This window comes from Povalibacter sp. (genome assembly GCF_036735925.1).
In the GTDB taxonomy this organism is placed as follows: Bacteria; Pseudomonadota; Gammaproteobacteria; order Steroidobacterales; family Steroidobacteraceae; genus Steroidobacter.
Genome location: NZ_DAINNK010000004.1, coordinates 1 through 56,588, shown reverse-complemented (window position 1 = coordinate 56,588; position 56,588 = coordinate 1). Strand labels below are relative to the sequence as shown.

The window sequence follows — 56,588 nt, the reverse complement described above, 5'->3', positions numbered from 1 at the left end:
GGGCGTGCATGTTTCGGAGATCAACAAGCTCCTGAAAAATTACCTTCAGATGCAGAAGGTTATGAAGAGCATGAGCAAGGGCGGTGGGCTGGCGAAGATGATGCGGGCGTTTGGGGGGCGGATGCCGGGGATGTGAGCGGCCTAACCCTTTCACTTCCCCCAGCTTTTCAGTACCATTCGCGCCCTTTTCCGGGGCTCACGCCCTCATCCGTGGATTTCCGAGGCTTTATCAATGGTTACGATCCGGCTTACGCGCCGTGGCGCGAAGAAGCAGCCCTTCTATCACATCGTCGTTACGGACAGCCGTAAGCGTCAGGGTGGCATGGCGCTCGAACAGGTCGGTTATTTCAACCCGATCGCCGCCGGCAAGCAGACGCGCCTGCAGCTCGATCTGGCGCGTGTCGACTACTGGCTCGACAAGGGCGCCAAGCCCTCCGATCGCGTCGCTGAACTGGTTTCCAAGCAGCGCAAGCAGGCTGTCGCAGCCTGAACCCTGATTTGCCCGCGCATCCATAGGTCGTGACGACGCCGGCGCCAGCCTCCGACCGGATCGTCATTCTCGGAAAGATCGCGGGGACCTTCGGGGTCAAGGGTTGGATCAAGGTCAGGTCGTACACCGAGCCGGTCGAAAACATCCTCGGGTACGAAATCTGGCAGGTCGGCAGGGAAGGTCAGTGGCAGCCGGCCACCGTTGAAGAAGCGCGAGTCACCGACAAAGGGGTGCTCGCCAAGCTGGAAGGAATGGAATCGCCCGAAGAGGCCCGATTGAAAGTTGGCCTCGAGATCGGTGTGTGGCGCAGCGAAATGCCGCCGCCCGAGCCGGGTGAGTACTACCTGAGCGACCTGGAAGGCATCGATGCGGTGTCTGCGTCGGGCGAACCGCTCGGCAAAGTCGATCACTTCCGGACGACGCCTGGCGGCACGGTGGTGATCGTGCGGGGCGAACAGGAACACTGGATTCCGTTCGTGAAGGACAGGATCGTGAAGGTCGAGCTGGATGCCAACCGCATCGTGCTCGACTGGTCGGCCGACTGGTGATGGCCTGTTGATGAATGGGGAGTGGGAATGCGCATCGAAGTGGTGACGCTGTTCCCGGAGTTCATCACCGAAGCCGTCCGGGTCGGCGTGCTGGGCCGGGCGATCGAGCGTGGACAGGTGAGCGTCGCGGCGAGCAACCCGCGCGAGTTCGCCGAGGACGCGCACAAGACGGTCGACGATCGGCCGTACGGCGGCGGACCGGGCATGGTCCTGAAGGTCGAGCCGACGCGTACAGCCCTCCGGGCGGCGCGGGCCAGGCTCCCGGAAGGCAGTCGCCGGATCTACCTGGCGGCGGACGGCGAAACGCTGACGCAGGCCAGAGCCCGCGAGCTGTCGCAGCTGCCGGGGCTGCTGTTGCTGGCAGGTCGTTACGAAGGCGTGGACGAGCGCCTGCTGGCGACCGAGATCGACGAGTGCATCTCGATCGGCGACTACGTGGTGTCGGGCGGTGAGCTGCCCGCGCTGGTGCTGATCGACGCCATCGTGCGATTGCTGCCGGGCGTGCTGGGCGACGATGAGTCCGCACAACAGGATTCGTACGTCGCCGGACTGCTCGACTGGCCGCACTACACGCGGCCGGAAGTGTTCGAGGATCGCGCGGTGCCGCAGGTGTTGCTGAGCGGCAATCACGCCGCGATCCAGCGCTGGCGGACCAAGCAGGCGCTGGGACGCACGTGGCAGCGACGGCCGGATCTGCTGGCGAAGCTGCAGATGACGAAGGAGCAGCGCCGGCTGCTGGACGAATTCGTTGCGGAATACGAGGCGGAACGCGCCGTGCGCGGGCCGCAGGATCGAGAGTAGACAGGTTTTCAATTTCGGAATCGGTGCAACCATGGCCAACATCATCGAAACGCTCGAGCGCGAAGCATCTGACAAGAAGATCCCGGACTTTTCCCCGGGCGACACCGTCGTGGTGGAAGTGAAGGTGAAGGAAGGCGACCGCGAGCGCGTGCAGGCCTACGAAGGCGTCGTGATCGCCCGTCGCAACCGCGGTCTGAACTCCTCGTTCACCGTGCGCAAGATTTCCCACGGCGAAGGCGTGGAACGCGTGTTCCAGGCCTACAGCCCGTCCATCGGTTCGATCAGCGTGAAGCGCCGCGGCAACGTCCGCCGCGCCAAGCTGTACTACCTGCGCGACCTGACCGGCAAGGCAGCGCGCATCGAAGAAAAGGTCTAAGACCGCTTCTTACTGCACCGGAAGGGCGCGACGGCGAATGGCCGTCGCGCCCTTTTTTCTTCCTGTAGGTCAGGCTTCAGCCTGACAGCTTCTCAGGCCGGCTGAAGCCGGCCCCACAGGAAGAAATAAAGCCGGTGGGTGCCGATGGCAACGGTCCGCGGCCGACGCGTACACTCCAGCCGAACCCGATTCCGGAGTCCTCATGCCCGGCCCCTCGCGCCCGATCCAGGCGTTGCTGCGAGCTTTCCTGCTGACGGTCCTTGCCGGCACGGCAACGGCCAGCCCGGCCACCGACAAGGTCATTGCCAACGTCCGCCTGCCGCCGGGCTTCAAGCTCGAGGTCTACGCGGACGACGTGCCGTTCGCGCGCTCGATGGCGCTCGGCGCCAAGGGCACGTTGTTCGTCGGCACCCGCAAAGGTGTCGTCTACGCGCTCACCGGTACGCCCGGCAGCGGCGTCAAACCGACGACGCGCACCCTCGCCGGGAAACTGAACCAGCCCAACGGCGTCGCCTTTCGCGATGGTGCGCTCTACGTCGCCGAAGTCAGTCGCATCACTCGTTACGATGGCATCGAGTCGTCGCTCGACCAGGTTCCCGAGCCCAAGGTGGTGCGCGATGACTTTCCGAAGGACGGCCATCACGGCTGGAAGTACATCGCCTTCAGTCCCGACGGCAAGCTGTACGTGCCCATCGGCGCGCCGTGCAACGTCTGCAATCAGCCCGGCTACGCCGTCATCACGCGCATGAATCCCGACGGCTCGGATCGCGAAGTGTTCGCCCGCGGCATCCGCAACACCGTCGGCTTCACCTGGCATCCGACGACGCGCGAACTCTGGTTCACCGACAACGGCCGCGACTATCTCGGCGACGACGCACCGCCTTGCGAACTGAACGTCGCGCCGCGCCCGGGTCTCGACTTCGGTTTTCCTTACTGCCACGGCAAGGACATCAAGGATCCCGAGTTCGGCAAGCTGGGCGACTGCGGCCGGATCGCGCCGCCGGTGCAGTTGCTCGACGCGCACGTCGCGCCGCTGGCAGTGAAGTTCTATACCGGCAGCGCATTCCCCGAGCGCTATCGCAACCTCGTCTTCATCGCCGAACACGGTTCCTGGAACCGCTCCGAGAAGAGCGGCTATCGCATCACCACCGTGAAGCTCGATGGCAACCAGGCCGTGAGCTACGAGCCGTTCGCGACCGGCTTCAATCGCGGTAACGAGGTCTACGGTCGTCCCGTGGATCTGCTGCTGCTCGACGACGGTTCATTTCTGGTTTCCGACGATCAGGCCGGCGCGATCTACCGCCTGAGCTATGCCGTGAAGGATTGACGTACCGATCATGAAGACTCTCGCTGCGATTTTCGGTTTTCTCTGGCGCGTGCTCGACGGCATGCGCAAGGTGATGCACTTCATCGTCCTGCTGGTCATTTTCCTGGTGTTGCTGGCGGTGCTGTCGCCGCGCATTCCGATCGTGCCGCAATCGGCCGCGCTCGTGATCGCGCCGCAGGGTGCACTGGTGGAGCAGTTGTCGGGCGATCCGTTCGAACGCGCGCTCGCCGAGGCCTACGGCACCGGCCGGGCGGAGACGCTGGTGCGCGATGTCGTCGACGCCATCGAAGCGGCCAAGAAGGATCATCGCATCAAGGCGCTGGTGCTCGATCTCGGCTCCATGCAGGGCGGCGGTATCGCCAAGCTGGAGGAGGTGGCCGCGGCCGTGCGCGATTTCCGCGCCACCGGCAAGCGCGTCATCGCGATCGGCGAAGGCTACGACCAGGCGCAGTACTACGTGGCATCCAACGCCGATGACATCTTTCTCGATCCGCAGGGGCTCGTGCTCATCGAGGGCTTCGGCTATTTCCGCACGTTCCTTAAAGGCGCCATCGACAAGCTTGCGGTCGACGTGAACATCTTCCGCGCCGGCAAGTTCAAGTCGTACACCGATCAGTTCAGTCGCAGCGACATGGCCGAGAGCGAGCGCGAGGAAAGCCTGGCCTGGCTCAATTCGCTGTGGACGCAATATCAGGCGTCGGTCACGCAGTCGCGCGGACTCGAAGCGAATGCCATCGACGCCTACGTCCGGGAGATGGCGTCGGCAGCGCGCGCTGCCAATGGCGATCTGGCCGCGGTCGCGATGGAGCGTCGCCTCGTCACCGAACTCAAGTCGCGCCACGAAGCCGAGGAATATCTCAAGACGCTGGTCGGCGAGGACAAGGACGATCACGGCTACCAGGGCATCGCACACTGGGACTACCTCAGCGCCGTGCGCGCAGCGCATGCGTTGCGGATCGAAGGCGATCGCATCGGCGTCGTGGTCGCTTCGGGCGAAATCCTCGACGGCGAACAGCCGCCGGGCACGATCGGATCGGACTCCGCCGTGCGGTTGCTGCGCCAGGCCCGCTACGACGATTCGATCAAGGCGGTCGTGCTGCGCATCGACAGTCCCGGCGGCAGCATGCTCGCCTCCGAAGTCATCCGTCGCGAAATCGACGCGCTGCGCGATGCGGGCAAGCCGGTGATCGCATCGATGAGCAGCATGGCCGCGTCCGGCGGTTACTACATCGCGATGGATGCCGACGAGATCTGGGCGCACCCGGCGACGCTCACCGGCTCCATCGGCGTGTTTGCCGTGATTCCCACCTTCCAGCGCACGCTGGAAAAGATCGGCGTGTCGACCGACGGTGTCGGCACGACACCGCTCGCCGGCGCGCTGAGCGTCGAACGCACGCTCAAGGACGAAGCAAAGGAAATCCTGCAGTTGTCCGTCGAACATGCCTATGGCACGTTCATCGGCCACGTCGCCGCCGCCCGCGAAAAGCCCATCGAGGAAATCGACGGCATCGCCCAGGGCCGCGTCTGGGCCGGCAACGACGCCGAACGCATCGGCCTCGTCGACAAGCTCGGTTCCTATCGCGATGCGCTCAATGCGGCCGCCGAACGCGCCGGTCTCGACAAGGACAGCTACAAGGTGGAGTACATCGAACCGCCGCTCGGCTGGCGTCAGGCGCTGGCGATGCAGACGCAGGCGCTCGCTGCGCGCATCACCTCGTCACTCGTGCCGAAGAACGAACTGCTGCTGTCGGCGCGCAAGATGCTGTCGCCGATCGAAATGGAACTGGCGCGGCTGGCGCGGTTCAGCGATCCGACGCAGGTGTACTACTACTGTCCGTGTTCGGTGAACTGAGAGAGGAGATTGGCCGCAAAAAAGCGCAAAGCACGCAAGTCAAAGAAAGCCGGAGGCCATCCGCTCCGTATTCCGTCCCTTGCGTTCTTTTTGCGCCTTTTTGCGGCTATTTTCTCCCGCTCTCTTCCCAATCCATCACCACCTTCCCCGACTGTCCCTTGCCCATGATCTCGAAGGCGCGCTGATACTCGGTGTACGGCACGCGGTGAGTGATGATCGGGCGGATGTTCAGGCCCGATTGCAGGATGGCGGCCATCTTGTACCAGGTCTCGAACATCTGGCGGCCGTAGATGCCTTTGAGAGTGAGGCCTTTCAGGATCACTTCGTTCCAGTCGATGGCGACGTCGGCCGGCGGCAGGCCGAGGAGAGCGACGCTGCCGCCGTGATGCATCGTGCGCAGCAGGTCACGGAAGGCGGTGGCATTGCCTGACATCTCCAGGCCGACGTCGAAGCCTTCCTGCATGCCGAGCTGTTTCATCGCATCGTCGAGCGAATCGCGCGTCACGTTCAGCGCGAGCGTCGCACCCATCCTGCGCGCCAGATCGAGGCGATAGTCGTTCACGTCGGTGATGACGACGTGGCGTGCGCCGACGAAGCGCACGATGGCGGCGGCCATGATGCCGATCGGGCCGGCGCCGGTGATCAGCACGTCCTCGCCGACCACGTCGAAGGCGAGGGCGGTGTGCACGGCATTGCCGAGCGGGTCGAGGATGGCTGCGATCTCATCGTCGATCGCGTCCGGCAGCTTGAACGCGTTGAACGCGGGAATGACGACGTACTCGGCGAAGCAGCCGGGACGATTCACGCCGACGCCGACGGTGTTGCGGCACAGGTGCCGGCGTCCGGCGCGGCAGTTGCGGCAGTGACCGCAGGTGATGTGACCTTCGCCCGAGACGCGATCGCCTTTGCTGAAGCCGGCAACCTCGCTGCCGATCTCGACGATCTCGCCGCAGTACTCATGCCCCACGGCCATCGGCACCGGAATGGTCCGCTGGGCCCAGCCGTCCCAGTGGTAGATATGCATGTCGGTGCCGCAGATGGCGGTGCGCTTGACGCGGATCATCACGTCGTTCGGACCGACCGTGGGCTGCGGAATGTCCTGCAGTTCGATGCCGGGCGCAGCGTGGGCTTTGACGAGGGCGTGCATGGAGATGAGTCGGGGAAGGGTGGGAGATGGGTCGCCAGCCTACTGCGGCGATGCTGTATTCAATAGAGGTAGCCTCCGCTGTGGGGCCGGCCATAGCCCAATGACTCAAGGACTTGCTCTGCCTGTGGGACCGGCTTTAGCCGGCCTGAAAACAGTCAGGCTGAAGCCTGACCTACAGAAGAGGAGAGGCGGCTTCAGCGCACCACGCCGAGCTCGCGGCCGACCGCCGTGAACGCCGCAACGGCCATGTCCAGATGCGCCTTCGTGTGGACGGCGGACATCTGTGTGCGGATGCGTGCCTTGCCGTGGGCAACCACGGGGAAGGAGAAGCCGATGACGTATACACCGTGCGCCAGCAGGCGCTGCGCGAAGTCGGAAGCCAGCCTGGCATCGCCCAGCATGACCGGAATGATGGGATGTTCGCCGGCGACGAGCGTGAATCCCGCGGCCGTCATGCCCTGGCGGAAATGGGCGCTGTTCTCCCGCAGTTGCGTTTTCAACTGCGTGTCGGCTTCCAGCAGGTCGAGGACGCGGAGACTGGCCGCGGCGATGAAGGGCGGGATGCTGTTCGAGAACAGGTAGGGTCGTGAGCGCTGGCGCAGCCAGTCGATGATTTCCTTGCGCCCCGACGTATAGCCGCCGCTCGCGCCGCCGAGCGCCTTGCCGAGCGTGCCGGTCAGGATGTCGATGCGATCCATGACCTCGCGTAATTCGTGCGTGCCGCGGCCGCGCGCGCCGATGAAGCCGGTCGCGTGCGAGTCGTCCACCATCACGAGTGCGCCGTAACGGTCGGCCAGGTCGCAGATTTCCTTCAGTCGCGCGATCACGCCGTCCATGGAAAACACGCCGTCGGTGGCGATCAGTTTGACGCGGCAGCCGTCCGCCTCCTGCAGGCGCGTCTCCAGTTCGTCGAGATCGTTGTTCGCATAACGCAGGCGTTTCGCTTTGCACAGGCGGATGCCGTCGATGATGCTGGCGTGATTCAGCGCATCGCTGATGACGGCGTCCTGTTCGTCGAGCAGCGTTTCGAACAGCCCGCCGTTCGCGTCGAAGCATGAGGAATACAGGATCGTGTCCTGCGTGCCGAGAAAGACGCTGAGGCGCGCTTCGAGGTCCTTGTGGATGGCGTGGGTGCCGCAGATGAAGCGCACCGAAGCCATGCCGTAGCCGTAGCGGTCCAGGGCCAGGCGGGTCGCTTCGCGGACCGCGGCGTGATTGGCCAGGCCCAGGTAGTTGTTGGCGCACAGGTTGATGACTTCCGATCCGTCGCTGACCCGGATCACCGCCTGTTGTGGCGAACTCAGAACCCGTTCGGGCTTGAACAGTCCCTCGGTGCGCAACTGCTCGGTATCGCGCGCCAGTCGATCAAGGAAGTCGCGTTTCATGCGGTCGCCCTTCGAAAAGAGGGCATCGATTCTGCCATCGATAGGCCTGCTGTTCGGAACAGTGCGGCTCCCGGTCGACGATGACGCTACTGCATCGCATACCGAGAGTTCGGAATGAATGAGGCTGGTTGCTTTGTCAAAAAGTGTAAGCCCGGCGGCATCGTTTGTGCCGCAAACGCGGCAAATACGCATGATGATTCGGGAAAATCAGCCAGATTCGCGATCGTAGGCGATTTCATCGGCCCGTTGCCATTGCGCATCCGTCTTCATACTATCCGTTCGTTACTGAGCGTACTGCGATTACCAAATTCAAATAGAACGGGTCCGCGCTCGGCCCGAACGGGGGTTCAAAGTGAAGACGAAGCTCGACTGCGTTCGTGTTCTTGCCTGCGTGGGTGTTTCGATTGCCGCTGTCGATGGCGCCCTGGCGCAGGACCAGCAGCCATCGCGCACGCTGCTGGAAGAAGTCATCGTGACGGCAGAGCGCCGCTCGGAGAGCGTGCTGGAAGTGCCGCTGTCCATTACTGCCTATGGCGACAAGCAGCGCGAACAGATGGGCATCATGAGTATTCAGGACATGGTGAACTTCGCGCCCGGCGTGTCGTTCAACATGGCTACCGACCGGCCCTCGATCCGCGGCATCGCGCGCCAGTCGAACTTCTTCTCTCTCGACAGCCCCGTCGCCAACTACTTCGACGGCATCTACACCAGCAGCGTGCAGGACGCGCAGCGCCGGCCGATCTTCATCGAACGCACGGAAATCCTGCGCGGTCCGCAGGGCGCGCTGTCCGGTCGCGGCTCGATCGCCGGCGCCTTCAACACGATTTCCAAGCGTCCGACGGACCACTTCGAAACCGAGATCGGCGCCTTTGCCGGCAACTATCGTCGCTACGGCGGCGAGATGACCGTGTCCGGTCCCCTGATCGGCGAGGCACTGCGTGTGCGCGTAAACGGCGGCGTTTATAGCCAGGATGAAGGCTATTTCGAAAACGTATCCCGCGGTGATACGGAAGGCGATCAGCCCAACAACCGCCAGATCTTCGACCTGCTGCTGGACGGCAAGCTGGGCGACAACGTCGAGTACTTCCTGAAGGCCGCGTATGCGGATTACGACGAGTCACGCCGCACGGGCATTTCGACGGCGCCGTTCTATGCGGGCAACCTCAGCGCGCCGTCTGCGTACGGCATCGACGGTGCACTGATGCCGCTGACATCGTGGGGTCTGTTCGCAGGTTCGAACGGTGTACGTCTGGGAGACGTGCCGAACAATCCGGCTTTTCTCTCGGATGACAACTACCACAAGTTCACGAACGACTTTCACAGCCGGCAGAAGCTCGACAACCATCACAGCTATACCGCGCATCTGACGTGGCACACCGGCCCGGTCGACATCAAGTGGATCGGAGGTCACCAAGCCTATCGCTATACGCAGTTGACGGATGTCGACGGCACGGACGTCCTGCAGATGACGCTGCCGGCGCCCGCGACGCGACCGACGTTCCGGCGGACGGTGAGCCCTGGCGGCACCAACCTCTACATGGAGCAGCGCGAGTGGTACAGCAACGAGCTGACCTTCACTTCCACGACTGATTCGAAGTTAAGCTGGATCTTCGGTCTCTATCAGTCGAACGAGGATTACAACCAGGAGCCGGCGACGACGACCTATCCGGGATATCCCGAGCTGAACAATCCCGTCCGGTTCGTTGGCAGCACGCCGGTGCCGGTGCAGCCGAGCGATTCGCCATTCGCCTCCGTGCGCGGTCTGTTCGATGGCGAAACCATCAGTCGCGCGGCGTTCGGGCAGATCGACTACGAGTTCACCGATCAGTGGAAGGCGACGCTCGGCCTGCGCTACAACGAAGACGAGAAGGACGTTTCCGAGGCGTTCCGTTACATCGGCAACAGCGTCAGCGCGGGGTTGGCGCCGATTCTGGCCGGCGGTGGACTGGGCGTGCCGATGGCTCTCGATGTCACGCCCGACTACGATGGCAGTCCGCTGCAGCCTGGCGTCGTGGCGGATCACGGCATCGATCCTGCCGACGGTTATCGCAAGCGCGATTTCCATGGTGAATGGAACGAGCTGACCGGTTCGGTCGGTATCGACTTCAAACCGAACCCGGACAACCTGATCTATGCGCGCGCGGCTCGCGGCTATCGCCCTGGCGGCTTCAATGCGGGCTTCAACTACAACCCGCCGATGGTCGACAACGAAACGGTCAACTCCTACGAGATCGGCTGGAAGACGACGCTCTTCAACCGTCTGCAGATCACCTCATCGGCATTCCTGTACGACTACCGCGACATCCAGTTGCCGCTGCCGGTGCTCGGCCGCTGCTCGAATCCTGACGATCTCAACACCTGCACGATCCTCAGCAGCTTCATCAATCTCCCGAAGGGTGAGAGCCGCGGCATCGAACTCGAAGCCAACTATGCGGCGACCGATCATCTCAGTCTCTACCTGAGCTACGGCTGGCTCGATACCGAGATCAAGGAAGGTCTGACCCAGGAAGGTCGCGGTTTCCAGAATCCGGATGACCCGGCCGCGTTGCTGCCGAATGCGAACCGCCACGAGCAGATCCCCGGTCAGGTCGACAGCTTCACCGGTCTGCCGCGCTGGACGCAGGATCTGTCGGGTAATTCGCTGGCGAACTCGCCGGCGCATAAAGTGGCGGCCAATGCGAACTACACCTTCGAGTTCAAGCCCGGCAACCTCATTGCCTCCGTGAGCTATGTGTGGCGCGACGAGCAGTATTCCGACGTGTTCGAAACCGAACCAGCCATCGTGCCGAGCTTCGACACGATCGGCGCGCGCCTGCTGTGGACCGATGCCCAGGATCGCTACACGGTGATCCTGTACGGCAGCAACCTGACCAACGAGGATGCTGCGGACAGCGCCGGCCTGAGCCGTCTGCGGACGGGGCTCACGGGTGCAGCCGGTCAGGCGTACTTCAAGACCTACAACTTCCTGCCGCCGCGCGAGTACGGCCTCGAATTGCAGTACCGCTTCGGCAATTGACGTTCCCTTCCGCCCTCCCTCCTCCGCGCAGCGGGGGAGGGTCGGGGCGGGGTGTCGCTCCTACGCGCCCGCCTGCATGAGGCGGGCGAATTCCGATCGTTCCTCCGCCGTCATGTGCAGGCCGAGCTTCGACCGGCGCCACAGCACGTCCTCGCCGCTGCGCGCCCATTCGTGCGCGCGCAGGTAGTCGACTTCGGCGCGCGTCAGTCCCGCACCGAAATGCGTCCCCAGATCTTCCAGCGTCTTCGCGCCGCCGATGATCTGGCTGATGCGTGTTCCATAGGATCGCGCCAGCCGCAATGCCACCGCTGCGGGCAGGAACGGCCAGCGACGTTGCACGCCTTCGAGGAAAGCCGAGAAATCGCCGCGCGGCAGATCGCCGCCGGGTAGTTGCGCCTGGTCGGTCCAGCCCTGTTTCGAGCCGCCCAGAAACGGATGCAGTTTCTGCAGGGCCGCTTCGGCGAGGCGTCGATAGGTCGTGATCTTGCCGCCGAACACGGACAGCAGCGCCGGCTGGCCGGGTCCCGCGGTGAGTTCCAGCTTGTAGTCGCGGGTGACCTTCGAAACATTCGTCGACTCGTCGTCGCTCAGCGGGCGCACGCCCGCATAGGTCCATCTCACGTCCGACGGCGAGATGCTGCGCACGAAGTATTCGTTCACCGTCTCGCACAGATAACGGACTTCGTCGTCGGAAATGGTCGCGTCCGCGGGATTGCCTTCGTAAGGTACGTCGGTGGTGCCGACCAGCGTGAACTCCTGCTGATAGGGAATCGTGAACACGACGCGACCGTCGGGATGCTGCAGCAGAAACGCGTGCTCGCCCTCGTACATGCGCGGCACGACGATATGACTGCCCTTGACCAGCCGGATCTGCGTTTCGTTCGCACTGCGCGGTACGTGGCGCAGAACGTCTTCGACCCACGGACCGGCCGCGTTCACGATCGTGCGAGCCAGCAGCGTCGATTGTTCGCCGCTCGCGGTGTCTTCGACTCGCGCCCGCCAGCGTCCGTCCTGCACGGACGCGCCGACGAAACGGGTATGCGTACGGATGACCGTGCCGCGCTGTGCCGCGTCCATCGCGTTCAGGATCACCAGGCGGCTGTCGTCGACCCAGCAATCCGAATACGTGAAGCCGTGCGTGAGCTGCGGCTGCAGCGTGCCGGCCCACGGGCCGTGCGCAAGACTCACGCCGTGCGATGCCGGCAGGCGGTGCCGGCCGCCGATGTGATCGTAGAGAAACAGGCCGCAGCGGATCTGCCAGCGCGGCCGCAGTCCCGTCACGTGCGGCAGCACGAACTGCATCGGCTGGATGATGTGCGGCGCGATGGCCAGCAGCCGCTCGCGCTCGATCAGCGCTTCGCGCACCAGGCGGAACTCGAACAGTTCGAGATAACGCAGTCCGCCGTGAATCAGCTTGGTGCTGGCGGAAGAAGTCGCCGAGGCGAGATCGCCCTGTTCGACGAGCGCGACCTTGTGCCCGCGTCCTGCCGCATCGCGGGCGATGCCCGCGCCATTGATGCCGCCGCCGATGATCAGCAGATCGAAAGAGTCGTTCATTGTGGAGGCGAATGCTGCATGGTTTTGCGTCCGCTGGGCAGGGGGGAAATCGTGCCGACTGCTGCGGGCGTGACGCGACTCACGCCCGGAGGTACGCTGCCTGCATGGCAGCAGATGTCACGAGTTCCGGACTGCGCATCGACAAGTGGTTGTGGTGTGCACGTTTCTTCAAGAGCCGCGCGCTGGCCACCGACGCCGTGGCGGGTGGACTCGTGCACGTCAACGGCGAGCGCATCAAGCCTTCACGGCTCGTGCACGTCGGCGATCGCCTGCTCATCACGCGCGATGAACAGCGCTTCGAACTGATCGTGCAGGCCATACCCGTGCGCCGCGGGCCGGCGCCCGAGGCCCGCCTGCACTACATCGAGACCGACGCAAGCATCGCCGCTCGCGAGGCGCGCAAGGCCTTCGCGAAGCTGGCGGCGCCTGCGCCCGCACAGCGGCCCGACAAGCACGGCAGGCGCGCCTTGCGCGACCTGCGCCGCGGCTGAAGGAGATTGCATCGTGGAAATCATCCTGACGGTCAATGGCGAGTCGCGCGTCGTCGACGTCGATGCCGACACGCCGCTCTTGTGGGTGCTGCGCGAATCGCTGCGGCTCACGGGCACCAAGTTCGGCTGCGGTATCGCGGCCTGCGGCGCATGCACCGTGCACATCAACGGCACCGCGGCGCGCTCGTGTTCGATTCCGGCGGCGGCCGTGCAGGGGCAGGCCATCACCACGATCGAAGCGCTCGGCCATTCCGGCCAGCGGCATGCGCTCCAGGAAGCGTGGATCGAACACCAGGTGCCGCAATGCGGCTATTGCCAGTCGGGCATGCTGATGGCGGCAGCCTCGCTGCTCGCGAAGACACCGCGACCGACCGATCAGGACATCGACACGGAGATCACCAATCTCTGTCGCTGCGGCACCTATGAACGCATCCGTCGCGCCATTCATGCCGCAGCGCTGAAGCTGTCCAGCGGCGATGTCGAGGCGAACGACAGCGCACAGCCCGCGCAGGTGCGTCATGGGTAAGTGGACGCGTCGCGCCGTGCTCGCCACCGGCGGCCTCGTCGGCGGCGGGCTGGTGCTGGGATTCAGCGGCATTGCGTTCGCGCCGAATCGCATCGGCATCCGCCCGGAGGACGAGAAGGACGCCGCCCGCCTCACGACGTGGCTCAGGATCGCGCCCGACGACACCATCACCGTGATCGTGCCCCACTGCGAGATGGGGCAGGGCGTGCATACGTCGTTGCCGATGATGCTGGCCGAGGAGCTCGATGCCGACTGGGACAACGTGCGCGTCGAAGAAGCGCCCGCGGAACTGCTCTACGCGAACGGCTATCTGGTGCGCGCGTTCGTGCCCGCGGTGGCCGACGTGCCGAAGTTCATGGAGCGCTTCATCGACTGGGGCACCTACCGGCTGACGCGCATGCTGGATCTGCAGGTGACCGGCGGCAGCAGTTCGGTGCGCGGCACCGGCTTTCTCGGCATGCGCGTCGCCGGCGGTGCAGCGCGCGCGATGCTCATCGAGGCGGCGGCGCAGCGCTGGCAGGTGCCGGCGAGCGAATGCGATGCGAAGCGCTCGCAGGTGGTTCATGCGGGATCGGGTCGCAGCGCGACCTTCGGCGAACTCGCCGCGGAGGCGGCGAAGCTCGAACCGCCGGTGCATCCGCGGCTGAAGTCGTACAAGGAGTATTCCCTCGTCGGCAAGCCGGTTCCGCGGCTCGACATTCCATCGAAAGTGGACGGCAGCGCGCAGTACGCCATCGACGTCGATGTTCCCGGAATGCTGTACGCGACGATTGCCGCGGCGCCGGTGTTCGGTGCGCGGCTCGGCGCGGTGGATGCGGCAGCGGTCAGCGCGCAACCGGGCATTCGCAAGGTCGTGCAGCTGGACGACGCAGTGGCCGTCGTCGCTGACAGCTACTGGCGCGCCCTGAAGGCGGTACGCAGTCTCATTCCCTCATTCACCGCGACCGACAACGATGCGCAGACCAGCGAGACTCTCGCGGCGACGACGGCCAGGGCGCTCGAAGCCGGCGAGGCGGAGAAAGTGTTTTCGAGCGACGATGCCACCGCCGCGCTCGGCGGCGCCGGCAAGGCGATCGAGGCGGAGTACGCCGTGCCGTATCTTGCCCACGCCTCGATGGAGCCGATGAACGCGACCGCGCGCATCGCGGCGGATCGCTGCGAAGTGTGGGTCGGCGTGCAGGATCCGCTGGCGGCGCGCAAGGTCGCAGCCAAGGCCGCCGGCATGAATGCGGACGACGTCGTCATTCACACGCATCCGCTCGGTGGTGGTTTCGGCCGCCGTCTGCCGGGCGCCCATGACTTCATCGATCAGGCGGTGCGCATCGCCAGGGCGATGGCGCCGGCGCCGGTCAAGCTGATCTGGAGTCGCGAAGAAGACATCCAGCACGACTACTACCGGCCCGCAGTCATCGGTCGCTACAAGGGCGCCATCGATTCCAGCGGCAGACCGAGCGTGTGGATCTCGCGCTTCAACGACGTCGCGGGCGCCGCTGCGCACGTGCCCTATGCCGTGCCGAATCAGGACATCCGCTCAGTGAAGGTCGCAAGTCACGTCCGTACGGGATCGTGGCGCTCGGTCGAGTTCTCGCAGCACGGCTTCTTCACCGAATCGTTCATCGATGAACTCGCGCACGCGGCCGGCAAGGATCCGTTCGAGTTCCGTCGCGACCTGCTCGAACATGCGCCGCGGCACCGCGCCGTACTGGAGAAAGCGGCGTGGATCGCCGGCTGGGGCGCAGAACCTGCACCCGGCCGCGCACGCGGCATCGCGCTGGTGGAGAGCTTCGGCACCATCGTTGCCGAAGTCGCGGAGGTCGAACTCGTCGACGATCGCATCAAGGTCCACAACGTCTGGGCTGCGGTCGACTGCGGCTACGTCGTCAATCCGGATACGGCGCTCGCGCAGATCGAAGGCGGCATCGTCTTCGGCCTGTCGGCCGCGCTGTTCAGCGAGATCACGGTGCGCAACGGTCGCGTGACTCAGTCGAACTTCAACGACTATCCGCTGCCGAAGCTCGCCGACGCACCGCGCGTCAAGGTCGAGTTCATTCACTCCGACGCCGCGCTCGGCGGCCTGGGCGAGCCTGGGGTGCCGCCGATCGCGCCCGCCGTTGCCAATGCGGTGTTCGCGTTGACGGGGAAGCGGTTGCGGTCGTTGCCGTTGAGGGTGGGGGATTCGGAGGCCGCAAAGACCGCATAAAAGAATTTCTAAAAAGTTAAGGGTGTGCTGGCGTAATGCGTCCCTTCCTCCGCGCAGCGGGGGAAGGACAGGATGGGGGGCTTGAGAAAGGGAGCGCTGTCGTGCGCCCCCACCCCAACCCTCCCCCGCTACGCGGAGGAGGGGGCAGGACACGCAAACGACCTCTCTACCAGAATCCCTTCGATTTCTTTTATGCGGTCTTTTGCGGCTCTCTCGTAATTCCGCTCCCGGCCGTACTGAACGACCGCCCCGGACGATTCGCCAGCACCGCCTGAATCTCCGCCACGATGGCGAGCGCAATGCTCTCCGGCGTCTTCGCGCCGATGTCGAGTCCGATCGGACCATAGAGGCGATTGCCGAAGCGTGTCGCGCGCTCGCCGATGTCGTTCATCAGTCGCACGCGGCGCGGTGCGGGACCGAGCAGGCCGATGTAGGGAATGGCACTGTCGGCGAGTGCCGCGAGATAGGCCTCGTCCGAGGTGAGGTGATGGCTCATCACCACGGCCGCATCGAAACGCGTACCGTCGAGGAAGCCGGACAATGTCGCAGCCGGTCGCAGTTCGACGCTGCGCGCGCGCGGGAAGCGGTCGACGATGGCGTAGGCAGGGCGATGATCCAGCACGGTGATGTGCCAGCCCATCAGGCCGGCGATCTCCACCAGCGGCATGGCATCGGGGCCGGCGCCGAGGATCAGCAGTTTCGGCGGCAGCTCGACGGGGACGATGAGGAACTCGATGTCGTCCGCGTTCACTGTCGCTGCGCTGCCGGCCGAAGCAATCGCCGTTTGCACGGCAGCCGGCAAGGCGCCGGGTTCGTCGCTGCGAAAGGCAGCGCCCAGGGCGAATCGCGGATTCGTGCTCGCGGTCACGAGCGCAATGCTGCCGGCAATGTGCCGGTTGCGGCAGCGATCGACGAATGCATAGGGCTCGTAGTCATTGGCTGCGTTCAGGCGCGTCAGCAGGATGCGCATCGCACCTTCGCAGCCGAGACCGATGCCCCAGATCAGATCGTCGGAACTGCGCGTGTCGTATTCGGCGATCGAAGCGTTGCCGGTTTCCAGCACCTTGCGCGAGCGTTCGACGAGATCCGCTTCGAGACAGCCGCCGCTCAGCAGTCCCGCGGCGCTGGCGTCCTGCGCAATCAGCATCTGTGCGCCGGCCTTGCGATACGTCGAGCCGATGGTGTGGATGATGGTGGCGAGCACCAGCGGCTCGCCGCGCTCGCGATGCAGGCGAAAGAATTCCCCCAGCGAGACAGGTCGATGGTTCATGCAGACATGCTGGCACGAGGCGCCGGCTGCGCGCCAGATTCAGCGAATCCCGCAAGCGGGGCGGATTCACGGGCCGCATTCAGTGGTTGTTAAACTGCCGCCGTCCAGCATCACGCCGTCCTTTCACCGGAGATTCCGACACATGCGCAGACTGCTTTCCGCAATGGCCTTCGCCGTTCTTCTGAGCGTGCCCGTTGCCTCCTTCGCTGCTGCGAACGTCAGCTGCAGCATGACCTTCAACATGAAGGGCTGGTCGGCGATCTACAAAACCTACAGCGGCACGGGTACGGTGAAATGCTCGAATGGCCAGACCGCCCGCGTGAAACTGTCCGCCAAGGGCGGCGGATTGACGGTCGGCAAATCGGAAATCGAGAACGGCCGGGGCGAATTCTCCGGCGTGAAGGGAATCGAGGAGGTCTTCGGTTCGTATGCCCAGGCCGAAGCGCATGCCGGCGCGGTGAAGTCTTCCAGGGCGAGCGTCATGACCAAGGGCGAGGTGTCGCTGGCATTGAGCGGCACCGGCCGCGGCTGGGACCTGGGCATCGCCTTCGGCAAGCTGACGATTTCGCGCTAGCTTCCTGTGGGGCCGGCTTCAGCCGGCCTTTCCGAGTCAGGCTAAAGCCTGACCTACAGTCGGAGCCGGACACCGCGTCAGTTCTGCGTTGCAGCGCGCGTCGCGCCACGTTTCTTTTCCCCGGCCAATCGCGTCGCGAATACAATGCGGGCTCGCCCGGCGAGATCCCGATGCATGGACAGTCGGGACGAAACAAACTGGAAGAGTTCAGCGCGCGGAGCTGCAGCCTGCGGCTTCGGGGGATTGCGATGGCAGACGCATCACAGAATCTTGCATCGTCCGGCGCGACGACCGGCAGCGGCTCCGACGTCATCGTCATCGACGTACTGCCGCAGCATCGCTTCGACGAAGCTGCCCTGTGGCGTTATCTCGAAACGCATCTCGACGATTTTTCCGGGCCGGCCCGGCTGCGGCAATTCCAGGGCGGGCAGTCGAACCCGACGTTCCTGATCGAAACCGCCTCGCGCAAGTACGTCCTGCGCAAGAAGCCGCCCGGCAAGCTGCTGCCGTCGGCGCACCTGGTCGAACGCGAGTACCGCATCCTCAGGGCGCTGCCGTCCGATCAGGTGCCCGTGCCGCGCGCGCGGGTGCTGTGCGAGGACACGTCCATCATCGGCACGGCGTTCTACGTGATGGATCACATCGAAGGTCGCGTGATCACGGGCGTCACGCTGCCGCAACTGACGCCGCCGGAGCGTCGCGCGGTCTATGCGGACTTCGCGCGCGTTGCCGCAGCGCTGCACGGCGTCGACTACCAGGCCTGCGGCCTCGCGGACTTCGGCAAGCCCGAAGGCTACGTGGCGCGCCAGCTCGATCGCTGGAGCAGGCAGTACGTCGCTTCGAAGACCGACGAAAATCCCGACATGGACAAGCTCATCGCATGGCTGGCCGCGAATCCGCCGTCGCGCGATGAGACCGCCATCGCCCATGGCGACTTCCGCATCGGCAACACCATCATTCATCCGACCGAGCCGCGCATCATCGCCTTGCTCGACTGGGAACTCGCCACGCTCGGTCATCCGCTCGCCGATCTGGCCTATGCCTGCATGTACTACCACATGCCGGCGGGCAGCGACGTCGGCGCTGGCCTCGCGGGGCTCGATCTGCAGGCGCTCGGCATTCCCGGCGAAGAGGAATTCCTCGCGATCTACCAGCGGCATTCCGGCCGCCAGCAGATTCCCGACTGGCGCTTCTTCCTCGCCTTCTCCTATTTCCGGATGGCCGCCATCACGCAGGGCGTGTATGCGCGTGCCCTGCAGGGAAACGCCGCCGATCAGCGTGCGATCGGCTATGGCGAGGCCGCGAAAGTATTCGCGGGCATCGGCCGCTCACTGACTCATTGAAACAACCAGGCTCAGCGCAGGTACCTCATGTCTGCCCAACCCGAAACTCCGCGCGGTTCGCTCGACGACTTCCGTCGCGAGACCCGTCAATGGCTCGAAGCCAACTGTCCGCCCGACATGCGTCTGCCCGTCGTCGATGAAAGCGACGTCTGCTGGGGCGGCCGCCATGTGAAATTCAAGAACGAAGCGCAGCGCGTGTGGCTGCAGCGCATGGCCGAGCGCGGCTGGACCGTGCCGGAATGGCCGAAGGCCTATGGCGGCGGCGGCCTCGGCAAGGAAGAAGCGAAAGTGCTGCGCGAGGAGATGGCGGCGCTCAATTGCCGTGCACCACTGACGTCGTTCGGCATTTCGATGCTCGGCCCCGCGCTGCTGAAATACGGCAACGAAGCCCAGAAGCGCGAACACATTCCGAAGATCGTGCGCGGCGAGATCCGCTGGTGCCAGGGCTATTCCGAGCCGGGCGCCGGTTCGGATCTCGCGTCGCTCAAGACGCGCGCCGACGACCAGGGCGATCACTTCCTCATCAATGGTTCGAAGATCTGGACCAGTTACGGCGACAAGGCCGACTGGATCTTCTGCCTGGTGCGCACCAACTTCGAAGGCAAGAAGCATGATGGCATCAGCTTCCTGCTGTTCGACATGGCGAGCTCCGGGATTTCGACCCGTCCGATCCGTCTCATTTCCGGCTACTCGCCGTTCACCCAGACCTTCTTCGACAACGTGAAGGTGCCGAAGGAAAACCTGCTCGGCGAACTCAACAAGGGCTGGACGATCGCGAAGTACCTGCTTACCCATGAGCGCAACATGATCGGCGGCATGGGGCTGGGACTGCGCATCGGCGGCAAGGGCACGCTGGGTCAGCTGGCGGCGGGCGAACTCGGACTGGCCGGCGGCCGTCTCGCCGATCCGGTGCTGCGCGCCGACATCGCGAAGTTCGAGCTCGATGCCAATGCCTTCGCACTCACCATGGAACGCGTGCAGGCCGAGGCGAAGGCCGGCAACGAAACGGGCGCGATGTCGTCGATGCTCAAGTACTACGGTACGGAGCTCAACAAGCGCCGCGCCGAACTCATGATGTCGATCGCCGGCACCGAAGGTCTGAAGTTCGGCGATGGCGGCGCCGAAGAACTCGCGCCGGTCTGGCTGCGCACCAAGGCCAATTCGATCGAGGGCGGCACGTCCGAGGTCCAGCTCAACATCATTGCGAAGCATGTGTTGAAGCTGCCGGGGGCGTGATGTGGGGCCGGCTTTAGCCGGCCTGAAAACAGTCAGGCTGAAGCCTGACCTACAGGAAGACGGAAGTCTGACCTGCAAATTGCAAGTGAATCGAAAGACTCTGAGGTTTTCGCATGTCTCTCGTACTCAATGAAGACCAGCTCATGTTCCGCGATGCCGCGAAGCGCTTCGCCGCGGAGCGCGCGCCGATTGCCGAACTGCGCCGGCTGCGCGATTCGAATGACGCCACCGGATTCGACCGTGCCGTCTGGAAGGAAATGGCGGAGATGGGCTGGGCCGGCGTGCTGGTGCCGGAAGAACATGGCGGCGTCGGTTTCGGCCACGTCGGTGCGGGACTGATTGCGCAGGAAATCGGGCGCAATCTCAGCGCGACGCCGTTCGTCTCCACGGCCGTGCTCGGCGTGACCGCCTTGCTGAAGGGCGGCAGCGACGCACAGAAGCAGGCGCTGCTGCCGAAGATGGCGGCCGGCGAAGTCGTGCTGGCGCTGGCGAGCGACGAGCGCAGTCGTCACTCGCCGTACAACGTCGCCACGCGTGCGGTCGGCAGCGCGGGCAAGTACAAGCTCAGCGGTGCCAAGGTTCACGTACTCGACGGTCACGTCGCGGACAGGCTGATCGTGTCGGCGCGTACGTCAGGCGATGTCGATGGGCGCGACGGCATGACGTTGTTCCTCGTGGATCCGAAAGCCGCAGGTGTCAGCATCCGACGCGTCAGCATCGTCGACAGCCGCAATGCGGCCACGGTGGAACTGCGCGACGTCGCGGTGACATCGGACGACGTCATCGGCGCCGTCGACAAGGGCGCGGCGATCCTCGACGCCGTTCTCGATGCGGGTCGCGCCGTGCTCGCGGCCGAACTGCTGGGACTGTCGGAAGAGGCGTTCGAACGCACGCTCGGCTATCTGCGCGAGCGCGACCAGTTCGGCGTGAAGATCGGTACCTTCCAGGGCCTGCAGCATCGCGCGGCGCATCTGTTCTGCGAGATCGAACTGGTGCGATCGACCGTGCTGCGCGCCCTGCAGTCGCTGGATGCGCAGGAGAAGCACGCGTCGAGCCTGATCTGTCTGGCGAAGGGCAAGGCCAGCGACGTGGCGCGACTGGCGACCAACGAAGCGGTGCAGATGCACGGCGGCATCGGCATGACGGATGAGTTCGACATCGGCTTCTTCATGAAGCGCGCATGCGCCGCTGGCGAAACTTTCGGCGACGCGTACTTCCACACCGATCGCTTCGCGCAGCTGTCCGGTTACTGACGGGTTACGGACGTCGTCCGCGACGTCCTACATCGCGGCGCGGAACAATCGTTGCGCGCCGCTCATTGTCCTCCTCGATTGCGTGCAATCCGCGCGTGAAAAAACCTGTTCGTCTCCAGCGAGACCGCTGCTGCGTCACCCGTGATGTGATGCGGTTGGCAGCCGGTCGCGGGACGATTCAGTACCGTTGATCGAACAGAGCGAGGCGATCCGATTATGACAATCGAGCGCGAGTCGACCTTCGAGATCGGAATCGAGGGACCGGATTCAGACGCCACCGTGAAGATGCCTCGTCCCGCCGTTCCCGCGGTCAATCCCGAAGACGAGGACGTCGATCCCGAAAGCACGCTGGTGCGTGAGGACTGGGAAAGCACCGTCATCCGTCGCGTCGCGCCGCATGTCGTCGCCGTGCAGAGCCAGGTGGCAGAAGAGTCGGATGGCGAGGCCCGCTTCGGCTGGGAGAGTGAAGGCCTGCGCCGCCTGGCGCATGAAGTGCGCAAGTCGGGGAACTGAAGCTTCTTACTGTGGGGCCGGCTTCAGCCGGCCTTCCAAAGACGTCAGGCTGAAGCCTGACCTACAGAAGAAGTGATTGTCCGACGCGCAGCTCGCGTCCGGCGCCCGCCAGCAGGATGGCGTTCTGTCCGAACAGCACCCCGCGCAGCTCCTTGCTCATGCGATAGGTCCGCAAGGTACGCAGCGGTTCGTCGCCTTCGCGCTCCGCAGTGGCCTGATTGGTCGTCGTGATGATGCAGCGGGTGCAGGGCTTCACCCGACGCAGGGTGATGCCGCCTTCCACTCGCAGTTCATCGGCCCGATCCTCGGCGTACGCGTCGACACCATCGATGACGATGTTCGGGCGGAACCGGTTCATCGGCAGCGGGGCGGTCAGGCGCGCGTTCAGATCGTCCAGCGAGGCCTGCGAGATCACCAGGAAGGGGAAGGCATCCGAGAATTGCGCCAGTGCTTCGACGCCGTTCGTCCACTCCGCGCTGGCCGGACGTTTGTGTGCTGGATCGAAGCGCACCAGTCGATGCGGCGCACCGAGATGCGTCGCGAGCCATTGCGATGCGTCCTCGCCCATGTCGAACGCGGCGCAGCGATCCTGCCAGCAGGTCACGTCGACCGATGCGCCGCTCGCGTCCACGGGGATCCGCAGCGTGCCGGCCTGTGCCGAGGTCAGTGTCAGCGCGCCGTCGGCGAGGGCGGTTTCGATCAGCGCCAGTCGCGGTTCTTCGCGCTGGGTCACGAAGCGCCCGTTCGGCCGCACGATCAGCCACTGCCGATCGTATTCCAGGCCGGTCAGCGCAACGCGGCTGCGCTGCAACGGGATGCCCTTGCAGGACTTGACCGGATAGATGTTGAGCGCGGTGATCGTGGCCATGCGGCGAGTCTAGCGGCTCGACGTGCATGGCGCAGGTTCATGCCGTGCTGCGCGGGAGGACATCGAATGGCGCGTTTGGGCCGGCGTGGACGGCTCATGCATACTGCCGGCCGTTCTGGCGACTCTGTCCGGTCGAATGAATACGAATCCTCTGGGCTCCCGTGCCACTCGTCTGTTCGTCGTGCTGTCCGCCTTCCTGGCGGTGAATGCGCTGTGTGCCGAATTCGTCGGCGTGAAAATCTTCGCGCTGGAGCCGACGCTGGGGCTGGACCCGCTCAACTGGAATCTTTTCGGTCAAAGCGGCTCCCTGTCCTTCACCAGCGGCGTGCTGCTGTGGCCGTTCGTCTTCCTGATGACCGACATCATCAACGAATACTTCGGCCGGCGCGGCGTGCAGTTCATTTCGTGGCTCACGGTCGGGCTGATCGTCTATGGATTCATCGCCGCCTACCTGAGCATCTCGCTCGTGCCCGCGGAGTTCTGGATTCGCGTCAATCAGGAGCGCGGCGTGCCGGACATGCAGGCGGCCTTCAGCAACATCTTCGGCCAGGGCATGTGGACCATCGCCGGATCGGTGACGGCCTTCCTGATCGGCCAGCTGATCGACGTGAGCGTGTTTCATCGCATCCGCATTCTCACGGGCGAACGCTGGATCTGGCTGCGCGCCACCGGTTCGACGCTGGTTTCGCAGCTCATCGACAGTTTCATCGTGCTGTACATCGCTTTCGTGCTCGGGCCGCAGCAGTGGCCGATCCCGCTGTTCATGGCGGTGGCCACGGTGAACTATGCGTACAAGGTCCTGATGGCCTTTGCGCTGATTCCTTTCATCTATCTCACGCGCCGCGCGATTCACGCCTACATGGGCGAGGAGACGGCGCACGAAATGCAGAAGCAGGCCAGTACGGTGTGAGCGACGCGGACGTCATCGTCGTCGGCGCGGGTGCCGCGGGCATTGCAGCGGCGCGGTGGTTGACGGCTGCGCGCCGGTCGGTGCGGGTACTGGAGGCACGCGATCGGGTCGGCGGTCGTGCATGGACGAACGCGAGTGCGCTCGGTGTTCCTGTCGACATGGGCGCCGCCTGGCTGCACTCGGCGGATCGCAATCCCTGGACGGACTACGCGCGCCAGCACGGCTTCGTCATCGACGAACGGCTGCCGCAATGGGGCACGCATCTCGGTGCCGCAAAGCTGTCCGGGGCGCAGCGCATCGAATACGGACAGGCGATCGGCCGCTTCGAAGACATCCTGCGCGAGGCGGCGGCACGCGGCCGGGACGTCGCCATTGCCGATCTGCTGCCGCAGGACCGCTATCGCGGCCGCTTCGACAGCATCGTCACGTTCCTGACCGGCGCGGAAAGCACGCGCATGTCGAATCTGGATTACATGAACTATGCCGACGCGGACACGGGCATCGACTGGTCGGTGAAAGGCGGTCTCGGGAAGCTGATCGCTCACGCCGCCGCCGGGCTGGACGTGCATCTGAATACGCCGGTACGCGGCATCGATGCGAGCGGCGCGCGCATTCGAGTGTCCACCGATGCAGGCATGCTCGACGCCGGCGCGGTCATCGTCACGGTGCCGACCGCCGTGCTTGCGTCCGGAGGCATCCGGTTCACGCCGCGACTGCCGCCGCCCTTCGCGGATGCGCTCGCGGCAATCCCGATGGGCGCGAATGGCAAGGTGTTCTGGCGCATGGCGCCGGGAACGCTGCCTTTCACCGCGCCCACCACCTTCATGTCGCCGCGCGAAGGCTCGGGAGTCGCCAGCTACCAGGCGTGGGCAGGCGGAGAGGAAGTGCTGCAGGCATTCTTCGGCGGCGATCTGGCGCGCGAACTCGAACAGTCGGGCGAAGCCGAACGGTTCGCGCGCGAAGAGCTGGCGCAGATCTTCGGCTCGGCATTTCCTCGCCATGTTCAGGACAGCCTCGTCACCGGCTGGATCGACGATCCGTGGGCGCTGGGATCGTATTCCCATGCACTGCCGGGACAGGCCCATCGACGCCTGCAGCTGAGCGAGCCGCTGCATGGACGGATCTTTCTCGCGGGCGAAGCCTGTTCGGTTGATGCGGCCGGTACGTTGCATGGCGCATTCGACAGCGGCATCCGCGCGGCCGGGCAGGCCCTGGCCGTGCTCGGCACACCGTAGATGGACATCGGCGATCCGCTGTTGATGGCCGTGGCGGCGCTCGCGGCATTGCTGGTGGGACTGTCGAAAGGCGGGCTCAGCATGCTCGGCACGCTCGCCGTGCCGGTTCTCGCACTGATGATTTCACCGGTGACCGCGGCGGCGCTGCTGCTGCCGATCTTCGTCGTCAGCGACCTGTTCGGACTGTGGTCGTATCGCCGCGAGTTCGACGTGCGCAATCTGCGGATCCTCATCGCTTCGGGCATCGTCGGCATCGCCATCGGCTGGGCGACGGCCTCGATCATCAGCGAACGCTGGGTCGGGCTGATCATCGGCTGCATCGGCGTGCTGTTCTGTCTGAATGCCTGGCGGCAACGGAATGCCGTGCCGACGCCGAGACCTGCCGACGTGCCGCGCGGACTGTTCTGGGGCACGCTGACCGGCTTCAGCAGTTTCGTGTCGCACTCCGGCGGACCGACCTACCAGGTGTATGTATTGCCGCAGCAGTTGCCCAAGGCGGTCTACGCGGGCACGACCACGATCGTGTTCGCTGCCATCAATGCCGTGAAGCTGCTGCCGTACTGGGCGCTCGGCCAGTTCACGCCGGCCAATCTGCGCGCCGCCGCGTGGCTGATGCCGGTGGCCGTTGCCGGCACCTTCATCGGCGTGCGGCTCGTGCGCATCCTGCCGCAGAAGACCTACTTCGGTTTCGTACAGATCGTTCTGTTCATCGTGTCGGCGAAGCTCATCTGGGATGTCGTCTGAAGGAAGTCATCGCATGGGTCACCACGTGCATTTCTCGAATCGCGCTTCCTGGCTGCGTGCCGCGGTGCTCGGCGCCAACGACGGCATCCTCTCGACTGCGGGCCTGCTGGTCGGTGTCGCCTCGGCCGAGGCGTCGGCCGAACAGCTGCTGGTGGCGGGCATTGCCGGTCTCGCCGCGGGCGCGCTGTCGATGGGCGCGGGGGAATACGTCTCCGTCAGTTCGCAGGCCGACGTCGAACGCGCGGATCTGGAAATCGAAAAGCGCCAGCTCGCGACGCATGCCGACTACGAGCAGCGCGAACTCGCCGCCATCTACGTGAAACGCGGTCTCGAACCGGCGCTGGCCATGGAAGTGTCGAAGCAGCTCACCCGTCACGATGCGCTGGCGGCGCATGCGCGCGATGAACTGGGATTCACGCCGCACTCCCGGCCGCGGCCGGTGCAGGCGGCGCTCGCGTCCGCAGCGTCATTCACCGCGGGCGCGTTGCTGCCGCTGCTCGTCAGCGTGATGGCGCCGCAGGGGTCGCCCGAAGTGGCAATCGGGCTGGCGTCGCTCGGGTCGCTCGCGATTCTCGGCGCCCTGGCGGCAAGGGTCGGCGGCGCTTCGCCGCTGCGCGGCGCCGCCCGCGTCACCTTCTGGGGCGCCTTCGCGATGCTCGTGACGAGTCTGCTCGGCCGGCTCGTCGGCGCCGCGCTCTGATCGTTACGGGCGCGGCTTGCGCTGGGGTATCCAGGCCAGTCCCAGCTGCAGCCCCACATCGGGCGTGTTGTTGATGTTCTGCACGTTCTCGGTGATGCCGAACGACAGCAGCACCTGGTTCCAGCGATGGCGGAAGCCGATCGTGTATTGATATTTCTCGCCGGTCAGTTCGTCGAGATCGGTCTGTTCGTCCGTATAGACGCTGCGGCTGACGTACCCCTGCAGGTTGAAGCTGGTGTTCTGCGTGAAGGCATATTCCCAGCCGAACACGAGCGTCGGAATCACGCGCGATCCCTGCCGCACCGGAAACTCCGCGCCCGCGTAGTAGACGCCCGCCACATTGAGATACAGCGCGTTGCGATTGAAGAACCGCTGCAGGGAAGCCTGCAGGCCGACGTCCGTCTTGCCCGTGGACAGCAGCGTGCGTTCGCCGCCGACCGGAACCTTCACTGCGCCTTCGAGCGAGAACGCCCATTTTTCCGGCATGTCGAAACCCGTGTAGCGGATACCGAACGTCGGGTCGGTGAGGCCGCCATCGGTCGGCGAGCCGAGGCTCGTCAGCTGCGCGCCCTTCAGGTCGTAGATCAGGCGCACGTCGTTCTTGGTCAGCGCCGGCCGGCCGAACGTGCTGAATCCCAGCGCCTTGTGGAAACTCTCGATCGTGCCGTCGAGGAAGCCGCCGTTGTAGCTGACGGCGCTGATGATCGCGTAGCCCGTCCAGTGCTGGTCGAATTTGTAGTGGAAGGTCAGATCGAAGTTGGCGGATTCCAGATCGAGCAGGTAGTTCTCGCCCGGCAGCGCCTGGATGGCCGCGATTTCATCGGGGCCGATGCGGCGCCGGCCCGTGGGCTCCAGCGCGGTGAGGTATTTCTCGACCTCCGGACTCAATGACCAGGTGTTCTGGTAGCCGAGTTCGGTTTCGATGGCCCAGCTGCCGGGCTCGATCGACACCGCGTACGCCGGGCGCATGTCCAGACGCAGGAAGCCGAAGGTGGTGAGATCGCGCGAACGCAGCAGGCCGTAGAACGGATACCTGGTCTCATCGGCGTGGACCACCGATCCGGCGAGCGCGGCGATGAGGGCGACGGTCGCAATCGCGGTGGCGCGAACGATACTCACAAGGAACCTCCCGATTTTCTGTTTGCGAGTGTGATATGCCGCGGCATTCTGGCATATGCGTCATTTGCCTGAATTGTTCCCGCGTGCGTACTTTTACGTGACGAACTGGCTGGCCGGTCGGCGATTGCTCACAATGCCGCCATGAGCAAACTGCCGGAACACGGGGAAGAGCGCACGCCGTCGCCGATCTACCGCTCGCTCGACCGGCCGATGCAGCAGGACGCACGGCGGCTGTTCGTCGGCGGCCAGGCCAGCGTGCGCCGCACGCTGATGGCGCGGGCACTGCTGATCCTGGTCATGTATGGCGTGGTGATCACGGCGTTCTGGCTGGATCGCGAAGGATTGCGCGATCATCTCGACGGTCACGTGTCATTCGTCGACGTGGTGTATTTCTCGGCCGTCACCATGACCACCGTCGGCTACGGCGACATCGTGCCCGTGACCGAGCGGGCCCGCATCATCGACAGCGTGCTCGTCACTCCGATGCGATTGCTCGCCTGGCTCGTCTTCATCGGGACGGCGTACCAGCTCGTCCTGCAACGTCTGATCGAGGATTTCCGGATGCGCAGAATGCAGGCGAAGCTCGAAGACCACGTCATCGTGTGCGGCTTCGGACATTCCGGAGCGTGCGCCGCCAACGAACTCGTGGTGCGCGGCATGGACAGGAAACAGATACTGATCGTCGACCTGAATCGCGAAGTGCTGGAAGCGGCGGCCGAGCAGGGCTTCATCGGCATCCTCGGCAACGCGACGCACGAGGGGACGTTGCAGGAGGCGATGCTGGCGTCGGCGCGGGCGCTGTTCGTGTGTACCAATCGCGACGATACCAACGTGCTGGTGGTGCTCACCGCCCGCAGTCTCGCGCCGACCGTCCGCATCATCGCGCGCGTCGAAGAAGCCGAGAACGAGAAGCTGCTGCGCCAGAGCGGTGCGGACGCGACGATCCTGCCGTCACGGGTCGGCGGCATCCTGATGGCCGGCTCGCTGGATACGACCGTGCTGGCCAACTACGTGATGGATCTGATCAGTGCGACCGGCCGCATCGTACTGGTCGAGCGCGAGGTGAAACCGGCGGAGATCGGCCAGCTGCCGGGCGATCTCGATGTGCTGGCAGTCGCCGTGGTGCGGGACGGCCGCGAGCTGCAGATCAGCGAGCCGGATTCCCGTCTGCGGCCGCAGGACAAACTGCTGGTGATCCGGCAGTCCGGAGCGCGTGCCGCGTCCTCAGATTCCCCGTCCGGCTTGTAGGTCAGGCTTCAGCCTGACAGCTCCCGGGCCGGCTTCAGCCCAATGGCACTGCATTAAGCGCCAAAGGATTGAGATGAGATCGAATCGAGCGTCCCTTCCTCCGCGTAGCGGGGGAAGGACAGGATGGGGGTGTCGAGTCAAGCAGCGCAGTTTGCGTTGATGCCCCCACCCTAACCCTCCCCCGCTTCGCGGAGGAGGGGATCAGACCAGAGGCGCGCAACGCAGAAAACCCTTAATGCAGTTCCATTGGGCTAAAGCCGGCCCCACAGGAAGAACTCAGAACAGCAGCCGCGCCATCGCACGCCGGGTCTGGGGCACGATCGGATCGGCATCGCCGATCAGTTCGAAAGCCAGCACCAGACTGCGGCGCGCCAGATCGTCCTGATACCCGCGGTTCGTCCGCATCATTTCCAGCCAGCTCTGCAATGCCGGTTCGACATCGCCGCCGAGGAGCTGGTGCACGGCAAGGGCGTGACGCAGCTCCGGATTGGATGGATCGCGCTGCGCGTTTTCACGCAGGCTGCGTATGTCGGGATAACGCGCCACGACATCGCTGAAGGTGATCAGCGCCGCCAGCCGCTTGACCGCCGGCAGGTTCGGCTCGCGCCCCTGCAGGTCCTGCAGCGTTTCGCGCGCGGCGTCGATGTCGCCTTCCAGCGCACGCAACTCGGCCGATTCGGCGATCAGACCGACGTTCTCCGGGTCGCGTGCGAGCAGTTGCTGGACCGCGGCCTGCGCGCCGGCGTAGTTGCCCGCTGCCTTGAGTGTCTGTACCTGGTTCATCGGCGCGTCCGAAGATTTGGGCAGATGCTTGTCCAGCATCTGACGGACCTGGGCTTCGGGCACGATGCCGACGAAGTGATCGACGCTGGTGCGATCCTTGAACAGCACGACGGTCGGCAGGCTGCGGATGCCGAGCTGTCCGGCCAGTTCCTGCTGTTCGTCGGTGTTCACCTTGGCGAGCTTGAACCGCCCGCCGTATTCGCTGGCGAGCCGCTCGAGCATCGGCATCAGCTGTTTGCACGGGCCGCACCAGGGTGCCCAGAAATCGACCAGAACGGGGACAGTCGCCGAGGCTTCGACGACGTCGGTCATGAAGGTGTTGACGGTTACGTGAGTGGCGGCGGGTTCGGCTGTCGTCACTGAAGTTCCTCGCAGGCGAAGGTCGATGAAATGTGGATCCGCTCGCGAATACTTCAACGTCATCGGATGAACCTGGAAGTTGTCGTCGATTGCGGACATCGCGCAGCAAAAGATCCACGCTCTTTGACGCCAGTGTACCGGCGGAGTTTCGCTGCGCGCGGTTTGCGTCGATTGGCGGGATGCTGCGACTGCGGTACAAGTCATGCGCGTGGGAATCTACTGACAACGCCGGTGCAGGTGAGCCATGAGTGCTGAGCGATCGGTGGCGCAACAGATCAACCGTCTTTATCTGGGCGATGAAGAACGGATCGTGACGGCGCTGGCGGAGCGTGCGCGTCTCACGCTGGAGCAGCGGCAGCACATCGCCGATCAGGCGCGCCGACTCGTCGATGGCGTTCGCGAAAACCAGAAGGAACGCAGCGGGCTCGATGCCTTCCTGCAGCAATACGATCTGTCCTCGCAGGAAGGCGTGATCCTCATGTGTCTCGCGGAAGCGCTGCTGCGCATTCCCGACGACGCCACCGCCGACAGGCTGATCGCCGACAAGATCACGCGCGGCGACTGGGGCTCGCATTTCGGGCAGGCCGAATCGCTGTTCGTCAATGCCTCGACCTGGGGACTGATGCTGACGGGGCGGATCGTGCGGCCCGCGGACGAGGACCTGCACGACCCGCGCGGCTTCGTCGCGCGCGTTGCCGGCCGTCTGGGCGAACCGGTGCTGCGTGCGGCCTTTCGCCAGGCCATGCGCATCATGGGCCATCAGTTCGTGATGGGTCGGACGATCGGCGAGGCGCTGGAACGCTCGCGATCGAAGGAACATCGTCTGTATCGCCATTCGTTCGACATGCTCGGCGAGTCGGCACTGACGACGCCCGATGCGATCCGCTATCTCGCCGCCTATCACGCCGCCATCCGCGAAGTCGCTGCGAGCGTCGCGAGCGGTACGTCGATCGAAGCGGCGCCCAGCATTTCGGTGAAGCTGTCGGCGCTGTTCCCGCGCTACGAGTTCACGCAGCGCAGGCGCGTGCATCAGGAACTGGCGCCACGCCTGCTGGAACTCGCGGTTGCCGCACGCGACGGCGGTATCGCGCTGACGGTCGATGCCGAAGAAGCGGAACGGCTGGAGCTGTCGCTGGAGCTGATCGAGCACGTCGCCCGCGCGCCGCAACTGGCCGGCTGGCAGGGATTCGGACTGGCGGTGCAGGCGTATCAGAAACGGGCGCTGGATGTGATCGGCTTTCTCGCAGCGCTGGCGCGAGCGACGCAACGACGCCTCAATGTGCGGCTGGTGAAGGGCGCTTACTGGGACAGCGAGATCAAGCGTTCGCAGGAACGCGGCCTGTCCGGCTATCCGGTGTTCACGCGCAAGGTCAACACCGATGTCTCGTACGTCGCCTGCGCGCGCGAGATGATCGCGGCGGGCGAGGACGTCATCTATCCGCAGTTCGCCACCCACAATGCGCAGACGGTGGCGACGATTCTCGAACTCGCCGATGGCGCCGGCCGCGGCTTCGAATTCCAGCGGCTGCATGGCATGGGCGAAGATCTGTATGCGCAGGTGGTCGGCCCCGCAGGCCTGAACAAACCTTGCCGGATCTATGCACCGGTGGGATCGCACGAGGAACTGCTGCCATACCTGGTGCGGCGCCTGCTGGAAAACGGGGCGAATACGTCCTTCGTCAATCGCATCGTCGATGAGGATACGGCGGTCGAAGAGATCATTCGCGACCCCGTCGCCGTGGTCGATGCGCTCGAACGGAAGGCGCATCCGCGCATTCCGTTGCCGCGCAATCTCTATGGCGAAGAACGCCTGAATTCACGCGGCGTGAACCTGCCCGATCCGGCGGAACTTGACGCGTTGCTGGCGGGGATTCATCGGGCGGGGTCGCAGCCCTGGCGCGCGAACCCGATCGTTTCGGGCAAGGCCGTCACGGCGCAGGCGCAGTCCGTGACCAACCCGGCCAATCGCAGCGAGGTGATCGGTACCGTCAGCGTCGCCAGCGAAGCCGTGGTCGATGCGGCAGTGACGGCGGCCGTCGCTGCCCAACCCGAATGGAACGACACGGAAGCAGGCGAGCGCGCCGGCATCCTGCTGCAAGCCGCCGATCTGTACGAGGCGCACCTGCCCGAACTGGTTGCGTATTGCATCCGCGAAGGCGGCCGCTCCATTCCCGACAGCATTTCCGAGGTGCGCGAGGCGGTCGATTTCCTGCGCTACTACGCCAGTCGCGCGGTGGCGGACTTCGGTGCCGGGCTGTCGTTGCCCGGGCCGACCGGCGAAAGCAATGAGCTACGCCTGCAGGGACGGGGCGTGTTCGTCTGCATCAGTCCCTGGAATTTTCCGCTGGCGATCTTCACGGGACAGATCGCCGCGGCGCTGGCCGCCGGCAATGCCGTGATCGCCAAACCCGCGGAACAGACACCGCTGATCGCGACGCGGGCCGTCGAACTGCTGCTCGAAGCGGGCGTACCGCCCGGCGTTCTGCACCTGCTCACGGGCGATGGTGCCAGCGTCGGAGCGCGCGCGGTCGCCGATCCGCGCATCGCGGGCGTGGCGTTCACGGGCTCGACGGAAACGGCGCAGGCGATCAATCGTTCGCTCGCCGCACGCAGCGGTCCGATTCCGGTGCTGATCGCCGAGACCGGCGGACAGAATGCGCTCATTGCCGACAGCTCGGCGCTGCCCGAGCAGATCGTGCTCGATGTCGTGCAGTCCGGATTCAACAGCGCGGGCCAGCGATGCTCCGCATTGCGCGCGTTGTTCGTGCAGGAAGAGATCGCGCCGCGCGTCCTGCAACTGCTGGCCGGCTACATGGACGAGTTGAAGATCGGCGATCCCGCGGACATCGCCACGGACGTCGGCCCCGTGATCGATCAGCCTTCCTGCGACGTGCTCGCGGCGCATGCCGCGCGCATCACGAAAGGGGCGAGCTGGCAGCACACGCGGCCGCTGACGCCGGACCTGCATCGAGGCAGTTTCTTCGCGCCGCTGGCCGTGGAGATCGGTTCGCTCTCGCAGCTCACCCGCGAAGTCTTCGGCCCGATCGTGCACGTGATCCGCTACCGCGCCGACGACCTGGACAAAGTCATCGATGCCATCAATGCCACGGGCTACGGATTGACGCTGGGCATTCACACCCGCGTCGATGCTTCGGCGCGCTACATCGCCTCGCGCGTGCGCTCAGGCAACGTCTATGTGAACCGCAACATGATCGGCGCCGTAGTCGGCGTCCAGCCCTTCGGTGGCCGCGGCCTTTCCGGCACCGGCCCGAAAGCCGGCGGCCCGTACTACCTGCACCGCTTCGCGACGGAGCAGACCATCACGATCAATACGGCAGCGATCGGCGGGAATGCGAGTTTGTTGACGATCGCGGCGGAGTGAAGCGATCAGCGAATGGCCGCAAAAAGGCGCAGAGAACACAAAGTAAGAAAGAGCAGTAGAAAACCGGCGCAGTTTTACTTTGAGTCTTTTGCGCCTTCTTGCGGCCAATCTCCTGTTCTTACGCCTTCTTGGGGTAGTCGAAGTCGGCGTCGACGCCTGTTGCCCACACGAGTTCGTTCCAGTGCGCGATGTCGAACTGCAGCGTGTAGACGGCGCAGGTCGGCATGTTGTCGATGGAGCGTTCGCCGGAGAGCTGGTCGGCGAATTCGGTGATGCCGGGATTGTGGCCGACCACCATCAGATGCTTCGCGCTGTTGCCCAGTTCGTTGACCACTTCGAGCATCGTCTTCGGCGAGGCGAGATACAGGCGTTCGTCCTGGACGATCTTCGCTGCCGGCACACCCAGCACGCGCGACATGAGGTTCGCCGTCGTGATCGCGCGGATGGCCGGGCTGGTGAGAATGCGATCGGGCTTGCCGTGTTCGTCCTTCAGGCGCCGTGCCATTTCCGGCGCATCACGCTGTCCGCGAGTTTCGAGGGCGCGGTCCCAGTCTTCCTGTCCCGGTGCGGCCGGTTCGGTCTTGGCGTGGCGGACGAGGGTGAGACGCAGCATGAGTGCGGATCCGGACTGTCGAAGTCAGGCAGATTGCACTTCCACGATCCCTTCGACAATACGCGTCGGGTAGGTCCGCACGGGTTCGTAGGCGGGCGGCGTGAGCGCCGCGCCCGTGCGCAGGCAGAAGCGCGCACCGTGGCGCGGACAGATCACGACGTCGCCGTCGAGCGCGCCACCGGCGAGTTCACCGCCGTCGTGCGTGCAGACGTCTTCGATCGCGTAGAACGTGCCGTGGATGTTGAAGACGGCGACCAGCGCGCCGTCGATTTCGAGCTGGGCGTAGTCGCCCGAGGCGATGGAGTCGGCCGGGCCGACGGCGATCCAGCTCACATCATCCCCGTCTGCAGCCGCGCGGCCTCCGACATCATGGTCTGATTCCAGGGCGGATCGAATACCAGTTCGACGTCGGCCTGCTTGATCGTCGGAATGGCTTCGACCTTGTCGCGCACGTCCTGCACCAGCACTTCGCCCATGCCGCAGCCGGGCGCGGTGAGGGTCATCTTGATGGTGGCGATGCGTTCGCCGCTCTCGTCGCGCGTGATCTCGCATTCGTAGATCAGGCCCAGCTCGACGATGTTCACCGGGATCTCCGGGTCGTAGCAGGTGCGCATCTGTTCCCACACCAGATTCTTCACGTCCTCGTCGGTGGCATCGGGCGGCAGTTCGGGACCCGTCACGACTTCCTGGCCGAGCGCATCCGCGTCCTTGCCGGCCACGCGGAACAGGTTGCCCTCGACGTAGACGGTAAAACTGCCGCCGAGCGCCTGCGTGATGAAGCCGGTCTTGTCCGCGCGCAGTTTCACCGGCACGCCTGCCGGCACCATGATGGCTTCGACGTCGCGCTGCAGGATGAACGGTATCTGTTCGTGTCGTTGCATGATCTAGAAGGAGAAGAGTTTCACACGGAATTCACGGAGATCACGGAGATGCAGGAAATCCGGATCTTCCGAACTCCGTGGTCTCCGTGAACTCCGTGTGAAACTCCGGTTCTTCATTCCGTGCTCACCGGATCGGACTGGCTGTCGAGCGCCGCGTTGAGCGTGTGCCAGCAGAGGCTGGCGCATTTCACGCGGGCGGGGAATTCACGCACGCCAGAGAGGGCGGCGAGCTTGCCGAGTTTCGCCGGGTCGACGGGCGCATCGTGCTGCGTGAGCAGGGCGTGCATTTCGTCGAACAGCGATTTCACTTCAGTGCGCGACTTGCCCTTGACGGCTTCGGTCAGCAGCGAAGCGGAGGCGACGGAAATGGCGCAGCCGCTGCCGTCGAATTTCACGTCGCAGATGCGATCACCATCGAGATTCACGTACAGCGACAGCCGGTCGCCGCACAGCGGGTTGTGACCGTCGGCGTGTGCATCCGCAGGCTCGAGCTTGCCGAAGTTACGCGGATTGCGATTGTGATCGACGATCACGTCGCGATAGAGATCCTTCAGATCCATCAGCCGAGCACCTGACGCGTGTGTTCGAGCGCCGCCACCAGTCGGTCGATCTCGGCGTGCGTGTTGTAGAATGCCATCGAGGCGCGCGCCGTGGCGGGCACCTTGAAGAAGTCCATGACGGGCATGGCGCAGTGATGGCCCGTGCGGATCGCCACACCCTCGGTATCGAGAATGGTGCCGATGTCGTGCGGATGAATGCCGTCCATCACGAACGAGACGACCGCGGCCTTGTGAGCGGCCGTGCCGACGATCCTGAGGCCGGGGATTTCCAGCAGGCGCTGCGTGGCGTAAGTGAGCAGTTCATGTTCATACGCTGCGATGCGTTCCATGCCGACGGACTGCAGGTAGCGGATCGCGGCGCCGAGGCCGATGGTGCCGCTGATGTTCGGCGTGCCGGCTTCGAACTTCCACGGCAGCTGGTTGTAGGTCGTCTTTTCGAACGACACCGACAGGATCATGTCGCCGCCGCCCTGCCACGGCGGCATGGCTTCGAGCAGCTTCTGGCGTCCGTAGAGGACGCCGATGCCGGTCGGTCCGAGCATCTTGTGGCCGGAGAAGCAGTAGAAGTCGCAATCGAGTGCGCGGACATCCACCTTGCCGTGCGGTACCGCCTGCGCGCCGTCGAGCAGCACGGGCACGCCATGCTGACGAGCAACGGCAATGAATTTTTCCACCGGCACGATCGTGCCGAGCGCATTGGAGACATGCGCCAGCGCCAGGATGCGCGTGCGCGGACCGATCAGTTTTTCGAAGGCGGCGAAGTCGACTTCGCCCTGCGGCGTGATCGGAATCACCTTGAGCTTCGCGCCGGTCTGTTCGCAGACGAGCTGCCAGGGAACGATGTTGGCGTGATGTTCGAGGCCGGAGATCAGGATCTCGTCGCCCGGCCCCGCCTTCGGGCGCACGAAGCTCTGCGCCACCAGGTTGACGGCTTCGGTCGTGCCGCGCACGAACACGATTTCCTTCGTGTCCTTCGCGTTGATGAACTGGCGCACGATCTCGCGTGCGCCTTCATAGGCGTCGGTGGCGCGCTGGCTCAGCGTGTGCACGCCGCGATGCACGTTGGCGTGGTCGTGCTCGTAGTAGCGACTGATCGTGTCGATGACCTGTCGCGGGCGCTGGCTCGATGCGGCGTTGTCGAGAAAGACCAGCGGCTTGCCGTTGATCTGCTGATCGAGGATCGGAAAGTCCGCGCGGATCGCGGCGACGTCGATCGCGCTGGTGTGCGGGGCAGGCCGGGCGCTCATGCGGACAACTCGCTGGCGGCGAACCGCGCGTTGAGCTGCTGCTCGACATGAGCGCGCAGCGACGGCAGTTCGATGGTCGACAGGATGGACTCGGCGAACGCGCGGATCAGCAACGCGCGGGCCTGCGCTTCGGACAGGCCGCGCGATCGCAGGTAGAAGAGGGAGGTGGCGTCGAGCTGGCCGGTCGTGGCGCCGTGACTGCATTTCAAGTCGTTGGCGTAGATCTCCAGTTCGGGGCGCGTATCGATCTCGGCGGTGGGCGAGAGCAGCAGATTGCGACTCGATTGCCGCGAATCGATCTTCTGCGCGTCCTTGCGCACGATCACCTTGCCGCGATAGACGCCGCGACCGCGAGCGTCGGCGATGCCGCGGTATTCCTCGTTGCTGCGCGTGTGCGGCGCGACGTGGTCGACGAGGGTGCAAGTGTCGATGTGCTGGCTGCCGCCGGGAAGGAACAGGCCGTGCAGGTTGGCTTCGGCGCCGGGGCCCTGCAACGTGGCGACGATGCTCGTGCGCGCCAGGCTCGCACCCAGCGCGATGTCCTGGCAGTCATAGCGGCTGTCGCGCGCCTGGTGCGCGGCGATACTGCCGATGTGGAAGCTGCGCGGCGATTCCTGTTGCACCCGATAGTGCTTCACGCGGGCACCGCTGCCGATGTCGAGCGTGACGACGCTGTTGGTCAGCGTCTCGCTGTCGGCCGCGCCAACATAGTGTTCGATGAGCGTGCACTGGCTGTTCGCCGCAGCCCGCACGAAGACTCGCGGGTTGCTCATGACGGAGGCCGCGCCGCCGGTCCACTGATGCACGACATAGATGGGCCGATCGACACGGACCGACTCGCCGATCTCGATCACGACGCCGTCGTCGCAGAACGCCAGGTTCATTGACTCGAACGCCGAAGCATCCGAAGCCTGTTGTGCCAGGAGCGCCGCCACTTCGTCGGGCGCGTTCTCCAGCCACTGTCCCAGCGTCAGCACCGTGACGCCGGGCGGTTGCGGCGACATCGTCGACAGCACGGTGTGAGCGCGTCCATTGAGAAGCACGATGCGCATGCCGGCATCGGCAATCCACTGGCTTTCGTCGACCCGGCCGAGCGTCGGCTCGGCAGGCACGAAGTTGCGCGATTCCAGCCGCCGCAGGTTCGTGTATTTCCAGTCTTCGTCGCGCTGGGTCGGAAATCCCTTGGTGATGAAGCGCTGCAGCGCATCGCGACGCAGTTGCGTCAGCGTGTTCTCGCTGCGGCTGCGCGCGTCGAACACCGCGCGATACCGTTCCGCGGCATTGCCGGTCGACCGGGCGGGAACGGCGCTCATGCTGCCGCGGCCTCCTGCTTGATCCAGTCGTAGCCGCGCTTTTCGAGTTCCAGCGCCAGCGACTTGTCGCCGCTCTTCAGGATCTGGCCGCCCGACAGCACGTGCACGCGGTCCGGTTCGATGTAGTCCAGCAGGCGCTGATAGTGCGTGACCATCAGGATGGCGCGATCCGCGCGCCGCAGGCTGTTCACGCCGTTCGCGACGACGCGCAGCGCATCGATGTCGAGGCCCGAGTCGGTTTCGTCGAGCAGCGCCAGCTTCGGCTCCAGCACCGCCATCTGCAGGATCTCGTTGCGCTTCTTCTCGCCGCCGGAGAAACCTTCGTTGACGCCGCGGTTCAGGAAGCTCTCATCCATCTGCATGAGCTTCATCTTCTCGCGCACCAGCGTCAGGAATTCGAACGCATCGACTTCCGACTCGCCGCGATGCTTGCGGATGGCGTTGAGCCCCGCCTTGAGCAGGTAGACGTTGTTCACGCCGGGAATCTCGACTGGGTACTGGAAGGCGAGGAACACGCCTTCGCGCGCGCGTTCTTCAGGCGCCAGCGCCAGCAGATCCTTGCCGTCGTAGGTGGCGCTGCCGCCCGTGACTTCGTAGCCCTCGCGGCCGGCCAGCACCTGCACGAGCGTGCTCTTGCCCGAACCGTTGGGGCCCATGATCGCGTGCACTTCGCCCGCTTTCACTTCGAGGTTCAGCCCTTTGAGAATCTGCTTCTCGCCGGCCTTCACCTGCAGGTTTTCAATCTTCAGCATTGTTTCGATCCCGGAAATAAGATTTCACACAGAGATCACGGAGAACACAGAGGTCGGAAGAGAAGAAGAGAATATTTCCACGGGGGACACGGGGAACACAGGGCTCGGAACAGAAGATTTCTTGTCCCCGTGCTCCCCGTGTCCCCCGTGGAAATTCTCTTCCTCTTTCATCTCCGACCTCTGTGTTCTCTGTGCTCTCTGTGTGAAATTCTGAAAGTCTTCATCCCACCGCGCCTTCGAGGCTGACTGCGAGGAGGTTCTGCGCCTCGACGGCGAACTCCATCGGCAGTTCCTTGAAGACGGCCTTGCAGAAACCGTTGACGATCATGTTGACCGCGTCCTCTTCGGCGATGCCGCGGCTCAGGCAGTAGAACAGCTGGTCGTCGCCGATCTTCGAAGTGGTCGCTTCATGCTCCACGCTCGCACTCGGCGTGCGCACTTCCATGTAGGGGAAGGTGTGCGCGCCGCACTTGTCCCCCATCAGCAGCGAGTCGCATTGCGTGAAGTTGCGGGCATTGGTCGCGGTCGGGAGGATCTTCACCAGTCCGCGATAGCTGTTCTGCGCATGTCCGGCCGAGATGCCCTTGGAGACGATCGTGCTGCGCGTATTGCGGCCGATGTGGATCATCTTCGTGCCGGTGTCGGCCTGCTGGTAGTTGTTGGTTACCGCGACCGAATAGAACTCGCCTACCGAGTTTTCGCCCGTCAGCACACAGCTCGGGTATTTCCAGGTGATGGCGGAACCCGTTTCAACTTGCGTCCAGCTGATCTTCGAATTGGCGCCGCGGCACTCGCCGCGCTTGGTGACGAAGTTGTAGATGCCGCCGCGGCCGTTCTCGTCGCCCGGATACCAGTTCTGCACGGTCGAGTACTTGATCTGCGCGTTTTCCAGCGCGACCAGTTCGACGACAGCGGCATGCAGCTGGTTCTCGTCGCGCATCGGCGCGGTGCAGCCTTCGAGGTAGCTCACGTGCGAGCCTTCGTCGGCCACGATCAGGGTGCGCTCGAACTGGCCGGTGTTGGCGGCGTTGATGCGGAAGTAGGTCGACAGTTCCATCGGGCAGCGCACGCCCTTCGGCACGTAGACGAACGAGCCGTCCGAGAACACCGCCGAATTGAGCGTGGCGAAGAAGTTGTCGGTGTAGGACACGACACTGCCGAGATAACGCTCCACCAGTTCAGGGTGATTGCGCACCGCTTCGGAGAACGAACAGAAGATCACGCCGGCCTTCGCCAGGCGCTCCTTGAACGTGGTTGCGACCGACACGCTGTCGAATACGGCATCGACGGCCACGCCGGCGAGCCGGGCGCGCTCGTGCAGGGGAATGCCGAGCTTGTCGTAGGTTTCGAGCAGCTTGGGATCGACTTCCTCGATGCTCTTCGGCGCATTGGCCTTCGACTTCGGCGCGGAGTAATAGGAGATCGACTGATAGTCGATGGGCGAAACGCGCAGGTGCGCCCAGTGCGGCTCGCGCATCGTGAGCCAGTGACGGAAGGACTTGAGGCGCCATTCGAGCATGAACTCGGGCTCGTGCTTCTTGCGCGAGATCAACCGGATGACGTCTTCATCGAGACCCGGCGGCACCGTGTCGGATTCGATGTCGGTGACGAAGCCGTGGCGGTATTTCTGACCGACCAGGGCCTCGAGCGCGGGATCGTTCTGGGGATTGCTGGACATGATTTCGGGTCGTCTCACTCGCGGGTGATGCGCGTGATGCGGGTCAGGGGAACGGTGGTGGCGACGCTGCGCTCGACGCCTGCCAGTTGTGCCAGCGTCACATCCGCCAGAGCCCGGCGGATCGCGCTGTTGACGCGCTGCCAGACATGCCCGACGCGGCAATCGGACTCGAGCCCGCAGCTGCTGTGCTCGCCGCTGCACTCGGTGATCGCAAAGGGGCCTTCCAGCGCATCGAGGACATGGACGGCGGTGATTTCCGACGCCGGCTTGGCGAGCTGATAACCGCCGTGGCTGCCCCGGGTCGACATGACCAGGCCGCTTCGCTGCAGGGTTTTCAGTACCTTGCTGACGGTCGGCAGGGCAATCCGGGTGCGTTCCGCGACCTCGGCGGCCGCCAGCTGCCGGTCGGGCTGCGAGGCGAGCAGGGCGAGGATGACCGTTCCATAGTCGGTGAGTTTGCTGATGCGGAGCATGGATCTGGCGGCGGCAGCAGAATATGGGACTAGTTTAGTCCCAATGACCCCGGGCAGGCCACCGTAAATTGCGATGGCAACTTTTTCCGTTGGCGATGTCTGATGCTGGCAACAGCCGGCGGGGCGGACAATCGAAGTGACTTTGCTATCCTACGCGCCCTCGAAAGCCGGCCGTGCCGCCATCGATTCACACCGCGTTCACCCCGAAGGCACGATTCTCGATCCCAACATGGCGCAATCGGCACCGTCGCAATCAGAAGTCGCCCGGCCTTCCGCCACCGACAACCTCGTCGAAATCCGCGATGTCCATTATTCGGTGGGCAAGCGGCCGATCTTTTCCGGCCTCACCATGTCGATTCCCCGCGGCCGCATCACGGCGGTGATGGGGCCGAGCGGTACCGGCAAGACCACGTTGCTGCGACTCATGACGGGACAGATCCGGCCGGACCGCGGCCAGATCCTGTTCGACGGCGTCGATGTGTCGACGCTCTCGCGCACGGAGCTGTATGCGCTGCGTCTGCGCATGGGCATGCTGTTTCAGAACGGCGCGCTGCTCACCGACATGAGCGTGTTCGAGAACGTGGCTTTCCCGCTGCGCGAACACACCGATCTTCCCGATTCGCTGATCCGCAATATCGTGCTGACCAAGCTGCAGGCCGTCGGTCTGCGCGGCGCCGCCACATTGATGCCACCGGAATTGTCCGGCGGCATGGCGCGTCGCGTGGCGCTGGCGCGTGCGATGGCCACCGATCCGGAAATCCTGATCTACGACGAGCCGTTCACCGGTCTCGATCCGATCTCGATGGGCATGATCGTGCGGCTGGTGCGCCAGATGAACTATGCGCTCGGCATCACCAGCATCGTCGTCTCGCATGACGTGGAAGAGCTGGCGATTCTCGCCGACACCAGCTACATCATCGCGGGCGGCAAGGTGGCGGCGGCGGGAACGTTCGTCGAACTGAAGGATCACGGCTCGGAGATCGTCAACCAGTTCATGCATGGCCTCGCCGACGGCCCGGTCGCCTTTCATTACCCGGCACCCGACTACTACGAACAGCTGCTCGCGGACAAAGCATGAACCTGTTGCGCGAGCTGCTGGAAAATCTGCGCCAGTTCGTTGCGACCATCGGCGCGACGACCCTGTTTCTCGGCCGCGTGCTGGGTCAGGTGCCGCGTGCATTGCTGCGTCCCGGCCTGATCGTCGAGCAGGTCCACAATGCCGGTGCGCTGTCGCTGGTCATCATCATGACCTGCGGCCTGTTCGTCGGCGCCGTGCTCGGCCTGCAGGGTTACGACCTGCTGCAGCGCTTCGGCTCGGAAGATGCGCTCGGCACTGCCGCGGCGCTGGCACTGATCAAGGAACTCGGGCCGGTGGTGACTGCGCTGCTGTTTGCCGGCCGCGCTGGCACCGCGCTGGCGTCGGAAATCGGCCTCATGCGCGCCACCGACCAGCTCACCGCCATGGAAATGATGGCCGTCGATCCGATCCGCCGCGTCGTCGCGCCGCGCTTCCTCGGCGGCGTGATCGCGATGCCGCTGCTGACGATCATCTTCATCGCCATCGGCATCTTCGGCGTTCAAGTCGTCGGCGTGCAGATGTTCGGCGTGGATTCCGCCTCTTTCTGGTCGCAGATGCGCGCCAGCGTCGGCATGGACGACATTCACGAAGGCATCATCAAGGGCTGTGTCTTCGGCCTGGCTTGCAGCCTGGTGGCTGTCTACGAAGGTTTCACGGCCGTCCCGACCGCCGAAGGCGTGGGACGCGCCACGACGCGCACGGTGGTGACTTCCGCCGTGCTCACTCTGATCCTGGATTACATGCTCACGGCACTCATGCTGTGAGTCGCGACTAACGCTGGGGTTCGTCATGCAATCGAATCGGGCTGTTGAAGTATCGACCGGGCTGTTCGTGCTGCTCGGTTTTGCTGCGCTGTTTTTCCTGGTGACGCAGATCACCAACAAGGAACTGGCAGTCTCGGGCGGCAGTTACCAGGTCGAGGCGCAGTTCAACAACGTGGGCAGCTTGAAACCGGGTGCGGCCGTGTCCATGTCCGGCGTCACGGTAGGGCGGGTCGATTCGATCGCCTTCGACCAGGACGTCTACAAGGCCGTCGTGAAGCTGCGGATCAGCTCGGCCTACAGCCGTATTCCGACCGACAGCGATGCCTCGATCATGACGTCGGGACTGCTCGGCGGTCAGTACATCGGCATCACCGCCGGCGGCGCCGAGGAGTATCTGAAGAACGGCGACCGCATCGAACTCGTACAGGATGCGTTCGTGCTGGAGAACCTGATCAATCAGCTGTTCGCGAGCTTCGCGGGCAGGGCCGGCAACCCGCCGGCGGCAGAGGAGACGAAGTGATGAACCGCAGATCCCTGATGATGGCCGTCGTTGCGACGGCAGGCATGGGTTTCCTTGCGACGGCAGCGGCGCAGGACGCCGCGCAGCTGGGCCCGCAGGAACTGGTGACGAAGGTCGCGCAGGATACGTTGAAGGAACTCGATGCCAACCGCGCCGAGTACCAGAAGAATCCCGCCAAAGTGCGCCAGGTGGTCGACAGGACCATGCTGCCGTACTTCGACACCACCTATGCCGCACAGCTCGTGCTCGCGCAGAACTGGCGCACGGCCACGGCCGAGCAGCGCAAGCGTTTCGTCGATGCGTTCTACCAGTCGCTGCTGCAGAACTACGGCTCGGCGCTGACGGAGTTCACGCCGGACCGTCTGAAGATCCTGCCGTACCAGGGTAAGCCCGACGACAAGGTCGCCACGGTGCGCAGCGAAATCCGCCGCGACAATGGCGTGCCCGCCAAGGTGAACTATTCGCTGCGCAAGACCGATCAGGGCTGGAAGGCGTTCGACGTACAGATCGAAGGCATCTCGTACGTGAAGTCCTTCCGCACCGACTTCGCCGCCGAGATCCAGCAGAAGGGCCTCGAAGCCGTCATCCAGCGCCTGGAAAGCCAGGTGGCGAGCGGCACGGTGAAGAATCCGACGGCCAGGTCCTGAGCCCGTCGTGAGCAAGGTTCAGACCAGCAAGGCGCGACTCGAATCGCTCGGCGACGGGCGATTCCGCGTCAGCGGGATTCTCGATGCGGACACCGTCACGGCGATCCTGGAAGAGAGCGCCCGCAAGTTCGTGGCACCGCAGATCGTCGTCGATCTCGCACCGGTGACGGCGAGCGACAGTGCGGGCATGGCCCTGCTGCTGGAGTGGTTGCGTGTGAGTCGTGCGGCAGGCCGCAGGGTTCACTTCGACAATGTGCCGCAGCAGATCATGGCGCTGGCGCGCATCAGCGAAGTCGACGATCTGTTGCTCGAGAATGGCGCTGTATCGGCGTCCGCCGAGGCGACGGCCTGAGTCAGGGCGTCTCGGGTGCCGGCTCCTCCGTCTCGGGCGCCGGTTCCTCATCCGAAAAATCTTCGTACTCTTCCGGCGGCGGATTGCCGTCGTAGATCTGGAATTCGCGCTGCTGCACCCAGGCATCGCGCATGAACGCATAAGGATCGAAAGCGTTCTGCAGCGTCGCATCGAGCGGCAGCAGTTCCGCGCGCGAATGCACGATGTCGAGTCCGCGCAGACCCCATTCGGTCTCCCACGGAATGTCGATGTAGACGAGCGGCCCCAGGAAATAGTCGAAGATGCGCGACGGCGCATCACGCAGCGACGACGGCCCGAAGAACGGCAGCGTGACATACGGGCCTGAACCCACGCCCCACACCGCCAGCGTCTGTCCGAAATCCTCGTCGTTCGCCGTCAGGCCGACCGGGGTGGCGACGTCGAGCAGTCCGCCGACACCGATCGTCGTGTTCATCAGGAAGCGTCCCGCGTCGCGCAGCCCCATGCCGGGCTTGCCCTGCAGGAACTGGTTCATGATCGTCGCCGGATAGGAGAGATTGGCGAAGAAGTTGCCCACGCCGGTGCGAATCCAGCGCGGCGTGATCTTGCGATAGCCCTTGGCGACCGGCTTGAGCGCGATGCGATCCGCCGTATCGTTGAACTTGTAGATGCCGCGATTCATGCCCTGCCAGGGGTCTTCGCCGTGCGTGCGCCCCGGTGTCGTTGCGCAGCCTGCGCTCACGAGAAGAACGGCAACCATCGCGATTGCGCGCACGGATGCCGGTACGCGGCCGATCAGGAACAACATGCGGTAGACAGATCCTTCGCTTGAATGGAGGCTGGTCGGGGCGCCGACCGGCGGCGGCATTGTATCAATTCATTCCCTGCAGTCGCGGCTGGCCCGAGGACGCGCGGCGCGCTCCGCGCTTCGGCATGGCCTGTTGCACTTCTTCCAGCCGGGCCTGGAAACGCGCGCGCTGCACCGACGTGATCTTCGGCACCGCGAGCGCAAGCTGCAGCTGATTGATCGAGAGCGGCAGATCGCCGCTCATGAGGTGGTACTCGGACATGTAGTAGTACGAGTCCGCCACATCGCCTGCTGCGTTCGCAGCCAGCGCCGTCAGGCGTGCCTGCTCCGGCGTCGGGGGCACGACGTTGAACAGGTCGAGCAGGATTTCGTGCGCGGTTTTCGCATCGCCGCTCTGCATCAGCGTCTCGGCATACCGCACCGTCACGGCGACATTGCGCGGGAACAGTTCTCGCGCCTTCTCCAGCGTCTCGATCGACGCCTTGCCCTGGCCGGCCTTGAGCTGTGCCTGTCCCAGTGCCGTGTGGTACTGCATGATCGTCGGATCGGCATCGCGCAGTCTTCTGAAGATCGGAATGGCCTTGTCCGCATTGCCCGACATCATCATGGCCAGCGCCTGGCCATAGACCTGCGCCGAGCTGGCATCGGGCTCGTTCTTGATCACCGCGGCGTAGTACTCCTGCGGATCCTTGCCGGCGGGCGTCGACAGTACGCGCAGCCGTTCGCGCGACAGCGCATAGCTGATGCTGTCCGGCATCGGCGTGATTGCGAGCTGATCGGCGCGCTCCTTGGTTTCCGCGATACGCGTGCTGGTCACGGGATGCGTGCGCAGCATTTCGGGAATGTTGAGTTCGCTGCTGCCCGCGAGACGGCTCATGGTCTCGAAGAACTGCGGCATGCCTTCGGGATCGAAGCCGGAACGGGCGAGGATGCCGAGTCCGACCCGGTCGGCCTCCGTTTCATTCTCGCGCGTGAAACTGATCTGCTGCTGGATGGCCAGCGACTGCGCCGCGGCGACGCCGGCCATCGCGCCATCGCCGCCGCCGGCCGCCGCCCCGAGAAGGATGGCCGCGAGCATCGCGGCGGTCGACACCAGGCTGCTGCGGCTTTGCGCTGCGATGCTGCGTGCGATGTGGCGCTGGGTCACGTGCGCGATTTCGTGCGCCACGACGCCCGCGAGTTCGCTTTCGTTCCTGGTTTCCAGTACCAGTCCGGCATTCACGCCGATGAAGCCGCCGGGCAAGGCGAAGGCATTGATGGTGCGGTCCTTCACGGTGAAGAACGTGAACTTCTGTGCGCCGTCGTGGGCCTCGCTGGAAAGACGCGCGCCGAGCGACTGCACGTATTCCGCGACCTCGGGATCGTCGAGGATCTGGTCCTGATCCCGCAGCCCGCGCACCACCATCCGCCCGATCTGACGCTCGTCCTCGAGCGTCAGCAGCGCCTGCGCCGGACTGCCGATATCCGGCAGATCGTCCGCGGTGTTGGTCTGCTGCGCACCAGCACCGACGGTCATCAGCGCGGCGGCGAAGAATAGGGCGATCTTTCGCATGGATGGACAACTCGTGAGCCGGCAGTGTGGTGCCGGCCCGGCGGCAAAGTAAAGCGCGTCGGATTGGACTGGCCTGAACTGAATCGGTTCGGTGGCCGTGGCGTGGCTGGCGCCTTGATTTCCATGGGCGGCGGGGCGCTTGTCCATGCCCTCGTCCCGCCGGATGCCACAAACGCAAAGGCCCTCCGGTGGAGGGCCTTTTCGATTGATGGCGGAGAGGGTGGGATTCGAACCCACGGATGCCTTACGGCATCGCCTGATTTCGAGTCAGGTACATTCGACCACTCTGCCACCTCTCCGCGCGAGGGCGCGCATTCTATACCAGCCCGGGCCCAAGACTGTAGGCTGTGTGCTGTTCTTTCCTTAACAAGGGTCGCGAGTCTTGCCGCCATCAATGCCCCGCAGCGGGGGTCTACGTTGAAGATCGCGCTGGCGATCGTTGCGATGCTGCTTCTCGGGACCTGTTCGCAGCCGCCGACGGTCCTGGAACAGATCATCGACAGCGGCGAATTGCGCGTCGTGACGCGCAATCTGCCCAGTACCTACTACCTGGGCGCGTCCGGCCCGCAGGGTCCCGAGTTCGAACTCGCCAGCCAGCTCGCCGCGGAGCTGGGAGTCCGTCTCTATATTTATTCCGTGCCCAATGCGGGCGACGTGGTCCGCGAACTGGCGCTGCATCGCGCACACATCGGTGCGGCGGGGCTTACCCGCGGCATGCGGCTACCGGAGGAGGTGGCCTTCGGGCCGCCTTATCAGCAGGTCAGGGAACATCTCATCTATCGGCAGGGCGAGGTCCGCGCGCGCAATCTGCGGCAGGCCGTGAATACCCACATCGAAGTCGTTGCGGGCAGCTCGCATGCGGCTTCGCTCGAGGCGTCGCGCATCGTCGTGCCCGATCTGTCCTGGGTCGAGAATTCGGCGACCGAAACCGAGGAGCTGCTCTACCGCCTGTCGCGGCGCGAGATCGACTACACGGTGGCGGATTCGAACGAGTTCGCCATCGGCCGCGCCTTTCATCCGGAGATCCGTATCGCCTTCGACCTGGGCGGCAGCAAGGCGCTGGCCTGGGCGGTCGATGCGCGCGATCCCAGCCTGCTGCAGCGCGTGACGGCCTACTACGCAGCGGTGACGGCGGAAGGCCGGCTCGCATCCATTCTCGATACGTATTACGGCGACGTCGATCGCTTCGACTACATCCAGGCGCGCGTCTTCATGCAGGACATCGAGGCGCGTCTGCCGCAATACCGCCAGTGGTTCAAGGAAGCGGCGGCGCAGATCGGCGTCGACTGGCGATTGCTAGCGGCGATCGGCTATCAGGAATCGCATTGGGTGCCGACCGCGACGTCGCCCACCGGTGTGCGCGGGCTCATGATGCTCACCGAAGAAACCGCGCGCGCGCTCGGCGTGTCGGACCGGCTCGATCCGCGCGAAAGCATTTTCGGCGGTGCGCAGTATTTTTTGCTGGTGCGCAGCCAGATTCCCGCGCGCATCCAGGAACCCGATCGGACATGGATGACGCTCGCGGCCTACAACGTCGGCCTCGGCCATCTCGAAGACGCGCGCATCCTCACGCAGATGCACGGCAGGAATCCCGATCTGTGGAGCGACGTGCGCGATCACCTGCCGCTGCTGACGCAGTCGAAGTGGTACACGCAGGTCAAACGCGGTTATGCGCGCGGCTGGGAGCCGGTGCGGTTCGTGGAGAACATCCGCGGCTACATCGACATCCTGGATTGGGTGGCGGCGGATTCGGCGCCGCCGGCGAAGCGGGGCAGGTAACTGCCGGGGCTTCTTCTTTCTGTGGGGCCGGCTTTAGCCGGCCTTCTTGTCGGAGTCAGGCTGAAGCCTGACCTACAGGACGAACGTCACTTCTTCCTGACGGACTTCTCCGCATACGTCCGCGCCAGCTCTTCGGCGAACACGGCCGGCAGGCCCTGTTCGTTGCGCTGGTTCAGCGCCTGGTAGAACTCGGTGTAGAGATCCCAGTACTTCATCTTGTTGGCGGCGCCCAGGAGTGCGCCGCGCTTCAGTCCGCGGTCGAAACGTTCCTGCAGTTCGCCGGGCTCGATGCGGTTCATGAATTCATCCATGCCGGCCTGCACCGCTGCCATCGTCGCCGTGTGATGGTGCTGCAGATCGGCAAACGAATCGCGGATGGCTTCCACCGATCCGAGATAGCGCGTGCCGTGCGGGCTGAGCAGCCGCAGCACGGCGTCGTCGACGCTCGGCGAGAACTTCAGCGGATTGTTCTCCGCCGGCTGAATGGCCGTCTGCGACAGGCGCAGCTTGCCCTTCATGTCCGAGCGGCTGTGCAGCGTTTCCATGATGCCCATCACCGACTCGCGCAGCATCTGGCCGGCGAGGGCCAGCAGCGAAGCATGGGCGTCGGCGGGCAGGGCGGTCGGATCGATACCGGCGCCGCGGCAGAAGGCCTCCACGCCGCTGTCGATGTGATCGCCGGCGCGGCGCATGCGTTCGGGATCGCGGGCGGTCGCAGCGGCGGGCGCCGGTGCAGGGGTTGCGGGACGCGCCGCCGGCGCTGGGTTTGCAGCGCGTGCTGTGGGGGCGGGCGAGGGTGCCGGAGTCGGTTTCGGTGCCAGTGCGGCGGGCGTCAATGCGGCCAGACTTTTGCGATCGTAGGGCCGCGTCTGCATCTGCCAGTCGTCCGACTTGGGGGCGGACCGGGCCTGCGTGACGGTGCGTTCGCCCGTATCGCCGAGGCTATCGAGCAGGGAACTGAATCCGCCCTGGGCGGCGACCGGCGTCGGCGCCGCGTTCTTGCGCGGATCGAGATCGATTTCTTCCGTCAGCAGGAACGGTTCCGGTGCGAGCTTGCTCGGTGACGGCGGTGCTTCGGGTTCGAGGAAGGAATCGCCGAGCAGATCGGTGATGTCGAGTTCTTCGCCCAGATCGGCGATCGGCTCCGGTGCCTTGCCGCCATTGCGTACCCGGACCGGCGTGGGCCGCTGGCCGGTGGCATCGGAGGAGAAGTCGTTGCGATCGTCGATGCTGACGAGCAGTTCGTAGTCGCCGAGGCGCAGGCGGTCGCCGTCCTGAAGATGATGCAGGCCTTCGAGGGAGGCGGCCGTGTCAGAGCCATTGATGAACGTGCCATTGGTGCTCGTGTCTTCGAGCACCCACTTGCCGGCCTGGAAGGAGACCTTGACGTGATGGCTGGAGACGTAGCGATCGGGGTCGGGCAATACCCAGTCGTTGTCCTGGGCCCGGCCGATCCGGCCGCCCGTGACGCCAAAAAGCTGCGAACTGCGCTTGCCCAGCGTCTTGTAATGGTCGCTGATGACTCGGAGTTTCAGTGCCATTGGGAGAGGGGTTTCCTTGAGCCGTACCGTCCGATAGCCCGGCAGGTGGCCTTGACTCAAGGCATCTCGACCGCGCTATGTAATATGCTGCAGCCTATCAACCCGTCCCCCGGTCAGATATGGCAGCGAGTCACATTTTTAAGGTCGTTTTTGTCAACCAGGGCAAGGTCTACGAGATCTACGCCCGCAAGGTCAATCACGGCTCGATCTTCGGCTTCATCGAGGTCGAAGAGCTGGTGTTCGGGGAACGCTCCACGGTCGTGGTGGACCCGGGCGAGGAACGCATCAAGGCTGAGTTCGAAGGGGTCAAGCGGACGTACCTGCCCATGCATTCGGTCCTGCGCATCGACGAGGTCCGCAAGCAGGGCGTGAGCAAGATCAGCGCGCTGGAAGGCGGCTCGAATGTGACGGCGTTTCCGATGCCGGTGTATACGCCGGAGAAGAAATAGGGAGGGAGACGGCTACAGGCTACAGGCTACAGGCTACAGGCTGCAGCCGGAGCCAAGAGGGGCTGGCTGTAGCCTGTCCCCTGTAGCCTGTCCCCTGTATCATCCGCTCCCGCAATTTCTCCGTGCGGCTCGCGTCTCCCGCGGGCCGACTGAAAGCCCGATGCTGACACTGACCGGCGCGCCCGCTCTCTCCGATTTCCGCATCAGCAAACTCGTTGCCGCGCTGCGAGCGCGAAATCCGCAGATCGAATCCCTGACGTCGCGCTTCATGCACTTCGTGCAGACGCGGCGCGATCTCGGCGCGGACGAAAAGCGGGTGCTGGACGCGCTGCTGACTTACGGGCCGCGCGTCGCAGCCGATGCGCTCGCATCGCCGCCGACGCTGCTCGCCATTCCGCGTCCCGGCACGATTTCCCCCTGGTCCAGCAAGTCGACGGACATCGCGCACGTCTGCGGCCTCGACGCCATCGAGCGTATCGAGCGGGGCATCGCGTTCTGGGTGAAGTCGAGCGCGCTGCTCGGCGCCGCAGACATCGCCGCGATCGCGCCGCTGCTGCACGATCGCATGACCGAAGCGGCGGTCCTGCGCCTCGATGACGCTGCGCAGCTGTTCTCGCACGAACAGCCGCGGCCACTGAACACGGTGTCCGTGCTCGCCGAAGGGCGCAAGGCGCTCGAAGAGGCCAACAGCAGTCTGGGTCTCGCGCTCTCCGACGACGAGATCGACTACCTGGTCGAGAGCTTCGGCAAGCTGGGCCGCGATCCCACCGACGTCGAACTCATGATGTTCGCGCAGGCGAACTCCGAGCACTGCCGTCACAAGATCTTCAACGCCGACTGGATCATCGACGGCGAGAAGCAGCCGAAGTCGCTGTTCTCGATGATCCGCAACACGCACGAAAAGAATTCCGCGGGCGTGCTCTCGGCGTATCGCGACAACGCGGCGGTGATCGAAGGCCCGGTCGGCAAGCGCTGGTTCCCGGATGTCGATTCGCATCAGTACCAGTCGGCGAGCGAGACCATCGACATCCTGATGAAGGTGGAGACGCACAATCATCCGACGGCGATTTCGCCGTTCCCCGGTGCGTCGACCGGCTCGGGCGGCGAAATCCGCGACGAAGGCGCCACCGGCCGCGGCGGCAAACCGAAGGCGGGGCTCGCGGGATTTTCAGTTTCCAACCTGCGTATTCCCGGTTTCGAACAGCCGTGGGAGAAGGATTACGGTCGTCCCGGCCGCATCGCTTCGGCGCTCGACATCATGATCGAGGGTCCGTTGGGCGCGGCTGCGTTCAACAACGAGTTCGGCCGGCCGAACATCCTCGGCTACTTCCGCACCTTCGAACTGCAGGCGCAGACCGCGCATCGCGCCGCGCTGCGCGGCTATCACAAGCCGATCATGATCGCCGGCGGCGTCGGCAACGTGCGGCGCATGCATGTCGAAAAATCCGAAGTGCCGGTCGGCGGCAAGATCATCGTGCTCGGCGGACCGGCGATGCTGATCGGCCTGGGTGGCGGCGCCGCCTCGTCCGTCGGCAGCGGCACGAGTGCGGAAGATCTCGATTTCGCCTCCGTGCAGCGCGGCAACCCCGAAATCCAGCGGCGTGCGCAGGAAGTCATCGATCAATGCTGGGCGATGGGCGAGGCCAATCCGATTCTGCTGATCCACGACGTCGGCGCGGGCGGCCTGTCGAACGCGATTCCCGAATCGATCGATCACAGCAAACGCGGCGGACGCATCGATCTGCGCAAGGTGCCGTCGGATGAACCCGGCATGTCGCCGCTCGAAATCTGGTGTAACGAGGCGCAGGAACGTTACGTGCTCATCATCGCGCCCGATCAGTTGCAGCGTTTCTCGGACATGTGCGAGCGCGAGCGCTGCCCGTATGCCGTCGTCGGCGACATCACTGCCGACGGCTGGCTGAAGGTGGCCGATCCGAAGCTGCAGGCGCCGCCGGTCAATGTGCCGATGAACGTGATTCTCGGCAAGCCGCCGCGCATGACGCGCGATGTGAAAGCGTTGCCGTCGATCGGTGATGACTTCGATGCGGCGTCGGTCGATCTTCGCGACGCTGCTTATCGGTTGCTGCGCTATCCCGCCATCGCGGACAAGACCTTCCTGATCACCATCGGTGATCGCAGCGTCGGCGGCATGATCAGCCGCGATCCGTTCGTCGGGCCGTGGCAGGTGCCGGTGAGCGACGTCGCCGTCACCTTGAGCGACTACAGCTCCAGTGCCGGTGAAGCGATGGCCATGGGCGAGCGCACGCCGCTCGCGTTGCTGGATGCGCCCGCGTCCGGCCGCATGGCAGTGGCCGAAGCGATCACCAACATTGCGGCGGCAGACATCGCGAAGATCTCCGACGTGCGCCTCTCGGCCAACTGGATGGCGGCCTGCGGCGAGCCGGGCGAGGACGCGGATCTGTACGCGACCGTGAAGACGGTCGGCGAGGAATTCTGTCCGGCACTCGGCATCACGATTCCGGTCGGCAAGGATTCGCTGTCGATGAAGACCAGCTGGACCCAGGACGGTCAGGCACGAAAGATGGTCGCGCCGCTGTCGCTGATCGTTTCGGCCTTCGCGCCGGTGCGCGACGCGCGCAAGACGCTCACGCCGCAGCTGCGTACCGATCGCGGTGCATCGCAGTTGCTGCTGATCGATCTCGGCGGCGGTCGCAATCGCCTCGGCGGTTCGTGTCTCGCGCAGGTCTACGGCCAGCTCGGCCGGCAGGCACCCGACTGCGACGATCCGAAGCTGCTCGCTGCATTCTTCGATGCCATCGCCGAACTGCGCAGCAAGAACCTGCTGCTCGCTTATCACGATCGCTCCGATGGCGGATTGTTCGCCACACTGGCGGAAATGGCATTCGCCGGCCGCTGCGGCGTGCAGGTCGATATCGGCGGTCAGCCGAACGAAGCTGCGGCGCGCCTGTTCAGCGAAGAACTCGGCGCCGTCATCCAGGTCCGCAGCGACGATGTGGCTGCGGTCGCGGAAATTCTCGACCGTCACCGGCTCGGCGTCGTGACGCAGGTGATCGGCACGGTCACGAACGAGGACCGCGTGCTGATCAATGCGGGTACGAATCCCGTCCTGGATGAGCCGCGCACCGAACTGCGCCGTGCCTGGTCCGAAACGAGTTACCGGATGGTCGAACTGCGCGACAACCCGCAGTGTGCGGTCGAGCAGTTCGAAACAGCCACGGATCCCCGCGATCCCGGATTGCACGCGAAGCTCACGTTCGATCTGCAGGAAGATGTCGCGGCGCCGTTCATCGCGAAAGGTGCGCGGCCGAAGGTCGCCATCCTCCGCGAGCAGGGCGTCAATTCGCACGTCGAGATGGCGGCGGCCTTCGATCGCGCCGGTTTCGATGCTTTCGACGTCCACATGACCGACCTGTTCGCGCAGCGCGCGAAACTGCAGGACTACACCGGCCTCGTCATCTGTGGCGGATTTTCGTACGGCGACGTGCTCGGCGCCGGCGAAGGCTGGGCGAAGTCGATCCTGTTCCATTCGCGGCTGCGCGATGAGTTCACGGCATTCTTCGCGCGCCCCGACACGTTCTCGCTCGGCGTCTGCAACGGTTGCCAGATGATGTCGGCGCTGCGTTCGCTGATCCCGGGCACGGAGCATTGGCCGCGCTTCGTGCGCAATCGTTCCGAGCAGTTCGAGGGACGACTGAGCCTGGTGGAAGTCATGCCGTCGCCGTCGCTGTTCCTCTCCGGCATGGCGGGTTCGCGCATGCCGATCGCGGTGGCGCACGGCGAAGGTCTTGCCGAATTCGCCAGTCCTGCCGATCTTTCTGCCTGCGCGGACGGCAAGCTGCTGTCGCTGCGCTTCGTCGACAACGCCGGCAAGGCGACCGAGCGTTATCCCGCGAACCCGAACGGTTCGCCGCAGGGCATCACCGGCATCACGACGCCGGACGGCCGCGTCACGCTGTTCATGCCGCATCCGGAACGCGTGTTCCGCACGCTGCAGCATTCGTGGTATCCGGATGACTGGCGCGAGGACAGTCCGTGGATGCGGATCTTCAGGAATGCGCGGATGTGGGTGGGGTGAGGAGGAAGTCACGAAAGTCACAGGTTAAGCATTCCTGCATGACCCTCGTCACTTCCGTCACCCTCGTCACTATTCCTCTCTGTTCGCCAGCTCCGCCTGGGTATTCAGCGGTCGCGCAATCAGCCCGGATTGCGTGAGCGACACCTGGTAGCGCGCGCCTTCGGCCATCGGCATGTAGGTTGCGCTGCCGTACACGGCATCGACGAACGGCAGCCAGCGCGGATACTTCGTCGACAGGTCCCACAGATCGACGCCGGGGTTCTCGCTCAAGCCGTACACCGTGCGCTCGGCATGACGTTCCTGTTCGATGTCCCGATAGCGTCCGCCGACGCGTTCCAGCCGGTACTGCGCGTCGAGTCCCAGCAGGTTGGCCCAGCCCTTCCACTTCAGCACGCGCGCATCGAGCTGCCATTCATCGCCGGCGAGGATGAAGATCTGCATTTCGCCCGCCGGCATGCGCGTCAGCGTCGCGCGATAGCGTTGCGGTCCGCGACTTTCGAAAACGATCTCGGCCACCGGCTGTTCGTACGTGAGGCGCGCGTAGGTATGCAGATTCAGCGAGACGACGAAGAACAGCGCGGCGCAGGCCAGCAGCAGGAATCCCATCACTGCGCTGCCGCCGGCGGCGAGGAAGCGCGCACGCAGCAGGCGCTGGCACGCAAGAATCAGCAGCAGCCCGCCGAAGACGGCGATGACGATGGCGATGGCGTCGGAGTTCATGCGCGGGCGGCGGGTCGGAATGCGTTCTTGGTTCGAAGTCTCACGTCGACTGCTCCTGAAGAAATCCAGACAGCTCCCCGCTCTCGATCAGTTCCGCCAGCGTCGCGATGTCGCGGTCGAGCCGGTGATCGTACGGCCGATGCTCCACATGACGACGCACGAAGGCATGCACTTGTTGCAATGGCTGCGTCGTCTGCAGCGGTTGCAGCTTGTCGATGGCCTGGGCCGCCGCCAGCAGTTCGACTGCCAGCACGTTCGCCGTGTTGGTGCAGATGCGACGCAGTTTATAGCCAGCCCATGGCGCCATGCTGACGTGATCTTCCTGTCCTGCGGACGTGGTCACATTGTCGACGGATGCCGGATGGGCGAGGGTGCGGTTTTCCGACGTCAGCGCCGCCGCAGCGACGTGCGCAATCATGAAGCCGGATTCGAGACCCGGCTCGGTGGTCAGAAACATGTTGAGCGCCGGATTCACGCGGCGATCCAGCAGATCGGTGCGCCGCTCCGACATGCTGGCGATCTCGCTGACGGCGATGGCCAGATAGTCGCTGAGCATCGCCAGCGGTTCGGCATGGAAATTCCCGCCCGAGAGAATGTCGTTGCCGAAAATCAGCGGATTGTCGGAGACGCCGTTGATCGCGTTGGCGAGTACATTGCGACCGTGATCGAGCGCGGCTTCGATCGCGCCGAACACCTGCGGCATGCAACGCACCGCGTAGGGATCCTGGACGCGGTCGCAGTTCTCGTGATCGTGGTGGATCGCGCTTTCGGTGAGCAGCACCCCGAAGCGGCGCGCGATTTCGACCTGGTGCGGCAGGCGGCTGGCTTCGTGGATGCGTACATCGAAAGGCGTGTAGCTGCCCGCCAGTCCATCGACGGTGAGTGCGCCGATCACGACGGTGGCATCGAGCAGCGTCTCGGCGCGGAAGAGGCCGTCGAGCGCCAGCGCGAGACTCAGCTGGGTGCCATTGATCAGCGCCAGTCCTTCCTTGGCTTCGAGCGTCAGCGGGGCGAAACCCGCGGCCTCGCAGACGGCAGCGCCTTCGAGTCGTCGCCCCTCGTACATCGCCTCGCCTTCGCCGATGAGGCACAGCGACATGTGCGCGAGCGGTGCGAGATCGCCCGAGGCACCGACCGAACCGCGTTCGGGAATGATGGGCAGCACGTCGCTGTTCAACAGTGCCAGCAAGGCATCGAGCACTTCCTGGCGGATGCCCGAGTAACCCGCGGCGAGGCTGTTGACCTTGAGCAGCAACATGCGCCGCACCAGCGGTGCGGCCAGCGGCGTACCGATACCAGTGGTGTGACTGCGCAGCAGGTTGAGCTGCAGCTGCCGCACCTGGGCGGCAGAAATGCGTTTGTTGGCGAAGGCGCCGAAGCCGGTCGTGATGCCGTAAGCCAGTCGGTCGGTGCGGACTGCTTCACGTACGACATCGATACTCGCCTGCATGCGGGTATGTGCGGAGTTGGCGAGCCTCACCGGCGGGCGAAGCCGCTCGAAGGTGCGCAACCGATCGAGCGTCAGTGAGACGCCATCCAGTTCCAGGGCGGGGTGTGCGCTCATGCGCGGA

Annotated in this window: 51 protein-coding genes and 1 tRNA gene (1 of these 52 running past the window's edge); 30 read left to right on the top strand and 22 right to left on the bottom strand. The window is 64.7% G+C overall.

What is annotated here, in order from left to right:
• The 7 genes from ffh to sppA all read left to right on the top strand — a co-directional run.
• A protein-coding gene (gene ffh / locus V7D81_RS02465) for a signal recognition particle protein (RefSeq protein ID WP_324314239.1) crosses the window boundary here: on the top strand, nucleotides 1–136 show its final stretch. The gene continues 1,217 nt to the left of window position 1, outside the view; only the last 136 of its 1,353 coding nucleotides appear in the window; the start codon falls outside the window, past its left edge; the stop codon is at nucleotides 134–136.
• A gap of 96 nt (nucleotides 137–232) precedes the next feature.
• A complete protein-coding gene (gene rpsP / locus V7D81_RS02460) occupies nucleotides 233–490 on the top strand; it encodes a 30S ribosomal protein S16 (protein WP_324314237.1) in 258 nt (85 codons plus the stop codon).
• 29 nt (nucleotides 491–519) lie between these two features.
• Nucleotides 520–1,038 (top strand): ribosome maturation factor RimM, encoded by a 519-nt coding sequence (rimM, locus tag V7D81_RS02455; protein WP_324314236.1) that lies wholly within the window; start codon nucleotides 520–522, stop codon nucleotides 1,036–1,038.
• Nucleotides 1,039–1,065: 27 nt separating this feature from the next.
• The gene (trmD, locus tag V7D81_RS02450; protein WP_324314235.1) at nucleotides 1,066–1,839 is read left to right on the top strand and encodes a tRNA (guanosine(37)-N1)-methyltransferase TrmD; all 774 of its coding nucleotides are present in this window, start codon (nucleotides 1,066–1,068) and stop codon (nucleotides 1,837–1,839) included.
• 31 nt (nucleotides 1,840–1,870) lie between these two features.
• On the top strand, nucleotides 1,871–2,215 hold the full coding sequence (gene rplS / locus V7D81_RS02445; RefSeq protein ID WP_324314234.1) for a 50S ribosomal protein L19: 345 nt from the start codon (nucleotides 1,871–1,873) through the stop codon (nucleotides 2,213–2,215).
• A gap of 202 nt (nucleotides 2,216–2,417) precedes the next feature.
• A complete protein-coding gene (locus V7D81_RS02440) occupies nucleotides 2,418–3,542 on the top strand; it encodes a PQQ-dependent sugar dehydrogenase (protein ID WP_324314233.1) in 1,125 nt (374 codons plus the stop codon).
• A gap of 10 nt (nucleotides 3,543–3,552) precedes the next feature.
• Nucleotides 3,553–5,394, top strand: coding sequence for a signal peptide peptidase SppA (gene sppA / locus V7D81_RS02435; protein WP_324314232.1), 1,842 nt, complete (start codon nucleotides 3,553–3,555; stop codon nucleotides 5,392–5,394).
• A 106-nt stretch (nucleotides 5,395–5,500) separates the two neighbouring features.
• On the opposite strand, the gene tdh is transcribed toward sppA, so the two are convergent.
• A complete protein-coding gene (gene tdh / locus V7D81_RS02430) occupies nucleotides 5,501–6,541 on the bottom strand; it encodes an L-threonine 3-dehydrogenase (RefSeq protein ID WP_324314230.1) in 1,041 nt (346 codons plus the stop codon).
• 194 nt (nucleotides 6,542–6,735) lie between these two features.
• Nucleotides 6,736–7,926, bottom strand: a complete 1,191-nt coding sequence (locus V7D81_RS02425) for a glycine C-acetyltransferase (protein ID WP_324314228.1) — start codon at nucleotides 7,924–7,926, stop codon at nucleotides 6,736–6,738.
• Nucleotides 7,927–8,278: 352 nt separating this feature from the next.
• Here V7D81_RS02425 and V7D81_RS02420 point away from each other — a divergent pair, with 352 nt between their 5' ends.
• Nucleotides 8,279–10,942 (top strand): TonB-dependent receptor, encoded by a 2,664-nt coding sequence (locus tag V7D81_RS02420; protein ID WP_324314227.1) that lies wholly within the window; start codon nucleotides 8,279–8,281, stop codon nucleotides 10,940–10,942.
• Nucleotides 10,943–11,002: 60 nt separating this feature from the next.
• Here the strand turns inward: V7D81_RS02420 and glpD are convergent, their stop codons facing one another.
• Complete coding sequence (gene glpD, locus V7D81_RS02415; protein ID WP_324314226.1) at nucleotides 11,003–12,499, bottom strand: glycerol-3-phosphate dehydrogenase; 1,497 nt, start codon at nucleotides 12,497–12,499, stop codon at nucleotides 11,003–11,005.
• Between the two features lie 104 nt (nucleotides 12,500–12,603).
• Between glpD and V7D81_RS02410 the strand changes: the two genes are divergently transcribed.
• The 3 genes from V7D81_RS02410 to V7D81_RS02400 are packed head-to-tail and all read left to right on the top strand — an operon-like array spanning nucleotide 12,604 to nucleotide 15,716.
• On the top strand, nucleotides 12,604–12,990 hold the full coding sequence (locus V7D81_RS02410) for an RNA-binding S4 domain-containing protein (RefSeq protein WP_324314225.1): 387 nt from the start codon (nucleotides 12,604–12,606) through the stop codon (nucleotides 12,988–12,990).
• Nucleotides 12,991–13,009: 19 nt separating this feature from the next.
• On the top strand, nucleotides 13,010–13,516 hold the full coding sequence (locus V7D81_RS02405) for a (2Fe-2S)-binding protein (RefSeq protein WP_349257596.1): 507 nt from the start codon (nucleotides 13,010–13,012) through the stop codon (nucleotides 13,514–13,516).
• Entirely contained in the window at nucleotides 13,509–15,716 is a 2,208-nt protein-coding gene (locus V7D81_RS02400; RefSeq protein WP_324314222.1) for a xanthine dehydrogenase family protein molybdopterin-binding subunit, read from the top strand. Before V7D81_RS02405 ends, V7D81_RS02400 begins: the two co-directional genes overlap by 8 nt.
• 190 nt (nucleotides 15,717–15,906) lie before the next feature.
• On the opposite strand, the gene V7D81_RS02395 is transcribed toward V7D81_RS02400, so the two are convergent.
• Complete coding sequence (locus V7D81_RS02395; protein ID WP_324314221.1) at nucleotides 15,907–16,986, bottom strand: XdhC family protein; 1,080 nt, start codon at nucleotides 16,984–16,986, stop codon at nucleotides 15,907–15,909.
• Between the two features lie 142 nt (nucleotides 16,987–17,128).
• On the opposite strand from V7D81_RS02395, the gene V7D81_RS02390 reads away from it, so the two are divergent.
• From V7D81_RS02390 to V7D81_RS02370, 5 genes are all read left to right on the top strand, one after another.
• Nucleotides 17,129–17,560 carry a hypothetical protein gene (locus tag V7D81_RS02390; protein ID WP_324314220.1) on the top strand — a complete coding sequence of 144 codons (432 nt, stop codon included), beginning with the start codon at nucleotides 17,129–17,131 and terminating at the stop codon, nucleotides 17,558–17,560.
• Nucleotides 17,561–17,808: 248 nt separating this feature from the next.
• Nucleotides 17,809–18,903 carry a phosphotransferase gene (locus tag V7D81_RS02385; protein WP_324314219.1) on the top strand — a complete coding sequence of 365 codons (1,095 nt, stop codon included), beginning with the start codon at nucleotides 17,809–17,811 and terminating at the stop codon, nucleotides 18,901–18,903.
• Between the two features lie 27 nt (nucleotides 18,904–18,930).
• Nucleotides 18,931–20,139 (top strand): acyl-CoA dehydrogenase family protein, encoded by a 1,209-nt coding sequence (locus V7D81_RS02380; RefSeq protein ID WP_324314218.1) that lies wholly within the window; start codon nucleotides 18,931–18,933, stop codon nucleotides 20,137–20,139.
• A gap of 113 nt (nucleotides 20,140–20,252) precedes the next feature.
• Entirely contained in the window at nucleotides 20,253–21,392 is a 1,140-nt protein-coding gene (locus tag V7D81_RS02375) for an acyl-CoA dehydrogenase family protein (protein WP_324314217.1), read from the top strand.
• A gap of 216 nt (nucleotides 21,393–21,608) precedes the next feature.
• Entirely contained in the window at nucleotides 21,609–21,905 is a 297-nt protein-coding gene (locus tag V7D81_RS02370; RefSeq protein ID WP_324314216.1) for a hypothetical protein, read from the top strand.
• Nucleotides 21,906–21,966: 61 nt separating this feature from the next.
• On the opposite strand, the gene V7D81_RS02365 is transcribed toward V7D81_RS02370, so the two are convergent.
• Complete coding sequence (locus V7D81_RS02365) at nucleotides 21,967–22,773, bottom strand: MOSC domain-containing protein (protein WP_324314215.1); 807 nt, start codon at nucleotides 22,771–22,773, stop codon at nucleotides 21,967–21,969.
• A gap of 136 nt (nucleotides 22,774–22,909) precedes the next feature.
• Here V7D81_RS02365 and V7D81_RS02360 point away from each other — a divergent pair, with 136 nt between their 5' ends.
• Genes V7D81_RS02360 through V7D81_RS02345 form a run of 4 tightly spaced genes read left to right on the top strand, consistent with a single transcriptional unit; the run spans nucleotide 22,910 to nucleotide 26,362 of the window.
• Nucleotides 22,910–23,683 (top strand): queuosine precursor transporter, encoded by a 774-nt coding sequence (locus V7D81_RS02360; protein ID WP_324314214.1) that lies wholly within the window; start codon nucleotides 22,910–22,912, stop codon nucleotides 23,681–23,683.
• Nucleotides 23,680–24,918, top strand: a complete 1,239-nt coding sequence (locus V7D81_RS02355; RefSeq protein ID WP_324314212.1) for a flavin monoamine oxidase family protein — start codon at nucleotides 23,680–23,682, stop codon at nucleotides 24,916–24,918. The genes V7D81_RS02360 and V7D81_RS02355 overlap by 4 nt, the downstream gene beginning before the upstream one ends.
• The gene (locus V7D81_RS02350) at nucleotides 24,919–25,662 is read left to right on the top strand and encodes a sulfite exporter TauE/SafE family protein (protein ID WP_324314210.1); all 744 of its coding nucleotides are present in this window, start codon (nucleotides 24,919–24,921) and stop codon (nucleotides 25,660–25,662) included.
• Nucleotides 25,663–25,675: 13 nt separating this feature from the next.
• Complete coding sequence (locus V7D81_RS02345; protein ID WP_324314209.1) at nucleotides 25,676–26,362, top strand: VIT1/CCC1 transporter family protein; 687 nt, start codon at nucleotides 25,676–25,678, stop codon at nucleotides 26,360–26,362.
• A gap of 3 nt (nucleotides 26,363–26,365) precedes the next feature.
• Here the strand turns inward: V7D81_RS02345 and V7D81_RS02340 are convergent, their stop codons facing one another.
• Nucleotides 26,366–27,481, bottom strand: coding sequence for a DUF3187 family protein (locus V7D81_RS02340; protein ID WP_324314207.1), 1,116 nt, complete (start codon nucleotides 27,479–27,481; stop codon nucleotides 26,366–26,368).
• A 141-nt stretch (nucleotides 27,482–27,622) separates the two neighbouring features.
• On the opposite strand from V7D81_RS02340, the gene V7D81_RS02335 reads away from it, so the two are divergent.
• Nucleotides 27,623–28,729, top strand: a complete 1,107-nt coding sequence (locus V7D81_RS02335; RefSeq protein ID WP_324314205.1) for a potassium channel family protein — start codon at nucleotides 27,623–27,625, stop codon at nucleotides 28,727–28,729.
• Between the two features lie 276 nt (nucleotides 28,730–29,005).
• On the opposite strand, the gene trxA is transcribed toward V7D81_RS02335, so the two are convergent.
• Nucleotides 29,006–29,872, bottom strand: a complete 867-nt coding sequence (trxA, locus tag V7D81_RS02330) for a thioredoxin (protein ID WP_324314203.1) — start codon at nucleotides 29,870–29,872, stop codon at nucleotides 29,006–29,008.
• 244 nt (nucleotides 29,873–30,116) lie between these two features.
• On the opposite strand from trxA, the gene putA reads away from it, so the two are divergent.
• Entirely contained in the window at nucleotides 30,117–33,254 is a 3,138-nt protein-coding gene (putA, locus tag V7D81_RS02325) for a bifunctional proline dehydrogenase/L-glutamate gamma-semialdehyde dehydrogenase PutA (protein ID WP_324314202.1), read from the top strand.
• 118 nt (nucleotides 33,255–33,372) lie between these two features.
• Here putA and V7D81_RS02320 read toward each other — a convergent pair whose 3' ends face one another.
• The 9 genes from V7D81_RS02320 to V7D81_RS02280 form a co-directional block, all read right to left on the bottom strand.
• Complete coding sequence (locus tag V7D81_RS02320) at nucleotides 33,373–33,867, bottom strand: SixA phosphatase family protein (protein ID WP_324314201.1); 495 nt, start codon at nucleotides 33,865–33,867, stop codon at nucleotides 33,373–33,375.
• Nucleotides 33,868–33,891: 24 nt separating this feature from the next.
• Nucleotides 33,892–34,200 carry a Rieske (2Fe-2S) protein gene (locus V7D81_RS02315; protein ID WP_324314200.1) on the bottom strand — a complete coding sequence of 103 codons (309 nt, stop codon included), beginning with the start codon at nucleotides 34,198–34,200 and terminating at the stop codon, nucleotides 33,892–33,894.
• The gene (gene sufT / locus V7D81_RS02310) at nucleotides 34,197–34,748 is read right to left on the bottom strand and encodes a putative Fe-S cluster assembly protein SufT (RefSeq protein ID WP_324314199.1); all 552 of its coding nucleotides are present in this window, start codon (nucleotides 34,746–34,748) and stop codon (nucleotides 34,197–34,199) included. Before sufT ends, V7D81_RS02315 begins: the two co-directional genes overlap by 4 nt.
• A 113-nt stretch (nucleotides 34,749–34,861) precedes the next feature.
• Nucleotides 34,862–35,308 (bottom strand): Fe-S cluster assembly sulfur transfer protein SufU, encoded by a 447-nt coding sequence (sufU, locus tag V7D81_RS02305; RefSeq protein WP_324314197.1) that lies wholly within the window; start codon nucleotides 35,306–35,308, stop codon nucleotides 34,862–34,864.
• Nucleotides 35,308–36,555, bottom strand: a complete 1,248-nt coding sequence (locus V7D81_RS02300; protein ID WP_324314196.1) for a cysteine desulfurase — start codon at nucleotides 36,553–36,555, stop codon at nucleotides 35,308–35,310. The genes sufU and V7D81_RS02300 overlap by 1 nt, the downstream gene beginning before the upstream one ends.
• The gene (gene sufD / locus V7D81_RS02295) at nucleotides 36,552–37,868 is read right to left on the bottom strand and encodes a Fe-S cluster assembly protein SufD (RefSeq protein WP_324314195.1); all 1,317 of its coding nucleotides are present in this window, start codon (nucleotides 37,866–37,868) and stop codon (nucleotides 36,552–36,554) included. Before sufD ends, V7D81_RS02300 begins: the two co-directional genes overlap by 4 nt.
• Nucleotides 37,865–38,620, bottom strand: a complete 756-nt coding sequence (gene sufC / locus V7D81_RS02290; protein ID WP_324314194.1) for a Fe-S cluster assembly ATPase SufC — start codon at nucleotides 38,618–38,620, stop codon at nucleotides 37,865–37,867. The genes sufD and sufC overlap by 4 nt, the downstream gene beginning before the upstream one ends.
• 220 nt (nucleotides 38,621–38,840) lie before the next feature.
• Nucleotides 38,841–40,298, bottom strand: a complete 1,458-nt coding sequence (gene sufB, locus V7D81_RS02285) for a Fe-S cluster assembly protein SufB (protein WP_324314193.1) — start codon at nucleotides 40,296–40,298, stop codon at nucleotides 38,841–38,843.
• 14 nt (nucleotides 40,299–40,312) lie between these two features.
• A complete protein-coding gene (locus tag V7D81_RS02280) occupies nucleotides 40,313–40,771 on the bottom strand; it encodes an SUF system Fe-S cluster assembly regulator (protein WP_324314191.1) in 459 nt (152 codons plus the stop codon).
• A gap of 229 nt (nucleotides 40,772–41,000) precedes the next feature.
• Between V7D81_RS02280 and V7D81_RS02275 the strand changes: the two genes are divergently transcribed.
• From V7D81_RS02275 to V7D81_RS02255, 5 genes are read left to right on the top strand one after another with little or no spacing between them, the layout of a single operon-like run.
• On the top strand, nucleotides 41,001–41,849 hold the full coding sequence (locus tag V7D81_RS02275; protein WP_349257595.1) for an ABC transporter ATP-binding protein: 849 nt from the start codon (nucleotides 41,001–41,003) through the stop codon (nucleotides 41,847–41,849).
• Nucleotides 41,846–42,613, top strand: a complete 768-nt coding sequence (gene mlaE / locus V7D81_RS02270; RefSeq protein WP_324314187.1) for a lipid asymmetry maintenance ABC transporter permease subunit MlaE — start codon at nucleotides 41,846–41,848, stop codon at nucleotides 42,611–42,613. Before V7D81_RS02275 ends, mlaE begins: the two co-directional genes overlap by 4 nt.
• Nucleotides 42,614–42,638: 25 nt before the next feature.
• Nucleotides 42,639–43,133, top strand: coding sequence for an outer membrane lipid asymmetry maintenance protein MlaD (mlaD, locus tag V7D81_RS02265; RefSeq protein ID WP_324314185.1), 495 nt, complete (start codon nucleotides 42,639–42,641; stop codon nucleotides 43,131–43,133).
• Nucleotides 43,133–43,780 carry an MlaC/ttg2D family ABC transporter substrate-binding protein gene (locus V7D81_RS02260; protein WP_324314183.1) on the top strand — a complete coding sequence of 216 codons (648 nt, stop codon included), beginning with the start codon at nucleotides 43,133–43,135 and terminating at the stop codon, nucleotides 43,778–43,780. The genes mlaD and V7D81_RS02260 overlap by 1 nt, the downstream gene beginning before the upstream one ends.
• A gap of 7 nt (nucleotides 43,781–43,787) precedes the next feature.
• Nucleotides 43,788–44,132: an STAS domain-containing protein gene (locus V7D81_RS02255; RefSeq protein ID WP_324314182.1), complete on the top strand. Its 345-nt coding sequence runs from the start codon at nucleotides 43,788–43,790 to the stop codon at nucleotides 44,130–44,132.
• A gap of 1 nt (nucleotide 44,133) precedes the next feature.
• Here the strand turns inward: V7D81_RS02255 and V7D81_RS02250 are convergent, their stop codons facing one another.
• From V7D81_RS02250 to V7D81_RS02240, 3 genes are all read right to left on the bottom strand, one after another.
• A complete protein-coding gene (locus V7D81_RS02250) occupies nucleotides 44,134–44,919 on the bottom strand; it encodes an MlaA family lipoprotein (protein ID WP_324314181.1) in 786 nt (261 codons plus the stop codon).
• 64 nt (nucleotides 44,920–44,983) lie between these two features.
• Complete coding sequence (locus tag V7D81_RS02245; protein ID WP_324314180.1) at nucleotides 44,984–46,471, bottom strand: M48 family metalloprotease; 1,488 nt, start codon at nucleotides 46,469–46,471, stop codon at nucleotides 44,984–44,986.
• 209 nt (nucleotides 46,472–46,680) lie between these two features.
• A tRNA-Ser gene (locus V7D81_RS02240) sits at nucleotides 46,681–46,770 on the bottom strand.
• Nucleotides 46,771–46,888: 118 nt separating this feature from the next.
• Between V7D81_RS02240 and mltF the strand changes: the two genes are divergently transcribed.
• Nucleotides 46,889–48,250, top strand: a complete 1,362-nt coding sequence (gene mltF, locus V7D81_RS02235; protein WP_324314179.1) for a membrane-bound lytic murein transglycosylase MltF — start codon at nucleotides 46,889–46,891, stop codon at nucleotides 48,248–48,250.
• Between the two features lie 86 nt (nucleotides 48,251–48,336).
• Here the strand turns inward: mltF and tagH are convergent, their stop codons facing one another.
• Nucleotides 48,337–49,791, bottom strand: coding sequence for a type VI secretion system-associated FHA domain protein TagH (gene tagH, locus V7D81_RS02230; protein WP_324314178.1), 1,455 nt, complete (start codon nucleotides 49,789–49,791; stop codon nucleotides 48,337–48,339).
• Nucleotides 49,792–49,910: 119 nt separating this feature from the next.
• Here tagH and V7D81_RS02225 point away from each other — a divergent pair, with 119 nt between their 5' ends.
• Nucleotides 49,911–50,240 carry a DUF1820 family protein gene (locus tag V7D81_RS02225; protein ID WP_324314177.1) on the top strand — a complete coding sequence of 110 codons (330 nt, stop codon included), beginning with the start codon at nucleotides 49,911–49,913 and terminating at the stop codon, nucleotides 50,238–50,240.
• A 160-nt stretch (nucleotides 50,241–50,400) separates the two neighbouring features.
• Entirely contained in the window at nucleotides 50,401–54,297 is a 3,897-nt protein-coding gene (purL, locus tag V7D81_RS02220) for a phosphoribosylformylglycinamidine synthase (RefSeq protein WP_324314175.1), read from the top strand.
• Between the two features lie 69 nt (nucleotides 54,298–54,366).
• Here purL and V7D81_RS02215 read toward each other — a convergent pair whose 3' ends face one another.
• Together V7D81_RS02215 and hutH are read right to left on the bottom strand one after the other, a co-directional pair.
• The gene (locus V7D81_RS02215; protein WP_324314174.1) at nucleotides 54,367–55,017 is read right to left on the bottom strand and encodes a hypothetical protein; all 651 of its coding nucleotides are present in this window, start codon (nucleotides 55,015–55,017) and stop codon (nucleotides 54,367–54,369) included.
• Between the two features lie 40 nt (nucleotides 55,018–55,057).
• Nucleotides 55,058–56,581 (bottom strand): histidine ammonia-lyase, encoded by a 1,524-nt coding sequence (hutH, locus tag V7D81_RS02210; RefSeq protein WP_442958330.1) that lies wholly within the window; start codon nucleotides 56,579–56,581, stop codon nucleotides 55,058–55,060.
• Nucleotides 56,582–56,588 lie beyond the last annotated feature (7 nt).

What these genes read in the sequence shown, in the direction of transcription:
- rpsP (WP_324314237.1), top strand. Translation starts at nt 233, where the DNA reads ATGGTTACGATCCGGCTTACGCGCCGTGGCGCGAAGAAGCAGCCCTTC.
- trmD (WP_324314235.1), top strand. Translation starts at nt 1,066, where the DNA reads ATGCGCATCGAAGTGGTGACGCTGTTCCCGGAGTTCATCACCGAAGCC.
- rplS (WP_324314234.1), top strand. Translation starts at nt 1,871, where the DNA reads ATGGCCAACATCATCGAAACGCTCGAGCGCGAAGCATCTGACAAGAAG.
- V7D81_RS02440 (WP_324314233.1), top strand. Translation starts at nt 2,418, where the DNA reads ATGCCCGGCCCCTCGCGCCCGATCCAGGCGTTGCTGCGAGCTTTCCTG.
- sppA (WP_324314232.1), top strand. Translation starts at nt 3,553, where the DNA reads ATGAAGACTCTCGCTGCGATTTTCGGTTTTCTCTGGCGCGTGCTCGAC.
- tdh (WP_324314230.1), bottom strand. Translation starts at nt 6,541, where the DNA reads ATGCACGCCCTCGTCAAAGCCCACGCTGCGCCCGGCATCGAACTGCAG.
- V7D81_RS02425 (WP_324314228.1), bottom strand. Translation starts at nt 7,926, where the DNA reads ATGAAACGCGACTTCCTTGATCGACTGGCGCGCGATACCGAGCAGTTG.
- glpD (WP_324314226.1), bottom strand. Translation starts at nt 12,499, where the DNA reads ATGAACGACTCTTTCGATCTGCTGATCATCGGCGGCGGCATCAATGGC.
- V7D81_RS02410 (WP_324314225.1), top strand. Translation starts at nt 12,604, where the DNA reads ATGGCAGCAGATGTCACGAGTTCCGGACTGCGCATCGACAAGTGGTTG.
- V7D81_RS02400 (WP_324314222.1), top strand. Translation starts at nt 13,509, where the DNA reads ATGGGTAAGTGGACGCGTCGCGCCGTGCTCGCCACCGGCGGCCTCGTC.
- V7D81_RS02395 (WP_324314221.1), bottom strand. Translation starts at nt 16,986, where the DNA reads ATGAACCATCGACCTGTCTCGCTGGGGGAATTCTTTCGCCTGCATCGC.
- V7D81_RS02390 (WP_324314220.1), top strand. Translation starts at nt 17,129, where the DNA reads ATGCGCAGACTGCTTTCCGCAATGGCCTTCGCCGTTCTTCTGAGCGTG.
- V7D81_RS02385 (WP_324314219.1), top strand. Translation starts at nt 17,809, where the DNA reads ATGGCAGACGCATCACAGAATCTTGCATCGTCCGGCGCGACGACCGGC.
- V7D81_RS02380 (WP_324314218.1), top strand. Translation starts at nt 18,931, where the DNA reads ATGTCTGCCCAACCCGAAACTCCGCGCGGTTCGCTCGACGACTTCCGT.
- V7D81_RS02375 (WP_324314217.1), top strand. Translation starts at nt 20,253, where the DNA reads ATGTCTCTCGTACTCAATGAAGACCAGCTCATGTTCCGCGATGCCGCG.
- V7D81_RS02370 (WP_324314216.1), top strand. Translation starts at nt 21,609, where the DNA reads ATGACAATCGAGCGCGAGTCGACCTTCGAGATCGGAATCGAGGGACCG.
- V7D81_RS02365 (WP_324314215.1), bottom strand. Translation starts at nt 22,773, where the DNA reads ATGGCCACGATCACCGCGCTCAACATCTATCCGGTCAAGTCCTGCAAG.
- V7D81_RS02360 (WP_324314214.1), top strand. Translation starts at nt 22,910, where the DNA reads ATGAATACGAATCCTCTGGGCTCCCGTGCCACTCGTCTGTTCGTCGTG.
- V7D81_RS02350 (WP_324314210.1), top strand. Translation starts at nt 24,919, where the DNA reads ATGGACATCGGCGATCCGCTGTTGATGGCCGTGGCGGCGCTCGCGGCA.
- V7D81_RS02345 (WP_324314209.1), top strand. Translation starts at nt 25,676, where the DNA reads ATGGGTCACCACGTGCATTTCTCGAATCGCGCTTCCTGGCTGCGTGCC.
- V7D81_RS02335 (WP_324314205.1), top strand. Translation starts at nt 27,623, where the DNA reads ATGAGCAAACTGCCGGAACACGGGGAAGAGCGCACGCCGTCGCCGATC.
- putA (WP_324314202.1), top strand. Translation starts at nt 30,117, where the DNA reads ATGAGTGCTGAGCGATCGGTGGCGCAACAGATCAACCGTCTTTATCTG.
- V7D81_RS02320 (WP_324314201.1), bottom strand. Translation starts at nt 33,867, where the DNA reads ATGCTGCGTCTCACCCTCGTCCGCCACGCCAAGACCGAACCGGCCGCA.
- sufT (WP_324314199.1), bottom strand. Translation starts at nt 34,748, where the DNA reads ATGCAACGACACGAACAGATACCGTTCATCCTGCAGCGCGACGTCGAA.
- sufU (WP_324314197.1), bottom strand. Translation starts at nt 35,308, where the DNA reads ATGGATCTGAAGGATCTCTATCGCGACGTGATCGTCGATCACAATCGC.
- V7D81_RS02300 (WP_324314196.1), bottom strand. Translation starts at nt 36,555, where the DNA reads ATGAGCGCCCGGCCTGCCCCGCACACCAGCGCGATCGACGTCGCCGCG.
- sufD (WP_324314195.1), bottom strand. Translation starts at nt 37,868, where the DNA reads ATGAGCGCCGTTCCCGCCCGGTCGACCGGCAATGCCGCGGAACGGTAT.
- sufC (WP_324314194.1), bottom strand. Translation starts at nt 38,620, where the DNA reads ATGCTGAAGATTGAAAACCTGCAGGTGAAGGCCGGCGAGAAGCAGATT.
- sufB (WP_324314193.1), bottom strand. Translation starts at nt 40,298, where the DNA reads ATGTCCAGCAATCCCCAGAACGATCCCGCGCTCGAGGCCCTGGTCGGT.
- V7D81_RS02280 (WP_324314191.1), bottom strand. Translation starts at nt 40,771, where the DNA reads ATGCTCCGCATCAGCAAACTCACCGACTATGGAACGGTCATCCTCGCC.
- V7D81_RS02275 (WP_349257595.1), top strand. Translation starts at nt 41,001, where the DNA reads ATGGCGCAATCGGCACCGTCGCAATCAGAAGTCGCCCGGCCTTCCGCC.
- mlaE (WP_324314187.1), top strand. Translation starts at nt 41,846, where the DNA reads ATGAACCTGTTGCGCGAGCTGCTGGAAAATCTGCGCCAGTTCGTTGCG.
- mlaD (WP_324314185.1), top strand. Translation starts at nt 42,639, where the DNA reads ATGCAATCGAATCGGGCTGTTGAAGTATCGACCGGGCTGTTCGTGCTG.
- V7D81_RS02260 (WP_324314183.1), top strand. Translation starts at nt 43,133, where the DNA reads ATGAACCGCAGATCCCTGATGATGGCCGTCGTTGCGACGGCAGGCATG.
- V7D81_RS02250 (WP_324314181.1), bottom strand. Translation starts at nt 44,919, where the DNA reads ATGTTGTTCCTGATCGGCCGCGTACCGGCATCCGTGCGCGCAATCGCG.
- V7D81_RS02245 (WP_324314180.1), bottom strand. Translation starts at nt 46,471, where the DNA reads ATGCGAAAGATCGCCCTATTCTTCGCCGCCGCGCTGATGACCGTCGGT.
- tagH (WP_324314178.1), bottom strand. Translation starts at nt 49,791, where the DNA reads ATGGCACTGAAACTCCGAGTCATCAGCGACCATTACAAGACGCTGGGC.
- V7D81_RS02225 (WP_324314177.1), top strand. Translation starts at nt 49,911, where the DNA reads ATGGCAGCGAGTCACATTTTTAAGGTCGTTTTTGTCAACCAGGGCAAG.
- purL (WP_324314175.1), top strand. Translation starts at nt 50,401, where the DNA reads ATGCTGACACTGACCGGCGCGCCCGCTCTCTCCGATTTCCGCATCAGC.
- V7D81_RS02215 (WP_324314174.1), bottom strand. Translation starts at nt 55,017, where the DNA reads ATGAACTCCGACGCCATCGCCATCGTCATCGCCGTCTTCGGCGGGCTG.
- hutH (WP_442958330.1), bottom strand. Translation starts at nt 56,581, where the DNA reads ATGAGCGCACACCCCGCCCTGGAACTGGATGGCGTCTCACTGACGCTC.